This window comes from Pseudomonas sp. ES1 (assembly GCF_050586605.1).
Taxonomy (GTDB): Bacteria; Pseudomonadota; Gammaproteobacteria; order Pseudomonadales; family Pseudomonadaceae; genus Aquipseudomonas; species Aquipseudomonas sichuanensis.
Map to the genome: position 1 here is coordinate 1 of NZ_JBOBDM010000036.1, position 55,771 is coordinate 55,771.

General features: G+C 63.4%; 50 protein-coding genes and 2 pseudogenes (1 of these 52 cut by a window edge). 39 read left to right on the forward strand and 13 right to left on the reverse strand.

Going from position 1 to position 55,771, the window contains the following annotated elements; genetic code table 11:
• The 4 genes from ACQ4N9_RS15950 to ACQ4N9_RS15965 form a co-directional block, all read left to right on the forward strand.
• Positions 1–225, forward strand: a 225-nt coding sequence (locus tag ACQ4N9_RS15950; RefSeq protein WP_430933251.1) for a hypothetical protein, incomplete at its 5' end; no start/stop codon positions are given.
• A gap of 117 nt (positions 226–342) precedes the next feature.
• Entirely contained in the window at positions 343–1,026 is a 684-nt protein-coding gene (locus ACQ4N9_RS15955; protein ID WP_110994018.1) for a response regulator, read from the forward strand.
• Positions 1,023–2,345 carry an ATP-binding protein gene (locus tag ACQ4N9_RS15960; protein ID WP_125859477.1) on the forward strand — a complete coding sequence of 441 codons (1,323 nt, stop codon included), beginning with the start codon at positions 1,023–1,025 and terminating at the stop codon, positions 2,343–2,345. The genes ACQ4N9_RS15955 and ACQ4N9_RS15960 overlap by 4 nt, the downstream gene beginning before the upstream one ends.
• Positions 2,346–2,548: 203 nt before the next feature.
• Positions 2,549–3,949, forward strand: coding sequence for an aspartate aminotransferase family protein (locus tag ACQ4N9_RS15965; protein WP_390969668.1), 1,401 nt, complete (start codon positions 2,549–2,551; stop codon positions 3,947–3,949).
• A gap of 49 nt (positions 3,950–3,998) precedes the next feature.
• Here the strand turns inward: ACQ4N9_RS15965 and ACQ4N9_RS15970 are convergent, their stop codons facing one another.
• Positions 3,999–4,931 (reverse strand): siderophore-interacting protein, encoded by a 933-nt coding sequence (locus ACQ4N9_RS15970; RefSeq protein WP_390969670.1) that lies wholly within the window; start codon positions 4,929–4,931, stop codon positions 3,999–4,001.
• 122 nt (positions 4,932–5,053) lie between these two features.
• Here ACQ4N9_RS15970 and ACQ4N9_RS15975 point away from each other — a divergent pair, with 122 nt between their 5' ends.
• Entirely contained in the window at positions 5,054–6,676 is a 1,623-nt protein-coding gene (locus tag ACQ4N9_RS15975) for a twin-arginine translocation signal domain-containing protein (RefSeq protein ID WP_390969672.1), read from the forward strand.
• A gap of 145 nt (positions 6,677–6,821) precedes the next feature.
• Here the strand turns inward: ACQ4N9_RS15975 and ACQ4N9_RS15980 are convergent, their stop codons facing one another.
• The 3 genes from ACQ4N9_RS15980 to ACQ4N9_RS15990 are packed head-to-tail and all read right to left on the reverse strand — an operon-like array spanning position 6,822 to position 11,388.
• Entirely contained in the window at positions 6,822–8,243 is a 1,422-nt protein-coding gene (locus ACQ4N9_RS15980; RefSeq protein WP_390969673.1) for an efflux transporter outer membrane subunit, read from the reverse strand.
• Between the two features lie 3 nt (positions 8,244–8,246).
• Entirely contained in the window at positions 8,247–10,211 is a 1,965-nt protein-coding gene (locus tag ACQ4N9_RS15985) for a MacB family efflux pump subunit (RefSeq protein WP_390969675.1), read from the reverse strand.
• A 1-nt stretch (position 10,212) separates the two neighbouring features.
• The gene (locus ACQ4N9_RS15990) at positions 10,213–11,388 is read right to left on the reverse strand and encodes an efflux RND transporter periplasmic adaptor subunit (protein WP_390969677.1); all 1,176 of its coding nucleotides are present in this window, start codon (positions 11,386–11,388) and stop codon (positions 10,213–10,215) included.
• A 218-nt stretch (positions 11,389–11,606) separates the two neighbouring features.
• Here ACQ4N9_RS15990 and ACQ4N9_RS15995 point away from each other — a divergent pair, with 218 nt between their 5' ends.
• The 5 genes from ACQ4N9_RS15995 (at position 11,607) to ACQ4N9_RS16015 (ending at position 14,919) form a co-directional block, all read left to right on the forward strand.
• Complete coding sequence (locus ACQ4N9_RS15995; protein WP_390969679.1) at positions 11,607–12,083, forward strand: sigma-70 family RNA polymerase sigma factor; 477 nt, start codon at positions 11,607–11,609, stop codon at positions 12,081–12,083.
• Between the two features lie 168 nt (positions 12,084–12,251).
• Positions 12,252–12,737, forward strand: a complete 486-nt coding sequence (locus ACQ4N9_RS16000) for a histidine kinase (RefSeq protein ID WP_390969681.1) — start codon at positions 12,252–12,254, stop codon at positions 12,735–12,737.
• Between the two features lie 61 nt (positions 12,738–12,798).
• Entirely contained in the window at positions 12,799–14,124 is a 1,326-nt protein-coding gene (locus tag ACQ4N9_RS16005; protein ID WP_390969683.1) for an MFS transporter, read from the forward strand.
• Positions 14,125–14,218: 94 nt separating this feature from the next.
• Positions 14,219–14,515 (forward strand): type II toxin-antitoxin system MqsR family toxin, encoded by a 297-nt coding sequence (locus tag ACQ4N9_RS16010; protein ID WP_390969685.1) that lies wholly within the window; start codon positions 14,219–14,221, stop codon positions 14,513–14,515.
• 2 nt (positions 14,516–14,517) lie between these two features.
• Entirely contained in the window at positions 14,518–14,919 is a 402-nt protein-coding gene (locus ACQ4N9_RS16015; RefSeq protein WP_390969687.1) for a type II toxin-antitoxin system MqsA family antitoxin, read from the forward strand.
• Positions 14,920–14,978: 59 nt separating this feature from the next.
• Here ACQ4N9_RS16015 and ACQ4N9_RS16020 read toward each other — a convergent pair whose 3' ends face one another.
• Entirely contained in the window at positions 14,979–16,661 is a 1,683-nt protein-coding gene (locus tag ACQ4N9_RS16020) for an electron transfer flavoprotein-ubiquinone oxidoreductase (protein ID WP_347148433.1), read from the reverse strand.
• A gap of 528 nt (positions 16,662–17,189) precedes the next feature.
• Between ACQ4N9_RS16020 and ACQ4N9_RS16025 the strand changes: the two genes are divergently transcribed.
• The 9 genes from ACQ4N9_RS16025 (at position 17,190) to ACQ4N9_RS16065 (ending at position 24,156) form a co-directional block, all read left to right on the forward strand.
• On the forward strand, positions 17,190–17,939 hold the full coding sequence (locus tag ACQ4N9_RS16025; RefSeq protein ID WP_390969688.1) for an electron transfer flavoprotein subunit beta/FixA family protein: 750 nt from the start codon (positions 17,190–17,192) through the stop codon (positions 17,937–17,939).
• Positions 17,940–18,869 carry an electron transfer flavoprotein subunit alpha/FixB family protein gene (locus ACQ4N9_RS16030; protein WP_390969690.1) on the forward strand — a complete coding sequence of 310 codons (930 nt, stop codon included), beginning with the start codon at positions 17,940–17,942 and terminating at the stop codon, positions 18,867–18,869.
• 83 nt (positions 18,870–18,952) lie between these two features.
• Positions 18,953–19,774 (forward strand): substrate-binding periplasmic protein, encoded by an 822-nt coding sequence (locus ACQ4N9_RS16035; protein WP_125859465.1) that lies wholly within the window; start codon positions 18,953–18,955, stop codon positions 19,772–19,774.
• Positions 19,775–19,783: 9 nt separating this feature from the next.
• Complete coding sequence (locus tag ACQ4N9_RS16040) at positions 19,784–20,137, forward strand: DUF4398 domain-containing protein (protein WP_390969693.1); 354 nt, start codon at positions 19,784–19,786, stop codon at positions 20,135–20,137.
• Positions 20,134–20,943, forward strand: coding sequence for an OmpA family protein (locus tag ACQ4N9_RS16045; protein WP_390969694.1), 810 nt, complete (start codon positions 20,134–20,136; stop codon positions 20,941–20,943). The genes ACQ4N9_RS16040 and ACQ4N9_RS16045 overlap by 4 nt, the downstream gene beginning before the upstream one ends.
• A gap of 207 nt (positions 20,944–21,150) precedes the next feature.
• Entirely contained in the window at positions 21,151–22,593 is a 1,443-nt protein-coding gene (locus tag ACQ4N9_RS16050) for a PLP-dependent aminotransferase family protein (protein ID WP_110993999.1), read from the forward strand.
• A 61-nt stretch (positions 22,594–22,654) separates the two neighbouring features.
• Positions 22,655–23,155 carry a hypothetical protein gene (locus tag ACQ4N9_RS16055; protein WP_390969696.1) on the forward strand — a complete coding sequence of 167 codons (501 nt, stop codon included), beginning with the start codon at positions 22,655–22,657 and terminating at the stop codon, positions 23,153–23,155.
• 107 nt (positions 23,156–23,262) lie between these two features.
• The gene (locus ACQ4N9_RS16060; protein WP_125464891.1) at positions 23,263–23,517 is read left to right on the forward strand and encodes a YkgJ family cysteine cluster protein; all 255 of its coding nucleotides are present in this window, start codon (positions 23,263–23,265) and stop codon (positions 23,515–23,517) included.
• Positions 23,518–23,550: 33 nt separating this feature from the next.
• A complete protein-coding gene (locus tag ACQ4N9_RS16065; protein ID WP_390969698.1) occupies positions 23,551–24,156 on the forward strand; it encodes an START domain-containing protein in 606 nt (201 codons plus the stop codon).
• Between the two features lie 87 nt (positions 24,157–24,243).
• On the opposite strand, the gene gltA is transcribed toward ACQ4N9_RS16065, so the two are convergent.
• Entirely contained in the window at positions 24,244–25,533 is a 1,290-nt protein-coding gene (gltA, locus tag ACQ4N9_RS16070; RefSeq protein ID WP_110993995.1) for a citrate synthase, read from the reverse strand.
• Positions 25,534–25,884: 351 nt separating this feature from the next.
• Between gltA and sdhC the strand changes: the two genes are divergently transcribed.
• The 11 genes from sdhC (at position 25,885) to ACQ4N9_RS16125 (ending at position 39,995) form a co-directional block, all read left to right on the forward strand.
• Positions 25,885–26,271: a succinate dehydrogenase, cytochrome b556 subunit gene (gene sdhC / locus ACQ4N9_RS16075; protein WP_110993994.1), complete on the forward strand. Its 387-nt coding sequence runs from the start codon at positions 25,885–25,887 to the stop codon at positions 26,269–26,271.
• Positions 26,265–26,633, forward strand: a complete 369-nt coding sequence (sdhD, locus tag ACQ4N9_RS16080) for a succinate dehydrogenase, hydrophobic membrane anchor protein (RefSeq protein ID WP_110993993.1) — start codon at positions 26,265–26,267, stop codon at positions 26,631–26,633. Before sdhC ends, sdhD begins: the two co-directional genes overlap by 7 nt.
• A 3-nt stretch (positions 26,634–26,636) precedes the next feature.
• Positions 26,637–28,409: a succinate dehydrogenase flavoprotein subunit gene (gene sdhA, locus ACQ4N9_RS16085; protein ID WP_110993992.1), complete on the forward strand. Its 1,773-nt coding sequence runs from the start codon at positions 26,637–26,639 to the stop codon at positions 28,407–28,409.
• An 11-nt stretch (positions 28,410–28,420) separates the two neighbouring features.
• Positions 28,421–29,125 carry a succinate dehydrogenase iron-sulfur subunit gene (locus ACQ4N9_RS16090; protein ID WP_008091906.1) on the forward strand — a complete coding sequence of 235 codons (705 nt, stop codon included), beginning with the start codon at positions 28,421–28,423 and terminating at the stop codon, positions 29,123–29,125.
• Between the two features lie 246 nt (positions 29,126–29,371).
• Entirely contained in the window at positions 29,372–32,203 is a 2,832-nt protein-coding gene (locus tag ACQ4N9_RS16095) for a 2-oxoglutarate dehydrogenase E1 component (protein ID WP_110993991.1), read from the forward strand.
• 42 nt (positions 32,204–32,245) lie between these two features.
• Entirely contained in the window at positions 32,246–33,472 is a 1,227-nt protein-coding gene (odhB, locus tag ACQ4N9_RS16100) for a 2-oxoglutarate dehydrogenase complex dihydrolipoyllysine-residue succinyltransferase (protein ID WP_390969702.1), read from the forward strand.
• 96 nt (positions 33,473–33,568) lie between these two features.
• Positions 33,569–35,005, forward strand: a complete 1,437-nt coding sequence (gene lpdA, locus ACQ4N9_RS16105; RefSeq protein ID WP_012273351.1) for a dihydrolipoyl dehydrogenase — start codon at positions 33,569–33,571, stop codon at positions 35,003–35,005.
• Positions 35,006–35,177: 172 nt separating this feature from the next.
• Positions 35,178–36,344 carry an ADP-forming succinate--CoA ligase subunit beta gene (sucC, locus tag ACQ4N9_RS16110; protein WP_008091914.1) on the forward strand — a complete coding sequence of 389 codons (1,167 nt, stop codon included), beginning with the start codon at positions 35,178–35,180 and terminating at the stop codon, positions 36,342–36,344.
• Positions 36,344–37,228 (forward strand): succinate--CoA ligase subunit alpha, encoded by an 885-nt coding sequence (gene sucD / locus ACQ4N9_RS16115; protein ID WP_110993989.1) that lies wholly within the window; start codon positions 36,344–36,346, stop codon positions 37,226–37,228. Before sucC ends, sucD begins: the two co-directional genes overlap by 1 nt.
• 438 nt (positions 37,229–37,666) lie before the next feature.
• Positions 37,667–38,980, forward strand: coding sequence for a branched-chain amino acid transport system II carrier protein (gene brnQ / locus ACQ4N9_RS16120; protein ID WP_390969706.1), 1,314 nt, complete (start codon positions 37,667–37,669; stop codon positions 38,978–38,980).
• Between the two features lie 265 nt (positions 38,981–39,245).
• A complete protein-coding gene (locus ACQ4N9_RS16125; RefSeq protein WP_390969707.1) occupies positions 39,246–39,995 on the forward strand; it encodes a DUF599 domain-containing protein in 750 nt (249 codons plus the stop codon).
• A 67-nt stretch (positions 39,996–40,062) separates the two neighbouring features.
• Here ACQ4N9_RS16125 and ACQ4N9_RS16130 read toward each other — a convergent pair whose 3' ends face one another.
• Entirely contained in the window at positions 40,063–40,335 is a 273-nt protein-coding gene (locus ACQ4N9_RS16130; RefSeq protein ID WP_125464887.1) for a hypothetical protein, read from the reverse strand.
• 136 nt (positions 40,336–40,471) lie between these two features.
• Here ACQ4N9_RS16130 and ACQ4N9_RS16135 point away from each other — a divergent pair, with 136 nt between their 5' ends.
• From ACQ4N9_RS16135 to ACQ4N9_RS16150, 4 genes are all read left to right on the forward strand, one after another.
• Positions 40,472–40,948 carry a PaaI family thioesterase gene (locus ACQ4N9_RS16135; protein ID WP_390969709.1) on the forward strand — a complete coding sequence of 159 codons (477 nt, stop codon included), beginning with the start codon at positions 40,472–40,474 and terminating at the stop codon, positions 40,946–40,948.
• Positions 40,945–41,403 (forward strand): PaaI family thioesterase, encoded by a 459-nt coding sequence (locus ACQ4N9_RS16140; protein WP_390969711.1) that lies wholly within the window; start codon positions 40,945–40,947, stop codon positions 41,401–41,403. Before ACQ4N9_RS16135 ends, ACQ4N9_RS16140 begins: the two co-directional genes overlap by 4 nt.
• 107 nt (positions 41,404–41,510) lie before the next feature.
• Positions 41,511–43,418, forward strand: a complete 1,908-nt coding sequence (gene htpG / locus ACQ4N9_RS16145) for a molecular chaperone HtpG (protein WP_390969713.1) — start codon at positions 41,511–41,513, stop codon at positions 43,416–43,418.
• Between the two features lie 151 nt (positions 43,419–43,569).
• Positions 43,570–44,295 (forward strand): dienelactone hydrolase family protein, encoded by a 726-nt coding sequence (locus ACQ4N9_RS16150; RefSeq protein ID WP_323828204.1) that lies wholly within the window; start codon positions 43,570–43,572, stop codon positions 44,293–44,295.
• Positions 44,296–44,407: 112 nt separating this feature from the next.
• Here the strand turns inward: ACQ4N9_RS16150 and ACQ4N9_RS16155 are convergent, their stop codons facing one another.
• Complete coding sequence (locus ACQ4N9_RS16155) at positions 44,408–45,271, reverse strand: pirin family protein (protein ID WP_390969715.1); 864 nt, start codon at positions 45,269–45,271, stop codon at positions 44,408–44,410.
• A gap of 73 nt (positions 45,272–45,344) precedes the next feature.
• On the opposite strand from ACQ4N9_RS16155, the pseudogene ACQ4N9_RS16160 reads away from it, so the two are divergent.
• The 3 genes and pseudogenes from ACQ4N9_RS16160 to ACQ4N9_RS16170 all read left to right on the forward strand — a co-directional run.
• A pseudogene (locus tag ACQ4N9_RS16160) lies at positions 45,345–45,635 on the forward strand (amidohydrolase); the annotation flags it as partial.
• 93 nt (positions 45,636–45,728) lie between these two features.
• Positions 45,729–46,499 (forward strand): annotated as a pseudogene (locus ACQ4N9_RS16165) (MCP four helix bundle domain-containing protein); the annotation flags it as partial.
• Positions 46,491–47,354 (forward strand): methyl-accepting chemotaxis protein, encoded by an 864-nt coding sequence (locus ACQ4N9_RS16170; protein WP_390969810.1) that lies wholly within the window; start codon positions 46,491–46,493, stop codon positions 47,352–47,354. The pseudogene ACQ4N9_RS16165 and the gene ACQ4N9_RS16170, both read left to right, overlap by 9 nt.
• Positions 47,355–47,546: 192 nt before the next feature.
• Here ACQ4N9_RS16170 and fabB read toward each other — a convergent pair whose 3' ends face one another.
• The 5 genes from fabB to ACQ4N9_RS16195 all read right to left on the reverse strand — a co-directional run bounded on the left by fabB (position 47,547) and on the right by ACQ4N9_RS16195 (position 54,460).
• Entirely contained in the window at positions 47,547–48,764 is a 1,218-nt protein-coding gene (gene fabB, locus ACQ4N9_RS16175) for a beta-ketoacyl-ACP synthase I (RefSeq protein ID WP_110993978.1), read from the reverse strand.
• Positions 48,765–48,775: 11 nt separating this feature from the next.
• On the reverse strand, positions 48,776–49,291 hold the full coding sequence (gene fabA / locus ACQ4N9_RS16180; RefSeq protein WP_110993977.1) for a 3-hydroxyacyl-[acyl-carrier-protein] dehydratase FabA: 516 nt from the start codon (positions 49,289–49,291) through the stop codon (positions 48,776–48,778).
• A 206-nt stretch (positions 49,292–49,497) separates the two neighbouring features.
• Positions 49,498–51,426 (reverse strand): ATP-binding protein, encoded by a 1,929-nt coding sequence (locus ACQ4N9_RS16185; protein WP_390969717.1) that lies wholly within the window; start codon positions 51,424–51,426, stop codon positions 49,498–49,500.
• Complete coding sequence (locus ACQ4N9_RS16190; protein ID WP_125464877.1) at positions 51,423–52,313, reverse strand: ABC transporter substrate-binding protein; 891 nt, start codon at positions 52,311–52,313, stop codon at positions 51,423–51,425. The genes ACQ4N9_RS16185 and ACQ4N9_RS16190 overlap by 4 nt, the downstream gene beginning before the upstream one ends.
• Positions 52,313–54,460: a TonB-dependent receptor plug domain-containing protein gene (locus ACQ4N9_RS16195; RefSeq protein WP_390969719.1), complete on the reverse strand. Its 2,148-nt coding sequence runs from the start codon at positions 54,458–54,460 to the stop codon at positions 52,313–52,315. The genes ACQ4N9_RS16190 and ACQ4N9_RS16195 overlap by 1 nt, the downstream gene beginning before the upstream one ends.
• Before the next feature lie 156 nt (positions 54,461–54,616).
• Between ACQ4N9_RS16195 and ACQ4N9_RS16200 the strand changes: the two genes are divergently transcribed.
• Together ACQ4N9_RS16200 and ACQ4N9_RS16205 are read left to right on the forward strand one after the other, a co-directional pair.
• Complete coding sequence (locus tag ACQ4N9_RS16200; RefSeq protein WP_390969721.1) at positions 54,617–55,642, forward strand: NAD(P)H-dependent glycerol-3-phosphate dehydrogenase; 1,026 nt, start codon at positions 54,617–54,619, stop codon at positions 55,640–55,642.
• A 15-nt stretch (positions 55,643–55,657) separates the two neighbouring features.
• Positions 55,658–55,771, forward strand: partial view of a DUF4389 domain-containing protein gene (locus ACQ4N9_RS16205; protein ID WP_110993972.1) — the start only. It continues 234 nt past the right edge of the window; the window shows 114 of its 348 coding nt (coding positions 1–114); the start codon lies at positions 55,658–55,660; the stop codon falls past the right edge of the window.

The following is a 55,771-nucleotide window of genomic DNA, read 5'->3' on the forward strand; positions in this document are numbered from 1 at the left end:
TACGGCGACAAGGCACGCCTGACCTGGGACCTGTTCGACCGCCTGACTCGCTTTGACGACAGCAAGCTCAGCGTGGTCTACAGCTACGACGCCCTGGGCCGCCGCCTGCATAAACACTCGAGTGCACGCTATCAGGACGATCCCCGTTCGGGCTGCGGCTGGAACCGGATGCAGCGGGCCAAACGCCAGCGCGAGCTGGGTTGTGGTATCACCCTCTATGGTTGAGAAGGCGACACTCTCGCCTGGGAAAGTTCGCCGCCGCAGGATGAAGGCGATACGATAATCCCCACTTAATCCCCCCCCTGTGCAATACCCGCTTCCCCACCCCAGGAGCCCCCCACCATGCACGTTCTGCTCTGCGAGGACGACGACCTGATCGCCAGCGGCATCTGCGCCGGGCTCACGGCCCAGGGCTTCACCGTCGATCGGGTGGGCAATGCGTCGCAGGCGCGGCAGATGCTGCAGGCCGCGCAGTTCGACGTGATGATCCTCGACCTGGGCCTGCCCGACGAGGACGGCCTGAAGCTGCTGCGCCGTCTGCGCCAGCAGGGCGAGGCGTTGCCGGTGCTGGTGCTGACCGCGCGGGACGCGGTCAGCGACCGGGTCGACGGGCTGCAGGCCGGCGCCGACGACTACCTGCTCAAGCCATTCGACCTGCGTGAACTGGCGGCGCGCCTGCACACCCTGGTGCGGCGGGTGGCGGGGCGGGCGGTGAACGTGATCGAGCATGGCCCGCTGTGCTATGACCCGAGCAGTTGCATGGCCACCCTGGCCGGGCAGCCGGTCGACCTGTCGCGGCGCGAGCAGGCACTGTTGCAGGCGCTGTTGCAGAACCCCGGGCGGGTGCTGTCCAGCGAACAGCTCAAGGACTGCGTCTATGGCTTCAGCGACGAGGTCGAGAGCAATGCGTTGAACGTGCATATCCACCACCTGCGGCGCAAATTGGGCAATGGCATCGTTGAGACGGTGCGCGGGCTGGGCTATCGGCTGGGGCCGGCGCAGGCGCCGGAGGGGGCTTCGTCATGAGCCTGCGGGTGCGGCTGTCGCTGATCCTTGGCAGCGTATTCATCGTCATCTGGGCGTTGGCGGCGGCGTGGATGCTGCGCGACCTGCGCCAGCAGATGATGTTCTCCCTCGACCAACGCCTGGTGGCCTCGGCACGCATGGTCGCCGGGCTCATCGACCAGTTGCCGCAGCCGCTGGCGGCCAAGGGCGAGGAGGCGCATTTTGCCGCCGACCAGCTGAGCGTGCCGGACGGTATGGCCTGCCAGGTCAGCTCGCTGCGCGGTGAGGTGCTGGCCAGCAACCACAAGCACGACGGGGCGATGGACGACCAGCGCAGCGGCTTCCGTGACCAGACCATCGAAGGCGCCTCCTGGCGCACATTCACCTACAACCACGGCGATGTACGGATCACCACGGCTGACCGCCACCAGGAGCGCGAGGCGCTGAACCAGTCGATACTGCTGGCCGCCTCGGCGCCGGTGCTGATGGCCTTGCTGGGTAGCCTGGGGCTGCTGTGGATCGGCCTGGGCAAAGGCCTGGAACCGCTCAACCGTATGCGCGACGCGTTGCGCAGGCGGCGCGCCGACAGTGTCGAGCCGTTGCAGGTGGCGGGCCTGCCCAGCGAACTGCAGCCGTTGCTCGACACCCAGAATCAGCTGTTCCTGCGCATTGCCCAGACCCTCGAGCGCGAGCGGCGCCTGACCGACGATGCCGCCCACGAACTGCGCAGCCCGCTGACCGCGATCAAGACCCACCTGCAGGTGGCCCGCATGACCGACGGCGCGGTACGCGAGCAGGCGCTGGAGCACGCCGAGCAGGGCACCGACCGCATGCACCGCACGCTGGAACAACTGCTGATGCTGGCCCGGGTCGAAGGCAGCCTGTCGTTCGACGACGGCGTGCAGTGCAGCGCCGAGCAAGTGGCCTTGCAGGCGGTTCAGGACGCGGGCGGTGGTGATAACCGGCGCATCTTGCTGCGCTTGCCGGAAGAAGCGGCCAAGGTCTACCTCGGCATGCCGGCGCCCTTGGCGGTGGCGGCGTTGCGTAACCTGCTGGACAACGCCCTGCGTCACGGTGGCGATGCGGCGGTGGAGCTGGAAGTGCAGGCGCGGGATGGGCAGGTGGGTTTCATGGTGCGCGACCATGGCCCGGGCATCGCCCAGGAAGACCTCGAACACCTCACCGAACGCTTCTGGCGCAACAGCCAGAGCGGCGGTTGCGGCCTGGGCCTGGCGATCGTCCAGGCCATTGCCCAGCGTTGCGCGGGCAGCCTGCGTTTCGACAGCCAGGCCGATGGGTTGCGGGTGTGGTTGAACGTGCCGGCGCGCTCGGTCAAGTGATCGGCGTTGGCTTCATCGCCGGCAAGCCGGCTCCCACAATGAACTTGCACGTCCGCCTGTGGCAGCGGTACTGCCTCAACAAATCCCGCAGCAAGCGCTAAATCCGTACCTCGCCCAAGCGTTTTCCAAGCGATAACAACCCGACACACATCCGGTTACAGGGGCGTGGCGGGCACATTCGCTTGCTTGCGAGGGTTTTTTCGATGTCGACCGCTTCCAGCCTTGCTCAGGTTCTGCCGGCCAACGCGCCGCAGGCCTTGTATGAATTCACGGACTCACCGCTGCTGCTGCGCCAGCAGCAGCAGGAGTCCAACGCGCGCAGCTACCCGCGGCGCATCCCGCTGGCGCTCAAGCGTGCCCGTGGCCTCTACGTCGAGGACGTCGAGGGCCGCCAGTTCATCGACTGCCTGGCCGGCGCCGGCACCCTGGCGCTGGGGCACAACCACCCGGTGGTGACCGAGGCGATCCAGCGGGTGCTGGCCGATGAGCTGCCGCTGCATACCCTGGACCTGACCACCCCGGTCAAGGACCGTTTCGTCCAGGACCTGTTCGGGGTGCTGCCCGAGGCGCTGCGCAGCGAGGCGAAGATCCAGTTCTGCGGCCCGACCGGTACCGACGCGGTGGAAGCCGCACTGAAGCTGGTGCGCACCGCCACCGGGCGCAGCACGGTGCTGGCGTTCCAGGGGGCCTATCACGGCATGACCCAGGGCGCGCAGAGCCTGATGGGCAGCCTGGGGCCGAAAAAGCCGCTGGGCGCACTGCTCAACAATGGCGTGCAGTTCCTGCCATACCCTTACGACTACCGTTGCCCGTTCGGTCTGGGCGGTGAGGCGGGCGTGCGCGCCAACCTGCATTACCTGGAAAACCTGCTGAACGATCCCGAGGCCGGCGTGGCGCTGCCTGCGGCAGTGATCGTCGAGGTGGTGCAGGGCGAAGGCGGCGTGATCCCGGCGGACATCGAGTGGCTGCGCGGCCTGCGCCGGATCACCGAGCAGGCCGGGGTGGCGCTGATCGTCGATGAGATCCAGAGCGGCTTTGCCCGTACCGGGCGGATGTTCGCCTTTGAGCATGCCGGCATCGTCCCGGATGTGGTCACGCTGTCGAAAGCCATCGGTGGCAGCCTGCCGCTGGCGGTGATGGTCTACCGCGACTGGCTCGACCAGTGGTTGCCAGGCGCCCATGCCGGCACCTTCCGCGGCAACCAGATGGCCATGGCCGCAGGCTCGGCGGTGATCAACTACCTGGTCGAGCACCGTCTGTGCGAGCACGCCGAAGCCATGGGCCAGCGCCTGCGTGGCCATCTGCAACGCCTGCAGCAGGACTATCCGCAGCTGGGCGACATTCGTGGCCGTGGCTTGATGCTGGGGGTCGAGCTGGTGGATCCGGCCGGCAAACTCGACGCCCAAGGCCACCCGCCGGCCTGTCGCACCCTGGCGCCGAAGGTGCAGCGTGAATGCCTGCGCCGTGGCTTGATCCTCGAGCTGGGCGGGCGGCATGGCGCGGTGGTGCGCTTCCTGCCGCCGTTGATCATCAGCGCCGAGCAGATCGACGAAGTGGTCGGGCGTTTTGCCGAGGCGGTGCGGGCAGCGGTTGCTGCACGTTGAAGTGAGCCGTGACAAGCACTGGGGCCGCGTAATGCGGCCCCAGTGCTTTTCAGTCCAGTACCCGCCCGGCGCGCCAGTAGCCCATCAGCGTCAGGCTTTCGCGCGGCAGGCCGCGCGTCTTGATCAGGTGTCGGCGGATGTCCATCACCGCCCCTGACTCGCCAGCGACCCATGCGTGGAAACCGTTGCACTCGCCGCTGCCCTGCTCCCAGAGAATCTGCGTGTCGATGTCAACCTCTTCCAGCCGGCCTGGTGCCGCTGCGCGCACAGCGGGCAGGCTGGCCAGTTCCTGAACGGCATGGCGCATGGCCTGGCCGTGCTCGCTGCGCAGCAGGTCACGGGGCAGCCAGTGCAGGCGGGTAGCCGGGCTGTGGCGCAGGGGCAGGCAGTCGTCTTCCAGGGGCACTTCGATGAAGGCTTCTACTGCAAGCTCAGGGGCCTTGTCGGCCAGCTGCTCGAGGATACCGGCGATGGCCGGCAGGGCGGTTTCGTCGCCCACCAGCAGGATGTGCCGGGCGTTGTGCGGGGGCTTCCATTCATAACCGCCCGGGTCGCCGGCATAGGCCAGGTTGGGGGCGACCATCTGCAGCCGGTCACCCATGCGGGCGCTGGTCGCCCAGGCCGATGCCGGGCCGTTCACCCCATGCAGGACGAAGTCCACATCCACTTCACAGGCTTCGCGGCGCAGGGCGCGAATGGTGTAGGTGCGCATCGGCGGCGTGTCCTGCGGCGCCAGGTGGCGGCGTGCCTGTTGCCACTGGCCGTCCTTGGGCAGGTTGGGCGCAGCGCCCGCAGGGGTGGGGAAGAACAGCTTGATGCGCTGGTCGGGGGCCAGGGTGGTCATCTGGGCCACGTCAGGGCCGCTGAAGACGAAGCGGCACAGCGAGGGGCTCAGAGCCACGATGGCCTTGAGCTCGATGTCGAAGATCCGGTAGGCGGTGGCCTTGCTGGGGCGGATCAGGCGGGCAAGCAGGGAGGTCATGGGGGTACCTCTGGCAACGGGAGATACTCAACAGACGAGCGCCTTGGCCGCTAAATTTACCCGGCCGACATCCGTCCTAGCTTGGATAGAGGCCGCGTCACGCGGAGACGGATTGAGGCGCAATGACAATTTCTCGACGAGGATTCATCGCAGGCCTGGCGGTAGCGGGCGCTGCCGGCACGGCGGCCTATTACGCGCACAAGGAGCTGACCCACGACCCGCAGGACGATGTGGTCACGCCGGGCGAGGCCAGCGTCGAGCTGGCCGACGCCGCCGGGCAGGTGCTGGCGGACTTGCTGCGCGGGGTCTGGGACATTCGTTTTGCCGGCGCCGATGGCGGCCTTGACGGCCTGCCCAGGGAAGGGGTGGAGATGTTCCTCGATGTCGCCACCAAGGGCCGCGGGCTGCGGGGCTTCGTCGATACCGGCGAACGCCTGCGTGGCGACGGCGAGGCGGCCTACCGTGTGCTTGGCGACCTGGTGGGCGCCAGCAGCGGCCAGGTGCGCTGGCGCTTGGTCGGCCTGCACGGCGGCCCGGGCTATGAGTGCGTGGCCAGCCTCGATGAGGTGTGGGGCGCCTTTGCCAATGCCGGCCCAGGCACCCTCAGCGGCCGCATTCAACGCCTGGACCGCCCGCTGACGCTGCCGTTGCAGGACAGCCGCTTCGTCGCCGTCAAGCGCCCATTCCCCGAAGCGCGCGAGCGCCTGCCCTACACCGCACAGATGCAGGACTGGGTGATCGGCGCCGAGCATCGGCTGTTCCACCAGCTCTGGCACGCGACCCGCGATCAGTGGCACAAGCTGCCCGTGGAGAAGCACAACGCGCTGCGTGGCCTGGGCTGGCAGCCCGGCCCGCGCGACCGCGAGCGCGATGCCCGTGGCCCGCGCAAGCATCGCAATGGTTCGGGCATCGACTTCTTGTTCATGCATCGGCACATGCTGATGCATGCCCGCACCCTGCAGGACCTGCCGTCGTGGCAGCGCTTCCCGCTGCCGCAACCGAGCGTGGAGTTCGACCGCGCAGGCTTTGCCCGTTACCACGACAACCACGACGGCCACCGTGTGCCGCCCAGTTGGCAGGCACCCGAGGACGAGGCCTATGGCCAGTGGGTGGCGGCGATCAAGGCGGGTGAGACGTTCTGCAGCAACTTCCAGGTGTGGGAGTCGCAGTACCAGGACCCGCAGTACCTGTCGAAGCTGTCGCTGGGCGCCTTCGGCTCCGAGCTTGAGATGAACCTGCACGACTGGTTGCACATGTGCTGGGCGTCGGTGCCGCGTGACCCGATCAACGGCGCGCCGGTACCCTTTGCCCGTGATCCTGCGGACTTCGCCGCGCGCTGGTTCGAGCGTGAAAACGACTTTCTCGGCGACCCGTTCTCGTCCCACGTCAACCCGGTGTTCTGGGCCTTCCATGGCTGGATCGACGACCGCATCGACGACTGGTTCCGCGCCCACGAGCGCTATCACCCTGGCCAGGTTCGGCGCCAGCAGGTCAATGGTGTGGCCTGGTTCGCCCCTGGCCGCTGGGTGGAGGTCGATGACCCGTGGCTGGGGCCCGATACCCATGGCTGCAGCACCGAGCCGGGTACGCGCCCGGGCAAATCGGTCGAGATGGACGTGGAAGTGATGAAACTGGCCTTGCGCATCACCTTCGGTGAGGACGACAAGATCGACGGGCTGCTGCGCAAGGTGCCGCAACGGCCCTGGTATGCGCGGCACCTGTCGATGAAGAACATCGCCACTTGATGGACTAGCCCGCCCCTTGTAGGAGCGGCCTTGTGCCGCGAAAGGGCTGCAGAGCAGCCCCAGGTTTCGGTGTAAAGATAGAGATCGCTGGGGCCGCTACGCGGCCCTTTCGCGGCACAAGGCCGCTCCTACAAGGGGCGGCGGGTCATGGCCGAGTCACGGCCAATGCCTGTGGCGCCTGCCACCCCCCACCCAACGCCTTGTACAACGCCACGCTGCCCTGCAGCCGTGCCAGGTACAGTTGCGCCTGCTCATCCTGGGCCAGGTACAGGGTGCGTTGGGTTTCCAGCACGCTCAGCAAGGTCTCGGCACCGGCGGCATAGCGCTGCTGGGCGAGGTCGAAGGCGATGCGCGCCTGCTGCACTTCCTGGTCTTGCCACTGGCGCTGGCGCTCCACGCCACTGATGGCGTTGAGGGCTTTCTCGACATCGGAAAAACCGGCCAGGATGCTGCTGCGGTATGCCTCCAGCAGCTCCTGCTGCTCGGCGCTGGCCAGCTCGCGCTGGGCGCGCAGGCGGCCATTGTTGAAGATGGGCGCGGTAAGGCCGGCGGTGAGGGTGTAGTAGGGGCTGTCGAAAATGTTGGCAAAGGTCCTCGAGCCACTGCCAAGGTCAGCGCCCAGCACCAGGCGCGGCAGCATGGCGGCCCTGGCTACCTGCACGTCGGCGCTGGCGGCGGCCAGGCGGGCTTCGGCGGCGGCGATGTCGGGGCGTCGGCTCAGCAGTTCGCTGGGCACGCCGCTGCCGATCAGCGGCCAGCGCAGCGCGCCGATCACCTCGTTGCCAGCGGGCAGTGCCTGCACCGGATCACCCAGCAGGGTGGCCAGGGTGATGCGGTTGTCCTGGCGGCGCTGTTCGAGCAGCGGCAGCTGGCGCTCCTGGGCGGCCACCAGGCTGCGCTGCTGGGCCAGTTCCAGGCGGGTGGCGGAGCCGGCGCGTTCGCGGGCCTCGACCAGGCCGAGCACGTCGCGGGCGTTGTCGAGGTTGAGGCGGGCGATGCGCAATTGCTCCTCCAGGGCCAGGCCCTGCAGGTAACTGTCGGCGACGGCACTGACCAAGGTCAGTTCGACGGTCTGGCGCTCGAAGCGGCTGGCGTCCAGGCTACGCAGGGCGCTGTCACGGGCGGCGCGCAGGCCACCCCAGAAGTCGATCTCGTAGCTGGCGCTCAGGCGGGTACCGAACGAGGTGCTGGTGCGTTCGCTGCTGCTGGCGTCGAGCTGGTCGTTGCCGTCACCGCGCAGCAGGCGCTGGCGGCTGGCATCCAGGCCCAGTTGCAGTTCCGGCAGCAAGGGGGCGCCAGCGATCACCGCGCTGGCCTGGGCCTGGCGCACCCGGGCGGTGGCGGCGGCGAGGTCGTAGCTGTTTTGCCGGGCGCGTTCGATCAATTGGTCAAGCACGGGGCTGGCGAAGGCGCGCCACCAGTGGCCGTCCGGCCAGGGTTGCGCGGTTTCGGCGGCGCTTTGCCAGGTGGGTGGGGCGTCGATGCCCGACGCAGGTGGCGGCGGGGTGCTGCAGGCGGCCAGGAACAGGCTCAGGGTCAACAGGCTGATGCGGCTGGGGATCGTCATGGATTATTCGCTGGTAAGGGCTTTGACCGGGTCTAGGCGGGCGGCCTTGCGGGCTGGCATGAAGCCGAACACCACGCCGGTGACCACGGCGCAGGCGAAGGCGCCGATGATCGCAGGCAGGGCGAAGGCCACGGCGATATCGGCCAGCAGCAGGCTGCCGCCGATGGCCAGGGCGAGGACGATGCCGGTGACGCCACCGACCATCGACAGCATCACCGCTTCGGTGAGGAACTGGCGCAGGATGTCGCGCTGGCGGGCACCGGTGGCCATGCGGATGCCGATCTCGCGGGTGCGTTCGCGCACGGTCATGAGCATGATGTTCATTACGCCGATGCCACCGACCAGCAGGGATATCGCGGCGATCGCCCCGAGCATCAGCGACAGGCTGTTCTGGGTGCGCGCCTCGGCCTGGATCAGCGCGGCGTCGTTGGTCAGCTCGAAATCATGCTTGCCCTGGTGGCGCTGGCGCAGCAGATGTTCGATCGCCTGTTCGGTCTGGTGCACCCGGCTGGAGTCCTGGGCGGTGACGGCGATGTATTCGGGGTCGCGGCTGCCGAACAGGCGGATGGCGGCGGCCGAGTAGGGCACCACGATGCGCTCGTCGCTGTCCTCGCTGCCGGAGCTGGCGCCCTTGGCGAGCAGTACACCGATCACCTGGAACGGCACGTTGCCGATCAGCAGGTATTGGCCGAGGGGGTTGCTCCCTTCGCCGAACATCTTGTCCCGAACCTTCTGGCCGATCACCGCCACGGCTGCCCCGCTGGCTTCGTCGGCTTCGGTGTAGAAGCTGCCCTCGACCACCGGCCAATTGAAGATCTCGGGGAACCAGGTGTTGTTGCCGCCTACATAGAACTGCTGGCTGTTGTTGCCCTGGCGCACCATCAGCTTGTCGCCGATCACCGGCATGACGTGCTTCACCTGGGGCAGCTCGGCGATGGCGGCGACATCGTCGAGGGTGACGATGCCTGCGGGTTCGCGCTCGGTCGCACTTTTGCCGTTGAGGTAGAGGATGTTCGAGCCGAAGGCGGCCATCTGCGCCATCACCTGGCGTTTGCTGCCTTCGCCGACCGCCAGCATGACCACCACCGAGGCCACGCCGATGACGATACCGAGCAGGGTGAGCGCGGTACGGAAACGGTTGACCCACATCACCCGCCAGGCGGCTTGCAGCGACTCGAGCATTTCGCCTTTCCAGGCACCTTTATGGCTGGCACCGCTGTCCAGGCGTTGCCGCAGGTCATCGGCCTGCAGGTGGCGGGCGGGTACGCTGGCCGCTTGCTCGGCGGCCGAATCGCTGACCACCTGGCCGTCGCGCACCTCGATCACCCGTTGGGCGCGGGCGGCGACTTCGCGGTCGTGGGTGATCAGGATGATCACGTGGCCCTGGCTGGCCAGTTCGTCGAGCAGGGTCATCACTTCGGCGCCGCTGTGGCTGTCGAGGGCGCCGGTGGGTTCATCGGCGAGGATGATATGGCCGCCGTTCATCAACGCCCGGGCAATCGACACACGTTGTTGCTGCCCACCAGAGAGCTGGTGCGGGCGATTGCCGGTGCGGCTGGCCAGGCCCAGGCGCTCGAGCAGGGCATGGGCGCGCGCATGGCGTTCGGCCGGCGGCGTGCCGGCATAGATGGCCGGCATCTCGACGTTTTCCTGGGCCGAGCCCGAAGGGATCAGGTGATAGCCCTGGAACACGAAGCCGAACGCCTCGCGGCGTAGCCAGGCCAGTTCGTCGCCGTCCAGCTCGGCCACGTCGCGGCCGGCGAAGCGGTAGCTGCCGGAAGTCGGGCGGTCGAGGCAGCCGAGGATGTTCATCAGGGTCGACTTGCCGGAGCCCGAAGCGCCGACGATGGCGACGAACTCGCCGGGGTGGATGCTCAGGCTGATGCCGCGCAGCACCTCGACTTTCGGTGAGTCGATGCCGCCGTAGGCCTTGTAGATGTCGCTTAATTCGATCAGGGGTGTGCTCATCTCAACCCCCGCTGGTCGGCGAGCCGATCACCAGGCGTTCGCCTTCGTGCAGGCCGTCGAGGATCTGCACGCGCAAGCGGTCGCTCAGGCCGGTGCGCACTTGGCGCGCCTCGACCTTGCCGTCGGCCTTGAGTACCTGGGCCAGGCGCAGGCCGTCGTCCGCGGTGTCTTGCAACGCGGCCAGCGGGGCGCTGAGTACTTGGCTGGCCTGGCCGGCAACGAAGAACACCTGGGTGGTCATCTCGGCCATCAGAGCGCCGTCGGGGTTGTCGACGTCGAGCAGTACGGTGTACTGCACCACCTTGCTGCCGGTGGTGCCGGCCGTGGCGCTGGCCGGGCTGCCGCCGCCCTGGGCGCTTTGATCCAGCGGTTTGGGCGGGATCGGCAGGATCTGGCGCACGGTGCTGGCCCAGCGGCGTTTGCCGCCGGCAAGGGTGGTGAAGTAGGCGGTCATGCCGGGTTTGACCTTGCTGATGTCGGCTTCGGATACCTGGGCCCAGACGGTCATCGGTGACAGTTTGGCGATGCGCAGGATCAGCGGGGTTTGCTGCTGGGCATTGAGGGTCTGGCCTTCGCGGGCGTCCACGGCCACCACGGTGCCGCTCATGGGGGCATAGATGCGCGTGTAGCCAAGCTCCGCCTCGTCGCTGCGCAGGCTGGCCTGGGCCTGGAGGATCTGGGCCTGGTACATGTCGATGCGGGCCTGAGTCACTTTCAGCTGGGCCTGGGCGGTTTGCAGGTCTTCCTGGCGGCTGGCGCCAGCGGCGGCCAGGTCGCGCTGACGCTGGTGTTGCTGCTGGGCCAGGAGGTACTGGGCGCGTTGCTCGGCGAGTTGCGCCTTGAGGTTTTCGATGGAGTAGCGGCCAGCGTCGAGCTTGGCCTTTTGCGTGGAGGGGTCGATCTCCACCAGCAACTGGCCTTCGCGGACTACATCGCCGGCCTCCACATGCAGCTTGCGGATCTGCCCGGACGCCTGGGCACCGACGTCGACATAGCGGCGCGGTTGCAGGGTGCCAAGGGCGGTGACGCTGCTTTCGATATCGGCGCGGGTCACCGGCACGGTGCTGACCTGCGCACCGCCCAGGGGCAGGGTGGTCCAGGCCAGCAGGCTGCCCAGGCCAAGCAGGCCCAGGGCTGCAATAAGCAGACGGCGACGGGGGGCGGTTGTGCGTGTCATGCGGGCTTCCAGCCGAAGGGAGTGGCCGGGCGCGGCCATGCACGGCGCGCTCGGGGGTCCCAGTTAAACGAACCTGCAGCATGCCGATTTAACCGGGCGAAAGGCCAGCATCGATGTTGCTGAGAATAATTATAATTTGTAAGATCGTTAACTTACTTCACTCCTACCCGCTGCCCATGCCATGTCAGCGTTTGCGCAGGGAAAGGCCAGGTACCGTCGTGGAACACTACTATCGCGAATTGGTGAGCTTTCTCTCTGCACGCCTGGGCAATCGCCAGGCGGCAGAAGATGTGGCCCATGACGCTTACCTGCGGGTGCTGGAACGTACTGAGGGCGAGCAGATCGAGCACCCGCGGGCGTTCCTGTACCGCACCGCGCTGAACCTGGTGGTCGATCGCCACCGGCGCCACCTGGTGCGCCAGGCCGAGCCGCTTGAGGTGCTCGATGGCGACGAGCGTTGGCACAGCCCGGCACTGACCCAAAGCATGCAGCAGGATCAGCGCCTGGCCTTGATGCAGCAAGCCCTGGATGAGTTGAGCGCGGTGTGCCGTGACTGCTTCCTGTTGCGCAAGCTCGATGGCCTGTCGCACCCGCAGATTGCCGAGCGCCTGGGCATTTCCCGCAGCCTGGTGGAGAAGCACATCGTCAATGCCATGAAGCACTGTCGCTTGCGCATGCGGCAGTGGGAGTCGTGAATACGCCGTGAAGGGCAGGTGAAAATTTCCTGTGCTGGCAACTTGATTTCCAGTTGTTTCAAGACAACTATCAATAAAGACCCGATCAGGCGGCCTGCCTGACGTTTGCCTGTTCTGGCGCAGTACGGTCATGGAGCCCATTCATTACCTTGCGGCCAGGTGCGGACGATGCCCAACAAATCCCTGCGCATCCTCATCGCTGACGAACACCCCGACCAGCGTCTGCAGCTGGAGCGGCTGCTCAATGGCCTGGGGTATTACCGCATCGCCCCGGTGGAGAGCTTCGACGATCTGCAGCGACTGGTACACAGTGCCCTGCTGCCGTTCAACCTGTTGGTTGGCAACATCGAACTGGCCAGCCATGCGGGCGTCGACTTGGCGCGCTTCTGCCGGGTCAGTACGCAGATCCAGCACGCCTTGTTGTATCACTCGCAGCAACTGAAGGTGCCTGCCGTGCCGCAGAGCGAGCGTCAGGCGGTGAGCGTCAGCCTGCCAAGGGTGCCTGATTGCGAGGCGTTGGGGTCGTTCATGGCGATCATCGACCTGCCAGTGGTGGTCGGACAGGTGCCATTGCCGGCCAGCCTTTGCGGCGCAGCCGGCTATGGCAAGCGGCGGATGAATTTCGGCCAGACCGTTTTCAGCCGCAGTTCCTGACTCGGCCTGGGTTATCGGCATTTGCTATTCTCTTGGCCTTTTGCCGATCTGCGGACCTGCCATGACTGCCATCGATAACCCCCGCGCGCCCGGCTTCAGCCGCGGCGACCACCGGACCCTGGGCCTGGCGGCGCTGGGCGGCGCCCTGGAAATCTACGATTTCATCATCTTCGTGTTTTTTGCGCTGACCCTCAGCCAGCTGTTTTTCCCGCCCGAGATGCCAGAGTGGCTGCGGTTGCTGCAGAGCTTCGGGATTTTCGTCACCGGCTACCTGGCGCGGCCTTTGGGCGGCATTCTCATGGCCCATTTCGCCGACCACCTGGGGCGCAAGCGGGTGTTCAGCCTGAGCATCCTGATGATGGCATTGCCGTGCCTGTTGATCGGCGTGATGCCGACCTACGCCGACATCGGCTACGCCGCGCCGCTGATCCTGTTGGCCCTGCGCATACTGCAAGGGGCTGCGGTGGGGGGCGAGGTGCCCAGTGCCTGGACCTTCGTCGCCGAGCATGCGCCGGCCGGGCGGCGAGGCTATGCGCTGGGCTTTCTGCAGGCGGGGCTGACCTTTGGCTATCTGCTTGGCGCGCTGACTGCGACGCTGCTGGCGCAGCTTTATACACCGCAGGAAATACTCGACTACGCCTGGCGCTACCCGTTCCTGCTGGGCGGCGTGTTCGGCGTCATCGGTGTGTGGCTGCGCCGCTGGCTGAACGAGACGCCGGTGTTTCTTGCCCTGCGCGAACAGCGGGAGCAGCCGGTAGCCTTCCCGCTGCGCAGTGTGCTTGGCGAGCATCGCCGGGCGCTGATTCCAGCCGCGCTGCTGACCTGCGTGCTGACCTCGGCAGTGGTGGTACTGGTGGTCATCACGCCGACGGTGATGCAGCAGCGTTTCGGCATGACGGCCGGGCACACCTTCGCCTTGAGCAGCGTGGGTATCGTCTTTCTCAACATTGGTTGCGTGCTGGCCGGGTTGCTGGTCGATCGCATCGGCGCCTGGCGTGCATTGATGATCTACAGCCTGGTGCTGCCGCTGGGCATCGGCGCGTTGTACGCCAGCCTGGTGGGGCAGTGGGGCATGACTTGGCTGGCCTACGCGCTGGCCGGGCTGTCCTGTGGGGTGGTGGGGGTGGTGCCGTCGGTGATGGTCGGGCTGTTCCCGGCGCAGATCCGGGTGTCGGGGATTTCGTTCACCTACAATATCGCCTACGCCCTGTGGGCCAGTACCACACCGTTGGCGTTGATTGCGCTGATGCCGTGGAGCCCGTGGGTGTGTGTCGGCTTTTGTCTGATCATGGGCACGGTCGGGGTGTTGACGTCGCTGTATTTCGGGCGTCGTGAGCCGTTGGCATTCGGTGCGGAGTCCATGCCGATCATGTGTGGTGACAAATGAAGTGGTAGTGGCTGTGGGGCGTTGAGGCAGACTTCCGGGCGGGGGTTATTGGAATAACCTATTAGCCAGATTTAACCTGAAAGGTTAATTTCTCATGGAAAAGAGAATGCCTCATTGCCCACTTGATCGGGTAAAAGCGCTGCTTGCTGCGAAGCGGGTCAGTCCGACTAGCGCTGCATTAAGAGGTGCCAGGACTCTGGGCCTGGATTACCCAGGGATGCTCGATGTGATCAGCAGTCTGGAACGCACTGATTTTTACAAAAGCATGACCTGCTATACGGAACACCGCGTCTGGCAGGACGTATACCGTCCGCTCACGGCAGTCGGCTACGTTTACCTGAAACTGTCAGTGGTCGATGACGTGCTCATCGTGTCCTTCAAGGAGCTGTAATCATGAGATGCCCGATCTGCGGTGGTGCGGAGCTTGCGCCAGATATTCAGGACATGCCCTACCGCTACAAAGGAGAGTCGACTCTGATTCAGGGCGTCAGCGGCGATTACTGCTCTGCCTGTGGTGAGGCGGTCCTGAGCCACGACGAAGCCATGCGTGTCAGTGAGCAGATGACGGCCTTTGAACGCCGGGTCAATGCGGCTGCGGTCGATCCAGCTTTTATCAGCGCCGTGCGCAAGAAATTCGACCTGGATCAGCGCGAGGCAGGTGAGATTTTCGGTGGTGGGGTCAACGCTTTTTCCCGCTACGAAAATGGTAAAACCACGCCGCCAGTGGCGTTGATCAAGCTGTTCAAGCTGCTCGACCGCCACCCCGAGCTGTTCGAGGAAGTCAGGACCGCCTGATACGAAAAAGCCCCCTGGCCTTGCGGCCAGGGGGCTTTTCATTGCTGCGAGGGCAGGCCTTACATGTTCGGGTAGGTCGGCCCGCCGGCGCCTTCAGGGGTGACCCAGGTGATGTTCTGGGCCGGGTCCTTGATGTCGCAGGTCTTGCAGTGCACGCAGTTCTGCGCGTTGATCTGGAAGCGCTTGCTGCCGTCTTCCTGGGTAACCACTTCATACACGCCGGCCGGGCAGTAACGCTGCGCCGGTTCGTCGTACAGCGGCAGGTTGCTGGCGATCGGGATGTTCGGGTCGGCCAGCTTCAGGTGGCAGGGTTGTTCCTCTTCATGGTTGGTGCTGGAGAGGAATACCGAGCTGAGCTTGTCGAAGCTGAGCTTGCCGTCCGGTTTCGGGTAGTCGATCTTCTGCGAGTCGGCGGCGAGCTTGAGGCAGGCGTAGTCCGGCTTGGTGTCATGCAGGGTGAACGGCAGCTTGCCGCCAAACCAGTTCTGGTCGATGTAGTTGAACGCGCCACCGAGCAACGGGCCGAACTTGTGCAGCGCCGGGCCGAAGTTGCGGCTGGCGAACAGCTCTTCATGCAGCCAGCTGGCCTTGAACGCGCTGACATAGCCGTTGAGCTGGTCGCCGCCTTCGCTGCCGGCGATCAATGCGTCGGCTACCGCTTCGGCGGCGAGCATGCCGGACTTCATCGCGGTATGGCTGCCCTTGATCTTGGAGAAGTTCAGGGTGCCCAGGTCGCAGCCGATCAGCGCGCCACCGTTGAACACCATCTTCGGCAGCGAGTTCAGGCCGCCTTTGCAGATGGCGCGGGCGCCGTAGCTGATGCGCTTGCCGCCTTCGAGGTACTGGCTGATCACCGGGTGGTGCTTCAGGCGTTGGAACTCGTCGAAGGGCGAGAGGTACGGGTTGGCATACGACAGGTCGACGATCAGGCCCACCACTACCTGGTTGTTTTCCAGGTGATAGAGGAACGAGCCGCCGGTGTTCTCGGCGCTCATCACGTCCAGTGGCCAGCCAGCGGTGTGTACCACCAGGCCTTGCTCGTGCTTGGCCGGGTCGACTTCCCAGATTTCCTTCAGGCCGATGCCGTAGTGCTGCACGTCGGATTCGTTGTCCAGGTCGAAGCGCTTGATCAGTTGCTTGCCGATATGGCCACGGCAGCCTTCGGCGAACAGGGTGTACTTGGCACGCAGTTCCATGCCTGGGGTGTAGAGGCCTTCTTTGGGGTTGCCTTCGCGATCGACACCGAGGTCACCGGTGATGATGCCGCGAACGACGCCGTTCTCGTCGAACAGGGCTTCCTGGGCGGCGAAGCCTGGATAGATCTCGACGCCCAGGTTCTCGGCCTGCTGGGCCAGCCAGCGGCACAGGTTGCCCAGGGAGATGATGTAGTTGCCCTGGTTGTGCATGGTCTTGGGCACGAACAGGTCGGGGACCTTGGTCGAGCTGTCGGCACTTTTCAGCACATAGATGTCGTCGCGCTTCACTTCGGTGTTCAGCGGCGCGCCGAGCTCTTTCCAGTCGGGGAACAGTTCGTTCAGGGCGCGCGGCTCGAATACCGCGCCGGAGAGGATGTGGGCGCCGACTTCGGAGCCTTTCTCGACCACGCAGACGCTGATCTCGCTACCGGCTTCGGCGGCCTTCTGCTTCAGGCGGCAGGCGGCGGACAGGCCCGCCGGGCCGGCGCCGACGATGACCACGTCGAATTCCATGTATTCGCGTTCCACTGGTTCTCTCCTACTCATCAAGGCTCGTGCTGTTGCTTGGTCTTATTGGGTGCTGGGGCGGTCATGCGTAGCGGCTGATGCTGTAGCTGCTGGAATGACGGACTACACCGTTTTGTCTTGGCCGCGCATTATATCTACACCACTTGGCGGGTCCAATACAAACGTTTGTTTGAATTTGCCGGAGCCCAGTAAAATCACTGGTACGCGGCTGAAGGCTGGCCAATTTGGCGTATTGACCGGATGGGGTGTTACGGTCAAGATACGAGCGCTTTTACGCTCGCCGTAGGCTGACCGTCGGGCGCAGGTGCACCCCTAAAGACCAGGCGTGGAGCAGGGTTTACGGGCCGAATCAGGTTTTGTAGTGGAGTCTACACGCCACGACAGAAAATGACCCGCGGGTTTTACCCCGAAGGGTCGTAACAGGACTGATCGGTCATCTGAATTCTGCCGGCTCCAGAACGTTTTTAGAGGTGCCCTTGTACCCACGCGCATTCGCCGGGCAGCCCCCAGGCGACATTCTTTTCACCGGAGAGTAACGAGGAATCCATGAAGGTTCTTGTAGCTGTCAAACGAGTGGTCGACTACAACGTCAAGGTTCGCGTCAAGGCGGACAACTCCGGCGTCGACCTTGCAAACGTCAAGATGTCCATGAACCCCTTCTGCGAAATCGCCGTGGAAGAAGCCGTCCGCCTGAAGGAAAAGGGCGTGGCGAGCGAGATCGTCGTCGTTTCCGTCGGTCCGACCACGGCCCAGGAGCAACTGCGTACCGCCCTGGCCCTGGGTGCCGACCGCGCCATCCTGGTCGAAGTCGCCGATGAGCTGAACTCCCTGGCCGTGGCCAAGGCGCTCAAGGCCGTTGTCGATAAAGAGCAGCCACAGCTGGTCATCCTCGGCAAGCAGGCGATCGACAGCGACAACAACCAGACCGGCCAGATGCTGGCTGCGCTGACCGGCTACGCCCAAGGCACTTTCGCCTCCAAGGTGGAGCTGGCCGGCGACGAGGTCAACGTCACCCGTGAAATCGATGGCGGCCTGCAGACCGTTGCGCTGAACCTGCCTGCGATCGTCACCACCGACCTGCGCCTGAACGAGCCGCGCTACGCGTCGCTGCCGAACATCATGAAGGCCAAGAAGAAGCCGCTGGAGACCGTTACTCCAGACGCGCTGGGCGTGTCCATCGCCTCCACCACCAAAACCTTGAAAGTCGAAGCGCCTGCTGCCCGCAGCGCTGGTATCAAGGTCAAGTCGGTGGCCGAACTGGTCGAGAAGCTGAAGAACGAAGCGAAGGTAATCTAAATGACTATCCTGGTTGTCGCTGAACACGAAAATGGTGCCGTAGCCCCGGCCACCCTGAACACCGTTGCCGCCGCTGCCAAGATCGGTGGTGATATCCACGTGCTGGTCGCAGGCCAGAACGTCGGTGGCGTTGCCGAAGCTGCCGCCAAGATCGCCGGTGTTGCCAAGGTGCTGGTTGCCGACAATGCCGCCTACGCCCACGCCCTGCCGGAAAACGTCGCGCCGCTGATCGTCGATCTGGCGAGCGGTTACAGCCACGTGCTGGCTCCGGCCACCACCAATGGCAAGAACATCCTGCCGCGGGTTGCCGCACTGCTGGACGTCGACCAGATCTCCGAGATCATCTCGGTCGAATCCGCCGACACCTTCAAGCGCCCGATCTACGCCGGTAACGCCATTGCCACCGTGCAATCGAGCGCTGCGGTCAAGGTCATCACCGTGCGTACCACCGGCTTCGACGCCGTGGCCGCTGAAGGTGGTTCGGCTGCTGTCGAAGCTGTCGCTGCCGCGCACGACGCCGGCAAATCGGCCTTCGTCGGCGAAGAGCTGGCCAAGTCCGATCGCCCAGAGCTGACCGCTGCCAAGATCGTCGTTTCCGGCGGCCGTGGCATGGGCAACGGTGACAACTTCAAGCACCTGTACAGCCTGGCCGACAAGCTCGGCGCCGCTGTCGGCGCTTCGCGCGCTGCGGTTGACGCAGGCTTCGTGCCCAACGATATGCAGGTCGGCCAGACCGGCAAGATCGTCGCGCCACAGCTGTACATCGCCGTCGGTATCTCCGGCGCGATCCAGCACCTGGCCGGCATGAAGGACTCGAAAGTGATCGTCGCGATCAACAAGGACGAAGAGGCGCCGATCTTCCAGGTTGCCGACTACGGCCTGGTCGCCGACCTGTTCGAAGCGGTTCCGGAGCTGGAAAAGCTGGTCTGATCCGCCTGCTTCACCTATAAAGAAGCCCGGCCCCCTTGGGGGTCGGGCTTTTTTTTGATTTTCAAGGCTGTAGGAGAGTTGGCATGGCGTTTCGCGCAAGCAAAGGGATCTTGGCCGGTGTGCTGGCGCTGCTGTCGGCACCGCTGCTGGCAGCCGGCAAGTGTGAACGCCTGGTGGTCACCGGTAGCCCGGATGCGCCGCCTTACTCCTGGCAGGACCCAAGCGACCCCAAACACCTGATCGGCGCCAATGTCGACCTGTTGCGCCAAGTGGCGGGGGAGTTGGGGGTAAAGGTCGAAGTGTTGTACGCCGGCAAGCGCGAACAGGCGCTTGAAGAAGTGCGCAGCGGGCGCATGGACCTGCTGCTCGACACGCCCATGCAGGTTACCCAGCTCACTGCGCTGGATTACATTCATCCCCCTTTGCAGCTTAACGAATACCTGGTGTGGACCCGGCACGACGCAGTGCTGGAGTTCAACGGTCCGGCAGACCTTGCCCGTTACCAGGGCGGCGTGTCGGAGAAGGCGCGGCTGACCCCGGCTTTCGAAGCCTTTACCAAGGCCCAGCTTAAGCTGGTTCCCGCGCAGAATCTGACTCAGGCGTTCCAGAGGCTGGTGCTCGGCCAGGTCGACTATGTGCTTGCAGGGCGCTACGCCGGCATGGCCATGGCCCAGAGCCTGGGGGTCGGCAACGACCTGATCGCCCGCGGCCTGCCAGTAGACCGGCCAGGCCTGTACCTGGCGGTGTCGCACAACTCGGCGTGCAACGACAGCTGGTTGCGCGGACAACTGGCGAAAAAGCTGACAGAATTGCCGATCTCCGGGGCGAGTGAGGCGGTATTGCAGCGCAATGTCGAGCGCTGGAAAGCGCAGATGCAGGCGCCGCTGGACGCCCCTAAACAGTAGGAAGAGTGTGTGAGAAGCCAACCCCTGATTCTTGCCTTGGCCGTGTTTGGCCTGGCCGGGTGTGCCAGTGATCCGGTGCCCCATGAACAACTGCGCCTCACCGAACAGGCGCTGCAGCAGGCCAAGGCGGTCGGCGCCACCGAGCAGGTGCCGGAGTTCAAGCTGGCCGAAGACAAGCTGGCCCGTGCCCAGGCCAACATGGCCAGCGAAAGCTACCGTGATGCGCGCATGCGTGCCGAGCAGGCCGAGCTTGATGCACGCCTGGCCGAGGCCCTGGTGCTGACGCAAAAGAGCGAAGAGCAGCTGCAGCTGTTGCAGACGCGGGTCAAGCGCCTGCGCAAGCAACTGGAGGTGCAGCCATGAGCCGTCTCAAGCCAATGGCCGCGCTGGCCTTGCTGGCGCTGGTCGGGTTGCAGGGGTGTGCCAGCCAGCGCAGCGAATCGGCACTGGATGACGCCACCGTTGCGTTCCAGAAGGTCAAGGATGACTCCGCCGTCCTGCGCAGTGCGCCGCGTGACGTGATCCGCGCCGGTGAGTCGCTGGGCCGGGCAGAGCGCCTGGCCGGCTATGTCGGTACTGGCAGCGATGTGCGTCATTACGCCTATCTGAGCCAGCGTTACAGTGAAATCGCTGCCGAGCACGCCAAGCTGGCGGTGAACCAGGAGCGCTTGACCAAGCTCGACCTCGAACGCCAGCGCCTGCAGCTGGCCTTGCGTGAGGCCAAGCTGGCCAGCGTTCAGCAGCAGGGCAAGTTTGTCGAGGCGCAGATTGCCGCATTGGCCTCTGAGCAGACCGACCGCGGCCTGGTGATGACCCTGGGCGATGTGCTGTTCGACACCGGCCAGGCGGAGCTCAAGAGCTCGGCCAGCCGCACCGTGCTCAAGCTGGTGCAGTTCCTCCAGCTCAACCCGCGCCGTGTGGTGCGGATCGAGGGCTACACCGACAGCACTGGCACGCCCGAGGACAACCTCAAGCTGTCGCGCGATCGTGCTCAGTCGGTGGCCGACATGCTGGTTGACCTGGGTATCGACGAGAAGCGCATCGAAGTCGAGGGCTATGGCGACCAGTATCCGGTCGAGGCTAACGCCTCGGAGCGGGGCAGGGCGCAGAATCGCCGGGTCGAGATCGTTTTCTCCGATGACAAGGGCAAGCTCGCTCCAGCGCGCTGAGCCAGCTCCCGCAGGGTCGCGATGCGGCCCTGTGTTCCCTGCGTTCGTCGGCGCACGGTCGTTGTTGTTCATCTTGTAGCTGTCACGCAACTGTATTGTTGACTATCCTGCGATCTGTCCCAGTACACTTTGCAACTGTTACGGTATTCTGGCTCAGCTGTGAGTCGCACAAGAACAACGATCCCGTCCGCGCTTCGAGAACACGCCATGACCAACCTGCTGTTGTACCAGCGCATCGCCCAGCAACTGGCCGATGACATCCGCCGTGGTGTCTATCAGCCTGGTGAGCGGGTGCCCTCGGTGCGCAAGATGAGTGCCCAGCTCAACGTCAGTCATGCCACCGTGCTGCAGGCGTATGCCAATCTCGAGGACCAGGGCCTCATTCGTGCGCGGCCACAGTCGGGCTACTACGTACACCAGACGCCGGCCCTTACAGCGCAGACGCCGGATATCGCCCGGGTCGAACGCCCCGGCCTGGTTACCCGCGCCAGTATCATTCAGCAGGTCTTGACCGAAGCGCGGCGCGACGGCGTATTCCCCTTCGGTGCGGCGGTGCCTCATGTCGATTACCTGCCGGTGCGTGCCCTGCACCAGCAAATCGCCAAGGTGACCCGCTTCCACAGCCCGCGTGCCTTCAGTTACATGTTCAGCCCTGGCTTCGAGCCGCTGCGCAGGCAGATTGCCATTCGCATGCGCGATGCCGGTGTGCTGGTCGACCCGCGCGAAGTGGTGGTGACCCATGGTTGTGTCGATGCGCTGCAGATGTCGTTGCGGGTGCTGACGCGCCCGGGTGACCTGATCGCCGCCGAGTCGCCAACCTACTACGGTTTGCTGCAGTTGGCCGACCTGCTGGGGTTGAAGGTGATCGAGATTCCCAGCGATCCCTCCACCGGCATCAGCCTCGAAGCGTTGCAGCTGGCTGCCAATCAATGGGCGATCAAGGCGTTGGTGCTGACCGCGCGCTTGAGCAACCCCTTGGGTGGCACCATCCCCGAAGAGCGGCAAAAACAACTGCTGCGCCTGGCCTCGGACTTCGATATTCAGATCGTCGAGGATGACATCTATGGCGAGCTGATGTTCGAGCAGGGGCGTACCAAGGCGCTCAAGGCCTTCGACCGCCTCGATCGGGTGATCTACTGTTCGAGCTTTTCCAAGACGCTGTCGCCGGGGGTTCGGGTCGGCTGGATGGTCGCCGGCCGTTATCAGGACGAGATCCAGCGCCTGCAGACCTTCACCACGCACTCGGCCTGCAGCGTGACGCAGATGGGGGTGGCGGCCTACCTGGAAAACGGCGGTTACGACCGCCACCTGCGCTATATCCGTCAGGAGTATCGCAAGAACCTCAGTGCCTACCAGTTGGCGGTACAGCAGCATTTCCCGGAGGGTACCCAGATGACCCGGCCGACAGGTGGTTTTATCCTGTGGGTCAGCCTGCCTGGGCGGGTCAACACCCAAGAGTTGCACGTGCGTGCGCTGGAGCAGGGCATCAGCATCGCGCCGGGGCTGATCTTCAGCAATACCGAGCAATTCAACCACTGCATCCGGCTCAACTGCGGTATTCCATGGAACAAAGAGGCCGAACGGGCGGTAATGACCCTGGGCTTGCTGGCCCAGCAACTGTGCCGGGAGTCGGCTGGCTCGCTCATGTAGGCTTGTCAGAAGGGCGGGGAACAGGGAGCATACGCGTTTTCCCAGCCTGCTCCCGGTATTCATGAAAGCGCTTCGCCCTCTGGCACTGATTCTGTCCTTATCGCTACCCTGGTATTCGGGGGGCTTGGTGCACGCCGCGCAACCGCCGGCCAAGGAACAGGCGCAGCAGGGCAAGGCTGCCAAGCCTGTGAGCAAGGTGGCGGCGAAACCTGTGGCCAAGGCGCCAGCCAAGCCGGCGGTCAAGTCGGCGGTCAAGCCCAAGCAGAAACCTGTCACGCGCAGCAAGGGCGTGAGCAAGGTGGCCAGTCAGCCTGTGCCCGCCGCGAAGCTCGACCTCAGTCTGCCGACCGACATGGTCAAGCACCTCAAGCCGGACGTTGGCGATGCGCCGTCGCCTCGCAAGCCATTGCTGCCTTCCATGTTCAGCGAAAAGCCGGTCACCGATGACAGCCCGTTCCAGCTCAATGGCCGGCTGATCAACAATGAAATGCAGCTGCAGCTGCGCAATGACAGCCGTCGCGATGTAGAGGGCGCGGCCATCGAATTCGAATTCCGCAACTGACTGCCGGGTCACTGGCGATTTCATCTGTGCGGCAATTTCAAACGTATGTTTGAGCGGTTAGTATCCAGGGACGTTCGTCCCGCTTTGCTCCTGGGAGTCCTGTTGTCATGAAATGCCGTGAGGGCTGTGGTGCCTGCTGCATCGCTCCGTCCATCAGCTCAGCCATTCCGGGAATGCCGCAAGGCAAGCCGGCTGGCGAGCGCTGCCTGCACCTGTCCATCGACAACCTCTGTGCCCTGTTCGGCAAACCCGAACGGCCGAAGGTGTGTGGTGGCTTCAAGGCAGAGGTGGATGTCTGCGGCAATGATCGTGACGAAGCCATTCGCATCATTGGTTGGCTGGAGCAAATGACGGCGGCGTGACTGTGCGGATCTTCTACAACAAGGAACAAGATAATGAGATCGTTCAAGCGTGTTGCTGTGTTGTGTGGCCTGAGTGTGCTGTTGGCGCCGGTAGCCTGGGCTGAAAGCTGGCAGGTGGCCAAGGACGAGGACGGCATCAAGGTGTCGCTCAGCGAAGTGCCGGGCTCAAAGTACAAGGCTTACCGTGGTGTAACGCTGATCAAGGCGCCGCTGGCCAAGGTCAGGGCGTTGCAGGAGGACGTAGCCGGGGCCTGTGCCTGGGTGCATGAATGCAAGTCGCAGAAACTGCTGAAGCATGAAGGTGACCAGAGCTGGACCTACACCCAGTTCAATACGCCGTGGCCGGTGACTCCGCGTGACTCGGTATTGCACATCACTACGGTCCAGGGCAGCGATGGCAGCTTGACCCGCACGCTCGAAGAGCAGCCCAAGTACCTGCCGGAAGAAAGCGGCTACGTGCGTGTTGCTCAGGTGCAGGGTTTCTGGAAGCTGGTACCCAAGGGTGACAGTACCGAAGTGACCTACCAGGTCCATACCGAGCCAGGTGGCAGCGTGCCGTCGTGGCTGGCCAACAAGTTCGTGGTTGATGCGCCGTTCAATACCCTCAAAGGGCTGCGCGAAAAGGCCGAGAGGCCCTGAGCTGTCAGCGCTCACCTAGGTGCCGCTGGATCGCAACGAAAAAGGCCGCCCCGAGGGGCGGCCTTTTTTGCGTTCGGCTCAGAAAGCTTACTTGCGGTCCTTCAGCTCGACGATGTCGCGCTTCTCGTAGCCGGTGTACAGCTGGCGCGGGCGGCCGATCTTGTACGGGCTGGAGAGCATTTCCTTCCAGTGCGAGATCCAGCCCACGGTACGTGCCAGGGCGAAGATCACGGTGAACATGCTGGTCGGGATGCCGATGGCCTTGAGGATGATGCCCGAGTAGAAGTCCACGTTCGGGTACAGCGAGCGCTCGACGAAGTACGGATCGGTCAGTGCGATCTCTTCCAGGCGCATGGCCAGTTCGAGTTGCGGATCGTTCTTGATGCCGAGTTCGCTGAGGACTTCGTCGCAGGTCTTCTTCATCACGGTGGCGCGCGGGTCGCGGTTCTTGTACACGCGGTGACCGAAGCCCATGAGCTTGAACGGATCGTTCTTGTCCTTGGCCTTGGCGATGTACTTGTCGATGTTCGAGACATCGCCAATTTCATCGAGCATGGTCAGTACGGCTTCGTTCGCACCGCCGTGGGCCGGGCCCCACAGTGCGGCGATACCGGCGGCGATACAGGCGAACGGGTTGGCACCCGAGGAACCTGCCAGGCGCACGGTGGAAGTAGAGGCGTTCTGTTCATGGTCGGCGTGGAGGATGAAGATCCGGTCCATGGCCTTGGCCAGCGTCGGGCTGATCGGTTTGATCTCGCACGGCGTGTTGAACATCATGTGCAGGAAGTTTTCCGCGTACGACAGGTCGTTGCGCGGGTACATCATGGGCTGGCCCATGGAGTACTTGTAAACCATCGCGGCCAGGGTCGGCATCTTGGCGACCAGGCGCACCGCGGAGATTTCGCGGTGTTGCGGGTTATTGATGTCCAGCGAGTCGTGATAGAACGCCGACAGGGCGCCGACCACGCCGCACATCACCGCCATCGGGTGGGCGTCGCGACGGAAACCGTTGAAGAACGACTTCAGCTGTTCGTGAACCATGGTGTGGTTCTTGACGGTGCTGACGAACTGGGCCTTCTGCTCGGCATTCGGCAGTTCGCCGTTGAGCAGCAGGTAGCAGGTTTCGAGGTAGTCCGACTGTTCGGCCAGTTGCTCGATCGGGTAGCCGCGGTGCAGCAGCACGCCCTTGTCACCATCAATGTAGGTGATCTTCGACTCGCACGAAGCGGTCGCCATGAAGCCGGGGTCGAAGGTGAAGTGGCCGGATGCCCCCAACCCGCGGACGTCGATAACATCAGGACCAACGGTGCCGGTTAAAATGGGCAGCTCGACGGGGGCATTGCCCTCGATGACCAACTGCGCTTTTTTGTCAGCCATGTGGCCTCCTATTAATGCTTGAAATCATCAGACAGACCCCCCACGCAGGGCCCGCACCACTATAGAGGGATAAATTCGAATGTCAATTTGCCTAAAGGCTGGTTGAAACGCCCTCTGAGGCCTGATTTTTCACGAAATTCTCGCCCGTTTACGCCTTTTGTTCACTAAAGGCAATGCGCTATTCGGGCGAGTCCCTTGCGTTGTCATAAGCAGCCTAACTGTCTATACTCGGCAGCCGACTCCCAGAGGCTTTCAAGCCTGCCCTGCTGGGTGTCGTGCTCTCCTGGGTGGTGGGTACCTGACCAGTACACTTACCAACAACTTTGCCCTGTTCGCTAGGGGCTCTTCAGTGTGAAAAAAGCCGTGAAAAGCCAACGACCTGTAAACCTAGACCTAAGGACCATCAAACTCCCGATCACCGCATACACGTCCATTCTTCACCGTATTTCCGGCGTCATCCTGTTCCTCGGCATTGCCATCATGCTGTACGCATTGGGCAATTCGCTGGGTTCCGAGGAAGGCTTTGCCGAGGTGAAGGCGTGTCTGACCAGTCCGCTGGCCAAACTGGTGACCTGGGGCCTGCTGTCCGGCCTGCTGTACCACCTCGTCGCAGGTGTGCGCCACCTGATCATGGACATGGGTGTCGGTGAGACGCTGGAAGGCGGCAAGCTGGGCTCGAAAATCGTGATCGTCATCTCCGTGGTGCTGATCGTTCTGGCAGGAGTTTGGGTATGGTAACTAACGTCACGAACCTCTCGCGTTCGGGCCTCTACGACTGGATGGCGCAGCGCGTCTCGGCGGTCGTTCTCGCGGCTTATTTCATCTTCCTGATCGGCTACCTCGCCGTTCACCCAGGGATCGACTATGCCCAGTGGCACGGTCTGTTCACCAACAACGCGATGCGCATCTTCAGTCTGCTGGCACTCGTCGCTCTGGGCGCTCACGCCTGGGTCGGCATGTGGACCATTGCCACCGACTACCTGACGCCGATGGCGTTCGGCAAGTCGGCGACTGCGATCCGTTTCCTGTTCCAGGCTGTATGCGGCGTTGCGATGTTCGCGTACTTCGTCTGGGGTGTGCAGATTCTCTGGGGTATCTGATTCATGGCTAACATTCCAACCATTTCGTTCGACGCCATCATCATCGGTGGCGGCGGCGCAGGCATGCGCGCAGCGCTGCAACTGGCTCAAGGCGGCCACAAGACTGCCGTAGTCACCAAGGTGTTCCCGACCCGTTCGCACACCGTTTCCGCCCAGGGCGGCATCACCTGCGCCATCGCTTCGGCCGACCCGAACGACGACTGGCGCTGGCACATGTACGACACCGTCAAGGGTTCCGACTACATCGGTGACCAGGACGCGATCGAATACATGTGTCAGGAAGGCCCGGCCGCGGTCTTCGAGCTGGACCACATGGGTCTGCCGTTCTCGCGTACCGAAACCGGCCGTATCTATCAGCGTCCGTTCGGTGGCCAGTCCAAGGACTTCGGTAAAGGTGGCCAGGCCGCCCGTACCTGCGCAGCTTCCGACCGTACCGGTCACGCACTGCTGCACACCCTGTACCAGGGCAACCTGAAAGCAGGCACCACCTTCCTTAATGAGTACTACGCCGTAGACCTGGTGAAGAACCAGGACGGCGCTTTCGTCGGTGTGATCGCGATCTGCATCGAAACCGGCGAAACCATGTACATCAAGTCCAAGGCCACCGTACTGGCCACGGGCGGTGCAGGCCGTATCTACGCCTCCACCACCAACGCCCTGATCAATACCGGTGACGGTATCGGCATGGCCCTGCGTGCCGGTGTGCCGGTGCAGGACATCGAGATGTGGCAGTTCCACCCGACCGGTATCGCCGGCGCCGGTGTACTGGTTACCGAAGGCTGCCGCGGTGAAGGTGGCTACCTGATCAACGCCCACGGCGAGCGCTTCATGGAGCGTTACGCGCCGAACGCGAAGGACCTGGCTGGCCGCGACGTGGTTGCCCGTTCCATGGTCAAAGAGATCATCGCCGGCAACGGCGTGGGCCCGAACAAGGACCACGTACTGCTGAAGCTGGACCACCTGGGCGAGGAAGTGCTGCACAGCCGCCTGCCAGGCATCTGCGAACTGTCCAAGACCTTCGCCCACGTCGACCCTGTGGTCGCGCCGGTGCCGGTCATCCCGACCTGCCACTACATGATGGGCGGCGTTGCCACCAACATTCATGGCCAGGCCATCACCATGGACGCCGAAGGCAAGGACCACATCATTCCGGGCCTGTTCGCCGTAGGCGAAGTGGCGTGCGTATCGGTTCACGGTGCCAACCGCCTGGGCGGCAACTCGCTGCTCGACCTGGTGGTGTTCGGCCGTGCTGCCGGCCTGCACCTGGAAAAAGCCCTGAGCGATGGCGTCGAGTACCGCGATGCCAGCGACACTGACGTCGACGTTGCCCTGAACCGCCTGAGCAAGCTCAACGAGCGCACCACCGGTGAAGACGTTGCCAGCCTGAAGCGCGAGCTGCAGAGCTGCATGCAGAACTACTTCGGTGTATTCCGTACCGGCGAATACATGCAGAAGGGTATCGAGCAGTTGGCCGGTCTGCGTGACCGTATCGCCAACGTCAAGATCAACGACAAGTCCCAGGCCTTCAACACCGCGCGTATCGAAGCGCTGGAGCTGCAGAACCTGCTGGAAGTTGCCGAAGCTACCGCCATTGCGGCCGAAGCCCGTAAAGAGTCCCGCGGCGCGCACGCCCGTGAAGACTTCGAAGACCGTGACGACGAGAACTGGCTGTGCCACACCCTGTACTACCCGGGTGAGAAGCGCGTTGCCAAGCGTGGCGTCAACTTTGCGCCGAAGACCGTTCCGGCCTTCGAGCCAAAAATCCGGACTTACTAAGGGTGGCTGCTATGTTGAAAGTCGAAGTTTACCGCTACAACCCCGACACCGACTCGGCGCCCAAGATGGAGTCGTTCGACGTCGATACCGGCGGCAAGGACCTGATGGTTCTGGACGTGCTGGCACTGATCAAGGAAAAGGACGAGGGCTTCTCGTACCGTCGCTCCTGCCGTGAAGGCGTGTGCGGTTCCGATGGCATGAACATGAACGGCAAGAACGGCCTGGCCTGCATCACCCCGCTGTCGGGCGTGGTCAAGGGCAACAAGCTGGTGCTGCGTCCGCTGCCAGGCCTGCCGGTCATTCGTGACCTGGTGGTCGATATGAGCATCTTCTACAAGCAGTACGAGAAGGTGAAGCCATTCCTGCAGAACGACACCCCGGCTCCGGCCATCGAGCGTCTGCAGTCGCCGGAAGAGCGTGACAAGCTGGACGGTCTGTACGAGTGCATTCTGTGCGCCTGCTGCTCGACCTCCTGCCCATCGTTCTGGTGGAACCCGGACAAGTTCCTGGGCCCCGCCGCACTGCTGCAGGCCTACCGTTTCCTGGCCGACAGCCGCGATACCAAGACTCAGGAGCGCCTGGCGTCCCTGGATGACCCGTTCAGCGTATTCCGCTGCCGCGGGATCATGAACTGCGTGAACGTTTGCCCCAAGGGTCTGAACCCGACCAAGGCAATCGGCCACGTACGTAACATGCTGCTGCAAAGCGGCACCTGATTCAAAGCGTTGTACCTGCAGTAAGCCGAGGTGCGGGTGGTGAGCCCGCACTGAGGTAAAACTCGGGCTAGGGCCCACAAAGCCCGCGCCCATTACCTATGAAGATATGAGACCAGCAGGGGCTTTCCGGGCTGGTACCCGGAAAATCAGCAAGATCCAAGTGGCGTGGTTCAGTCGCTGTGTTCGGACTTTTCCAGGTTTGCTGTGGCTCTCGCCGATCAGTCCCCTAACCGAGGGTGACCAAGCATGCAAGAAAGCGTGATGCAGCGCATGTGGGATAGCGCCCACCTTTCAGGTGGTAACGCTGCATATGTGGAAGAGCTTTATGAGCTCTACCTGCACGACCCTAACGCTGTGCCAGAAGAGTGGCGCACTTACTTCCAGAAGTTGCCCGCCGACGGCAGCACCGCTACCGATGTATCGCACTCGACAATCCGCGACCATTTCGTACTGCTGGCAAAGAACCAGCGCCGCGCCCAACCGGTTTCCGCCGGGAGCGTGAGCAGTGAACACGAGAAGAAGCAGGTTGAAGTGCTGCGACTGATCCAGGCCTATCGTATGCGCGGCCATCAGGCTGCCAAGCTCGACCCGTTGGGGTTGTGGCAGCGTCCTGCGCCTGTAGACCTGTCGATCAATCACTACGGCTTGACCAATGCCGATCTTGATACGACCTTCCGTGCCGGCGACCTGTTCTTCGGCAAAGAGGAAGCGAGCCTACGCGAAATCTTCGAAGCACTGCAGAAGACATATTGTCGCACCATTGGCGCCGAGTTCACCCACATCGTCGATTCCGAGCAGCGCAGCTGGTTCCAGCAGCGTCTGGAAAGCGTGCGTGGCCGTCCTGAATTCTCCGCCGACGTGCAGGCGCACCTGCTCGAGCGCGTCACGGCCGGTGAGGGCCTGGAGAAGTACCTGGGCACCAAGTACCCAGGCACCAAGCGCTTCGGTCTGGAAGGCGGCGAAAGCCTGATCCCGATGCTCGACGAGATGATCCAGCGTTCCGGCTCGTACGGCACCAAGGAAGTCGTGATCGGCATGGCCCACCGTGGCCGTCTGAACGTGCTCGTCAACACCTTCGGCAAGAACCCGCGCGAGCTGTTCGACGAGTTCGAAGGCAAGAAGATGAACGAGCTGGGCTCCGGTGACGTTAAGTATCACCAGGGCTTCTCCTCCAACGTGATGACCCCGGGTGGCGAAGTTCACCTGGCCATGGCGTTCAACCCTTCCCACCTGGAAATCGTCTCGCCAGTGGTGGAAGGTTCGGTGCGTGCCCGTCAGGACCGTCGCAACGACACGGTCGGTGACAAGGTGCTGCCGATCTCGATCCACGGTGACGCCGCATTCGCCGGCCAAGGCGTGGTGCTGGAAACCTTCCAGATGTCGCAGACCCGCGGTTTCAAGACCGGCGGTACCGTGCACATCGTGATCAACAACCAGGTTGGTTTCACCATCAGCAACCCGCTGGACTCGCGTTCCACCGAGTACTGCACCGACGTCGCCAAGATGATCCAGGCGCCGATCCTGCACGTGAACGGTGATGACCCGGAAGCCGTGCTGTTCGTGACCCAGCTGGCCATCGATTACCGCATGCAGTTCAAGCGTGACGTGGTCATCGACCTGGTCTGCTACCGTCGTCGCGGCCACAACGAGGCTGACGAACCGAACGGCACCCAGCCGCTGATGTACCAGCAGATCACCAAGCAGCGCACCACCCGCGAGCTGTATGCCGATCAGCTGATCAGCGCCGGCCGTATCGACGCCGAGCGTGCTCAGGCCAAGATCGACGAATACCGCAACGCCCTGGACAACGGTCTGCACGTGGTGAAAAGCCTGGTCAAGGAGCCGAACCGCGAGCTGTTCGTCGACTGGCGTCCGTACCTGGGCCACGCCTGGACCGCGCGTCACGACACCCGTTTCGACCTCAAGACCCTGCAGGACCTGTCGGCCAAGCTGCTTGAGCTGCCGGAAGGTTTCGTGGTTCAGCGCCAGGTCTCGAAGATCTACGAAGATCGCCAGAAGATGCAGGCCGGTGGCTTGCCGATCAACTGGGGTTATGCAGAGACCATGGCCTACGCCACCCTGCAGTTCGAAGGTCACCCGATCCGCATGACCGGCCAGGACATCGGCCGTGGCACCTTCTCGCACCGTCACGCGGTGCTGCACAACCAGAAGGACGCCAGCACCTACGTACCGCTGCAGAACCTGTTCCCGGGCCAGCCGAAGTTCGAGCTGTACGACTCCTTCCTGTCGGAAGAAGCGGTACTGGCCTTCGAATACGGCTACTCGACCACCACGCCGAACGCGCTGGTGATCTGGGAAGCCCAGTTCGGCGACTTCGCCAACGGTGCGCAAGTGGTGATCGACCAGTTCATCACCAGCGGCGAGCACAAGTGGGGCCGCCTGTGCGGTCTGACCATGCTGCTGCCGCACGGTTATGAAGGGCAGGGCCCGGAGCACTCCTCCGCGCGTCTGGAGCGTTACCTGCAGCTGTGCGCCGAGCACAACATCCAGGTCTGCGTACCGACCACCCCGGCACAGATCTACCATCTGCTGCGTCGCCAGGTCATCCGTCCGCTGCGCAAGCCGCTGATCGTCCTGACGCCGAAGTCGCTGCTGCGCCACAAGCTGGCCATCTCGACCTTGGAAGACCTGGCAGAAGGCTCGTTCCAGACCGTGATCCCGGAAATCGATACCCTCGATCCGGCCAAGGTCGAACGCCTGATCCTGTGCAGCGGCAAGGTCTACTACGACCTGCTGGAAAAACGCCGTGCCGAAGGCCGCGAAGACATCGCCATCGTGCGTATCGAGCAGCTGTATCCGTTCCCTGAGGACGACCTGATCGAAATCCTCGCGCCTTACACCAACCTCAAGCATGCAGTGTGGTGTCAGGAAGAGCCGATGAACCAGGGCGCCTGGTACAGCAGCCAGCACCACATGCGCCGTATCCTGGGCCGCCACAACAAGGCACTGGTCCTGGAATACGCCGGCCGCGACGCTTCTGCCGCGCCAGCCTGTGGTTACGCTTCGAAGCACGCCGAACAGCAGGAAAAACTGCTGCAAGACGCCTTCACTGTCTAACGCCTTCGCGCACCTGAAACCGAATTTAAGGAAACACAGATAATGGCTATCGAGATCAAAGCCCCAACCTTCCCGGAATCGGTTGCCGATGGCACCGTTGCCACCTGGCACAAGCAGCCGGGCGACGCCGTCAAGCGTGACGAGCTGATCGTCGACATCGAGACCGACAAGGTCGTCCTGGAAGTGCTGGCCACCGCCGACGGCGTGCTGGGCGCCATCGTCAAGGGCGAGGGCGACACCGTCCTGTCCGACGAAGTGCTGGGTTCGATCGTTGAAGGCGGCGCTGCTGCCGCTGCGCCTGCCGCCGCCGCTGCCCCGGCCGCTGCCCCGGCTGCCGCTGCTGCCGCCGACGCTGGCGAAGACGACCCGGTCGCCGCTCCTGCCGCGCGCAAGCTGGCTGAAGAGAACGGCATCGACCTGGCTGCCGTTGCCGGCACCGGCAAAGGCGGTCGCATCACCAAGGAAGACGTGGTTGCAGCCGTTGCCAACAAGAAGTCGGCTCCTGCCGCAGCTCCGGCTGCCAAGCCTGCTGCCGCTGCCGCCGCTGTTGTGGTTGCCGCTGGCGACCGCACCGAGAAGCGTGTGCCGATGACCCGCCTGCGCGCCAAGATCGCCGAGCGTCTGGTCGAAGCCCAGTCGAACATGGCCATGCTGACCACCTTCAACGAAGTCGACATGACCGAAGTCATGGCCCTGCGTTCGAAGTACAAGGACCTGTTCGAGAAGACCCACAACGGCGTACGCCTGGGCTTCATGTCGTTCTTCGTCAAGGCGGCTACCGAAGCGCTGAAGCGCTTCCCGGCAGTCAACGCCTCGATCGACGGCAACGACATCGTCTACCACGGTTTTGCTGACGTCGGCGTTGCCGTCTCCAGCGACCGCGGCCTGGTGGTTCCGGTTCTGCGTAACGCCGAGTCGATGAGCCTGGCAGAAATCGAGAACGGCATCGCCACCTTCGGCAAGAAAGCCCGTGACGGCAAACTGTCGATCGAAGAGATGACCGGCGGTACCTTCACCATCACCAACGGTGGTACCTTCGGCTCGATGATGTCGACCCCGATCGTCAACCCGCCACAGGCTGCCATTCTCGGCATGCACAACATCATCCAGCGTCCGATGGCCATCAACGGCCAGGTGGTAATCCGCCCGATGATGTACCTGGCGCTGTCCTACGATCACCGCCTGATCGACGGCAAGGAAGCGGTAACCTTCCTGGTAACCATCAAGAACCTGCTGGAAGATCCGTCTCGCCTGCTGCTGGACATCTAATCGCGCAGCTGCAAGCCGCAAGCCGCACGCTTCAAGTAGAAGCCTGCCGGTCTTGCAGCTTGCAGCTTGCCGCTTGAAGCTAAAAAGGAATCTTTTATGACCCAGAAATTCGACGTAGTGGTGATTGGTGCAGGTCCTGGCGGCTATGTAGCTGCCATCAAGGCTGCCCAACTCGGTCTGAAGACTGCCTGTATCGAGAAGTACACCGACGCCGAGGGCAAGCTGGCCCTGGGCGGCACCTGCCTGAACGTAGGTTGCATTCCTTCCAAGGCGCTGCTGGACAGCTCCTGGAAATACAAGGAAGCCAAAGAGAGCTTCAACGTCCACGGTATCTCCACTGGCGAAGTGAAGATGGACGTCGCCGCGATGGTTGGCCGCAAGGCCGGTATCGTCAAGAACCTGACCGGCGGTGTTGCCACCCTGTTCAAGGCCAACGGCGTTACTTCGATCCAGGGCCACGGCAAGCTGCTGGCTGGCAAGAAAGTCGAAGTCACCAAGGCTGACGGCACCACCGAAGTCATCGAAGCCGAGAACGTGATCCTGGCTTCCGGCTCGCGTCCGATCGACATTCCGCCGGCTCCGGTCGACCAGAACGTCATCGTCGACTCCACCGGCGCCCTGGAATTCCAGACCGTTCCGAAGCGCCTGGGCGTTATCGGTGCTGGCGTGATCGGCCTGGAGCTGGGTTCGGTCTGGGCTCGCCTGGGTGCTGAAGTCACCGTGCTGGAAGCCCTGGACACCTTCCTGATGGCTGCCGACACCGCCGTGTCGAAAGAAGCCCAGAAGACCCTGACCAAGCAAGGCCTGGACATCAAGCTGGGCGCTCGCGTGACCGGCTCGAAAGTCAACGGCAACGAAGTCGAAGTGACCTACACCAACGCCGAAGGCGAGCAGAAGATCACCTTCGACAAGCTGATCGTTGCGGTCGGCCGTCGTCCGGTAACCACCGACCTGCTGGCTGCCGACAGCGGCGTGACCATCGACGAGCGTGGCTACATCTTCGTCGACGATCACTGCGCCACCAGCGTACCGGGCGTATTCGCCATCGGTGACGTGGTTCGCGGCATGATGCTGGCCCACAAAGCCTCGGAAGAGGGCATCATGGTCGTCGAGCGCATCAAGGGCCATAAAGCCCAGATGAACTACGACCTGATCCCGTCGGTTATCTACACCCACCCGGAGATCGCGTGGGTCGGCAAGACCGAACAGGCGTTGAAAGCCGAAGGCGTTGAGGTTAACGTGGGCACCTTCCCGTTCGCGGCCAGCGGCCGTGCGATGGCAGCCAACGACACCGGTGGTTTCGTCAAGGTCATCGCCGATGCCAAGACCGACCGCGTACTGGGTGTACACGTGATCGGCCCGTCCGCTGCCGAGCTGGTTCAGCAGGGCGCGATCGCAATGGAATTCGGCACCAGTGCCGAGGATCTGGGCATGATGGTCTTCAGCCATCCAACCCTGTCCGAAGCGCTGCATGAAGCAGCGCTGGCAGTGAATGGCGGTGCCATTCACGTCGCCAACCGTAAGAAGCGTTAATTATAAGAAACCACGGCGGGCTGCCCGTCGTGGGTCTTGCGTGCAAGACTCACCGCGGAACGTCCGCCGGACCGGATCACACGGGAAAACCCGGGGTCAACGGTCACAGGTGGTGCGGCGCCAGTAATGGCGCAGCGCCGAAGCGCAGTACCTAACGAAGACGGTAAAAAGCATGAATCTTCACGAGTATCAGGGTAAGCAGCTGTTCGCTGAATACGGCCTGCCAGTTTCCAAGGGTTTCGCAGTCGACACCCCTGAAGCTGCAGCAGAAGCCTGCGACAAGATCGGCGGTTCCGAGTGGGTTGTTAAGGCCCAGGTTCACGCGGGTGGTCGCGGTAAAGCGGGCGGCGTCAAGCTGGTTCGCAGCAAGGAAGACGCCAAGGCGTTCGCTGCCCAGTGGCTGGGCAAGCGTCTGGTGACCTACCAGACCGACGCCAACGGTCAGCCAGTGACCAAGATCCTGGTCGAATCCTGCACTGACATCGCCAAAGAGCTGTACCTGGGCGCTGTAGTCGATCGCTCGAGCCGCCGCATCGTGTTCATGGCTTCCACCGAAGGTGGCGTGGACATCGAGAAGGTCGCTCACGAAACTCCTGAGAAGATCATCAAGGCGACTATCGATCCGCTGGTCGGCGCTCAGCCGTTCCAGGGTCGTGAACTGGCATTCCAGCTGGGTCTGGAAGGCAAGCAAGTTGCACAGTTCGCCAAGATTTTCGTAGGCCTGGCCAAGCTGTTCAAAGAACACGACCTGGCCCTGCTGGAAGTCAACCCGCTGGTCATCAAGGCCGACGGCGACCTGCACTGCCTGGATGCGAAGATCAATATCGACGCAAACGCCATGTACCGTCAGCCTAAGCTGAAAACCTTCCACGACCCGTCCCAGGACGATCCTCGTGAAGCCCACGCAGCCAGCTTCGAGCTGAACTACGTGGCGCTGGAAGGCAACATCGGCTGCATGGTCAACGGTGCCGGCCTGGCCATGGGTACCATGGACATCGTCAACCTGCACGGCGGCAAACCAGCCAACTTCCTCGACGTTGGCGGCGGTGCCACCAAAGAGCGCGTTACCGAAGCGTTCAAGATCATTCTGTCCGACAGCAATGTCGCGGCCGTTCTGGTCAACATCTTCGGCGGCATCGTTCGCTGCGACATGATTGCCGAAGGCATCATCGGTGCAGTGAAAGAAGTCGGCGTTAAAGTTCCGGTCGTCGTTCGCCTCGAAGGCAACAACGCTGAACTGGGCGCTAAAGTACTGGCAGAAAGCGGTTTGAACATCATTGCGGCAACCAGCCTGACCGACGCTGCTCAACAAGTTGTAAAAGCTGCGGAGGGCAAGTAATGAGCGTCCTGATCAATAAAGACACCAAAGTCATCTGCCAGGGCTTCACCGGCTCGCAGGGTACTTTCCACTCCGAACAAGCCATCGCCTACGGCACCAAGATGGTCGGCGGCGTTACCCCAGGCAAGGGTGGCACCACCCACCTGGGCCTGCCGGTGTTCAACACCGTCAAGGAAGCCGTACAAGCTACCGGCGCTGACGCTTCGGTGATCTACGTTCCGGCTCCGTTCTGCAAAGACTCGATCCTGGAAGCTGCCTTCGGCGGCATCAAGCTGATCGTCTGCATCACCGAGGGTATCCCTACCCTCGACATGCTGGATGCCAAGGTCAAGTGCGACGAGCTGGGCGTTACCCTGATCGGCCCTAACTGCCCAGGTGTCATCACCCCGGGCGAGTGCAAGATCGGCATCATGCCAGGCCACATCCACCTGCCAGGCAAGGTCGGTATCGTGTCGCGTTCCGGCACCCTGACCTACGAAGCTGTGAAGCAGACCACCGACGCCGGTTTCGGCCAGTCGACCTGCGTCGGCATCGGCGGTGACCCGATCCCAGGCTCCAACTTCATCGACATCCTGAAGCTGTTCCAGGAAGACCCGAAGACCGAAGCGATCGTCATGATCGGTGAGATCGGCGGTTCGGCTGAAGAAGAAGCCGCGGCCTACATCAAGGCGCACGTGACCAAGCCAGTGGTTTCCTACATCGCTGGTGTGACCGCTCCTGCGGGCAAGCGTATGGGCCACGCTGGCGCCATCATTTCCGGCGGCAAGGGCACTGCGGACGAGAAATTCGCCGCGCTGCAGGACGCTGGTGTGAAGACCGTGCGTTCCCTGGCTGACATCGGCAAGGCCCTGGCCGAGCTGACTGGCTGGGAAGCCAAGAAGTAAGTAACACGTAGTACCCCCCACGCGCACAAAGGCCACCTTCGGGTGGCCTTTGTCGTTTCTGGGTGGGGTGTTTCCACGGAATCCTGAAGACCCTCTGGTCCTTCTGTAGTCATGTTCAAGGCGATGCTGATTGCGTTGATCACGACGCTCGATCGCTTTCATAGGTTTTTTCGCACAGACAGCGCAGTAGATGCCTGACAAAATTTTCGCCGTCACAGAGTCATCCAGACGACAAACACATACGCACATCGGACAAGCAGCACCGTTGCAGTGCGTTTAGTGGGTAAAACGGTTACCCTACGCGTTCACTCTGTGCCCGTGCCCCAAAAGGGAACGACACGCTAAACGGGTCTGGCTCATCAAGCCGGGCAACATTTCCCTCATTCATGGGGAAATTCCCTCACGAACCCCGATTTCAGCAGTGTGGTACTACCTTAAATGAAAGTGTTAAAAGGCCAGGATATCCTGGCGCTTGGCTTTATGACGTTTGCGCTTTTTGTTGGCGCCGGCAATATCATCTTCCCGCCCATCGTTGGCTTGCAGTCCGGTCCACACGTGTGGATGGCGGCACTGGGCTTCCTCGTCACCGCGGTAGGCCTGCCGGTCATCACCGTGGTCGCGCTGGCCAAGGTCGGCGGCGGCATGGACGCCCTGAGCAGCCCGATCGGCAAGTTCTTCGGTGGCCTGCTGGCGGCCGTGTGCTACCTCTCGGTCGGCCCGCTGTTCGCCACCCCGCGCACCGCGACCGTCTCGTTCGAGGTGGGCGTGGCCCCGCTGACCGGTGAAAGCCCGCTGGCGTTGTTCATCTACAGCCTGGTGTATTTCCTCGTGGTGCTGGCTGTGTCGATGTATCCGGGCAAGCTGCTCGATACCGTCGGCCGCTTCCTCGCCCCGCTGAAGATCATCGCCCTGGCCGCCCTCGGCATTGCCGCGTTCATGCTGCCGGCGGGCACCATCGGTGAAGCGCAGCCGCAATACGTTGCCGCGCCGTTTTCCCAGGGCTTCATCAACGGCTACCTGACCATGGACACCCTCGGTGCGCTGGTCTTCGGCATCGTCATCGTCAACGCCATCCGTTCGCGCGGCGTGGAGTCGCCGAAGCTGATCACCCGCTACGCCATCATCGCCGGCCTGATCGCCGGTGTGGGCCTGGCGCTGGTGTACATCAGCCTGTTCCGCCTGGGCGCGGGCAGCCATGAAATCGCCGCTGGCGCCACCAACGGCGCGGCCGTTCTGCATGCCTACGTGCAGCACACCTTCGGCTCCCTGGGCAGCGGCTTCCTCGCCGTGCTGATCGCCCTGGCCTGCCTGGTGACCGCGGTTGGCCTGACCTGCGCCTGCGCCGAGTACTTCAGCCAGATCCTGCCGCTGTCGTACCGCGCCCTGGTGGTGATCCTGGCCGGCTTCTCGCTGCTGATCTCCAACCTCGGCCTGACCAAGCTGATCATGTTCTCGATCCCGGTACTCACCGCGATCTATCCGCCGTGCATCGTGGTGGTGGGCCTGAGCTTCGTCAAAGAGCTGTGGAACTCGCCGGTGCGCATCCTGGCGCCGGTAATGCTGGTGTCGCTGCTGTTCGGCATGGTCGACGCGATCAAGGGCAGCAGCCTCGCGCACATGCTGCCGGACGCCATGGCCCACCTGCCGCTGAGCGAGCAGGGCCTGGCCTGGCTGGTGCCTTCGGTGATCACCCTCGGCGTTGCCGTGGCCTGTGACCGCATGCTCGGCAAGCCGCGCGAAGTGCTGGCCTGATGCGATGAAGCCTGAGGGCTGGCGCCGGCCACAAGCCAACAGGGTGCCAGCCGCAGGTGAAAATCGAAAACCCCGCTGCCTGTGAAGGCGCGGGGTTTTTTATTGCCTGCCCCTACGCTATCGCGGGGCAAGCCCGCTCCCACGTTTGCGTCACAGTCCCGGAGCGTGGGAGCGGGCTTGCCCCGCGATTTTTTGCATGCCGCGTGCCTTTTGCCGAATCCAGGCGTCGAAAGCCGGTCTACCTCTTTTCTGTGCGGGTATCTGCATGAGCTTCATCCAAAACAACCTCGGCAATCTGCTGGCCGTGTGCTGGTTCGCCATCTGTTGGGGCGGTTACACCCGCTATGCGCTATGGAAAGGCCGCGACACGGCATGCCTGGCCAGCGTGCTGCACTTGTACCGCGAAGACTGGATGCGCCGCATGCTGCTGCGCGACAACCGCATCGCCGACGCCAGCGTGATTGGCAACCTGGAGCGCAATGCATCGTTCTTTGCTTCCAGTACCCTGATCATTCTCGCCGGCATCCTCACCGTGCTCGGTGCCTCCGACCGGGCGCTGTCGTTGTTGGCCGACCTGCCGCTGGTGCAGCAGGCCTCGCAGGGGATGTCGGAGATCAAGCTGTTGTGCCTGGCGACGGTGTTCGTCTACGCCTTCTTCACCTTCAGCTGGTGCATGCGCCAGTACAACTTCGCTGCGGTGCTGGTGGGGTCGGCGCCGATGATCGGCGAGCGCCAGGTGAGTGAACTGGAGCGCAATGCCTTCGCGTCGCGAGCGGCGCGGGTGTTATCCCTGGCGGCCAACCAGTTCAACCTCGGACTGCGTTCGTACTACTTCGGCATGGCCATGTTGAGCTGGTTCATCAGCCCGTGGCTGTTCATGGTCATGAGTGTCGGGGTGGTGTTCATTCTGTATCGCCGCGAGTTCCACTCCCATGTGCTTGAAGTGATGGTGTTCACGCCCACTCAAAGTGCAGCGGTAGAGGCAAGCAAGGAAACTTCGGTAATCAACAACTGAAGCGTTTCATCTAGAATCAACAGGCACAAAAAAACCCGACATTGTCGGGTTTTTTTGTTTTGGCCAATTACTGCTTGGCAGGCTCGCTCGGCGCTGGGGCAGCCGGAGTAGCCGGGGCAGCTTCTTCGGCGGCTTTCTGTTGCGCTTCGGCCTGATCTTTGGCGGCTTCGGCGTTTTCCTTGGCGGCTTCGTTCATCTTATCCTGAGCTTCGCCCATCTTTTCCTGGGCTTGCTCGGCGTGTTGCTGTGCGTCCTGGGCTTTGTCTTCGCTCGCTTTATCGCAAGCAGCCAGGCCCATGGCAGCGGCCAGCATCAGAGCAAAAGCAAAAGGTTTACGCATGGGGTGTCTCTCCTGGGTGGAATAACTTTACTTGTTCCTAAGAGTTCACCGCGGGCGGATAAGTTCCACGAATGTTAAAGATATATAACTGCCTGGCCTATATAGACTTTTCACTGATTTTATGCAGCGAGGGTGTATGAACGAAACGCCATTGATGGCCATGGCCGAGCGATTTCTCTCAGCCTTGAAACACTGCCAGTTATTGCAGATGCGCGTGCAGCATGCCGATGCCCAAGGCATGACCCTGGTGCTGCCCTGGTCGCCGGCGATTGTCGGCAATCCGCAGAACGGCGCGGTGCATGGCGGTGCATTGACCACACTGATGGACACCACCTGCGGCATGGCGACTTTATGCGCGCTGGAGCGTTTCGAGGTGTGCCCGACGTTGGACCTGCGCATCGACTACATGCACCCGGCCGAGGCCGGCAAGGACATCTATGGCCATGCCCAGTGCTACCGAGTCACCCGCGACGTGATCTTTACCCGTGGCAGTGCCTACCAGGACGACCCGTCGCAGCCGATCTGCCAGGTGGTCGGCACCTTCATGCGCCTGGGCCAGGACATCAAGGGCGGCATCCGCTTCGGCAACAGCCTCAAGGAGCCACGCCAATGATCCCTGCAGGCACTCGCCAGCAGTTGAACGAAGCCCACACCCGTGGCGATTACCGCCCGTTGCTGGCGCTGATTCCCTACGCCGGGCTGATCGGCATCGAATGCGAGCGCCAGGGCGACGACCTGTTGTTCCGCCTGCCGGCCTGCGAGAACAACATCGGCAACCCGCTGCTCCCGGCCATCCACGGTGGCGTCATCGCCGGCTTCATGGAGCTGTCCGCGGCGCTGTACCTGCTGATCTACAGCGAAAGCGCGAGCATCCCGAAAATCATTGATTTTTCCATCGACTACCTGCGTGCCGGCCACTACCGCGATACCTTCGCCCAGTGCCAGCTATGGCGCCAGGGCCGGCGTGTGACCAACGTTGCCATCACCGCCTGGCAGGCCGATCGCGACACGCCCATCGCCACCGCCCGTGCGCACTTCAAGATCGAACCCGAGAAACCGCTCGAATAGCCCCTTGAAATGGTCGGACAAGCCCCCATCTGCTGAACATCCGCCAAGAAATGCAGGCCCACGGGGTCGCCAGGCGTCACCTACCAACAGATTGGAGTTTGAAGACGATGAGTGTGGAGACTCAAAAAGAAACCCTGGGCTTCCAGACCGAGGTCAAGCAACTGCTGCACCTCATGATTCATTCCCTGTATTCGAACAAGGAAATCTTCCTCCGCGAGCTGATTTCCAACGCCTCCGACGCTGCCGACAAGCTGCGCTTCGAAGCCCTGGCCAAGCCTGAACTGCTCGAGGGCGACGCCGACCTGAAGATTCGCGTGAGCTTCGACAAGGCCGCCAACACCGTGACCCTCGAGGACAACGGTATCGGCATGAGCCGCGAAGACGTCATCGCGCACCTGGGTACCATTGCCAAGTCCGGCACCGCCGACTTCATGAAGAACCTCACCGGTGACCAGAAGAAAGATTCGCACCTGATCGGCCAGTTCGGCGTGGGCTTCTACTCGGCATTCATCGTCGCCGACAAAGTCGACGTGTTCAGCCGCCGCGCCGGCCTGCCGGCCGCCGAAGGCGTGCACTGGTCGTCCAAGGGCGAGGGCGAGTTCGAAGTTGCCACTGTCGACAAGCCGCAGCGCGGCACCCGCATCGTTCTGCACCTGAAAAGTGGTGAAGACGAGTTCGCCGATGGCTGGCGCCTGCGCAACATCGTCAAGAAGTACTCCGACCATATCGCCCTGCCGATCGAGCTGCCCAAGGAGCAGGCCGAAGCCGCCGAGGGTGAAGAGCAACCGGCGCAGGAGTGGGAAACCGTCAACCGCGCCAGCGCCCTGTGGACCCGTTCGCGCACCGATGTGAAGGACGAGGAATACCAGGAGTTCTACAAGCACATCGGCCATGACTTCGAGAACCCGCTGGCCTGGAGCCACAACAAGGTCGAAGGCAAGCTCGAGTACAGCTCGCTGCTGTACGTGCCGGCCCGCGCGCCGTTCGACCTGTACCAGCGCGAAGCGCCACGCGGCCTGAAGCTCTATGTGCAGCGCGTGTTCATCATGGACCAGGCCGAATCGTTCCTGCCGCTGTACCTGCGTTTCATCAAAGGCGTGGTCGATTCCAACGACCTGTCGCTGAACGTCTCCCGCGAGATCCTGCAGAAGGATCCGATCATCGATTCGATGAAAACCGCGCTGACCAAGCGCGTGCTGGACATGCTGGAGAAGCTGGCCAAGAACGAACCCGAGCAGTACAAGGGCTTCTGGAAGAACTTCGGCCAGGTGCTGAAGGAAGGCCCGGCCGAAGACTTCGCCAACAAAGAGAAGATCGCCGGCCTGCTGCGCTTTGCCTCGACCCACGATGACAGTGGCGAGCAGAGCGTCGCCCTGGCTGACTACCTGGCTCGCGCCAAGGAAGGCCAGGACAAGATCTACTTCCTCACCGGCGAATCCTACGCCCAGGTGAAGAACAGCCCGCACCTGGAAGTCTTCCGCAAGAAAGGCATCGAAGTGCTGCTGCTCACCGACCGCATCGACGAGTGGCTGATGAGCTACCTCAGCGATTTCGATGGCAAGGCCTTCGTCGATGTCGCCCGTGGCGACCTGGACCTGGGCAAGCTGGACTCCGAAGAGGACAAGAAAGCCCAGGAAGAAGTGGCCAAGGACAAGGAAGGCCTGGTCGAGCGCCTCAAGGGCGCGCTGGGTGACAGCGTTGCCGAAGTGCGCGTTTCGCACCGCCTGACCGACTCGCCGGCGATCCTCGCCATCGGCGAGCAGGACCTGGGCCTGCAGATGCGCCAGATCCTCGAAGCCAGCGGGCAGAAGGTACCGGATTCCAAGCCGATCTTCGAGTTCAACCCAAGCCACCCGCTGATCGAGAAGCTCGATGGCGAGCAGAGCGAAGACCGCTTCGCCGAGCTGTCGCACATCCTGTTCGACCAGGCGGCACTGGCGGCCGGTGACAGCCTGAAGGACCCGGCGGCTTATGTCCGTCGCCTCAACAAGCTACTGGTCGAGCTGTCTGCTTGAGTTGATGCACAGAAAAGCCCGCTTCGGCGGGCTTTTTTATTCATGCCTAAATGCCCAACCGTGGGAGCGGCGGTGCGCCGATGCGACTTGCCCCGCGAAAAGAGTGAAAGAGTCTAGAATTCGCACAACCGTGAATGCCAAGGAGTGTTGAATGAGCAAGGTCATCGTCGAGTCGCTGGTTTATCACCTGTCCGGCAAAACCTATGAAAGCCGCCTGGTCTATGCTCCCGGCGCACTGCCGCAGCCGGGCCTGGTGATGGCGCCGAACTGGATGGGGATTGGCGAAGGTGCCGAGCGCATCGCCAAGGAAGTGGCGGAGCAGGGCTATGTGGTGTTGATTGCCGACCTTTACGGGCAATCGGTGCGGCCGTCCAATGCCGATGAGGCTGGGGCGGCGATGATGCCGCTGAAGAACGATCGCGCCGAGCTGCGCAAACGCATGCAGGAAGCCCTGGCGCAGTTGCTGGGCCAGTCCAAGGCCCTGCTGGAACCGGGCAAAGTGGCTACCTTCGGCTTCTGCTTCGGCGGTTGCTGCGCCTTGGAACTGGCGCGTACCGGTGCCGATCTGAAGGCGGCCGTGTCGTTCCACGGCACGCTGGATACGCCGAACCCGGCAGACGCCAAGCGCATCAAAGGCGCTGTGCTGGTGCTGCACGGTGCATCCGACCCACTGGTGCCGAAAGAACAGTTGCCGGCCTTCGAAGACGAGATGAATGCCGCCAAGGTCGACTGGCAGTTGCTCAGCTACGGCGGTGCGGTGCACTCGTTCACCGACCCGAATGCCAATGTGCCGGGCAAGATGCAGTACGACCGACGCACGTCGGAGCGGGCATTCCGCTCGATGCATAACCTGCTCAGCGAAGTGTTCCGCGGTTGAATGTAAAAGGGGCTGCTGCGCAGCCCTTCGCGGGTAAACCCGCTCCCACAGGGATCTCGTGACCTTCAGTGGGAGCGGGTTTACCCGCGAAGGGCCGCAAAGCGGCCCCGCATCAACGCGGCAATTCGATCCGTCCGTTTTCCCCAGGCACCACCGGCCAATCTCCCGCCGCCCAACGCGCTCGCGCTTGCTCGATCAACTCCGGGTCACTGGCCACGAAATTCCAGTTCATCCGCCGCGGCCCATCCAGCGGTTCGCCGCCAATCAGCACCAACTGGCATTCTTCCTCGGCATACAGCGTCACCTCTTCCCCTTCCTGCAGCACGATCATGCTGCAGACCTCGACCTGCTCGTCGTTCATGAACAGCTCACCGTCCAGCAGATACAGTGCCCGCTGCGCATGTTCGTCGGGCACCACCAGCGTCGTGGCCGATTGCATGTGCACGTGGGCATACAGGGTAGGGGAGAGCACCGGCACTGGCGACTCCAGGCAAAAACCATTTCCGGCGATCATGCGGATCTGCACCCCAAGGCTGTCACTGACTGGCAGGCTCGCCGCCGGATGATGGCTGTAGCTCGGCATGCCCTGCTCGTGCTCGCGGGGCGACGCCAGCCACACCTGCAGCCCGTGTAGCCGTGAACCCTTGGCCAGCAGGTCGGCAGGTGTGCGCTCCACATGGGCCACGCCGCCTCGCGCCGTCATCCAGCTCACATCCCCTGGCCGCACACGCTGGTCCGAGCCCAGGCTGTCCTTGTGCTGAATTTCGCCTTCGAACAGGTAGGTAAGGGTCGACAGGCCGATATGCGGATGCTGGCGGATATCCATGCCGCTGCCCGGGGCGTAGTCGGTCTCGAGCATATGGTCGAAGAACACGAATGGCCCGACGCTGCGGCACTGGGCCGAGGGCAGCGGGCGCAGGATCGGCTGGCCCTCGACCGATTCAGCGCGGGGGCGGATGACCAAGGGGCTGCTCATGGGGATACTCCGGAGTGGGCAGGGGAACTGCCCCAAGCATAGCGGTTCGCGTGCTGGCACTGAACCGTCAAGGCGGCTGCTCGAGGATTACCCCAATCTTTACGTCGACCTGCCCTGGAGCGTGCTCGAACCTTTCTTGCTGGATGCCGAAGGCGTGCCTCGCCAAGCCTGGCTGCAGTTGGTAGAGCGCTTTCCTGGGCGGTTCATGCTTGGCTCTGACCTAGTGGGGCGCTTCCACAGCCTTGGCGAGCAGCTTCATGGCTTCAAGCCGTTTCTCGATGCCCTGCCGGTGGCGGTCGCGAACAAGCTGGCACGCGACAATTTCCTTGCCGTGCTACCCAAGGCGGCAAAGCAGGACAAGTAGCGTTTTGATATCGCGTTTTTGTCTTACGCAAATTTCGAGCCGCCCGATACCTTCTTTAAGCGACGGAACAATACCTTTGGGAGGGATCCTGAAATGAGCCTCAGACGCTTGAATATCGCCCCGCGCGCCGGGATCGGCTTCGGCATCATGGCCTTGCTGGTGGTGGCGCTGGGCAGTTTCGCCCTGCAACAGATGACGAACATGCGTCAGCAGGCCGAGCAGGTGGACGACAACTGGCTGCCCAGCATCATCTCGGTGGGCAGCATGAGCCAGGACATGCTGCGCATTCGCGCGCTCACCCTGCGCCTGCTGGTCAACACCGACAGCACGGCGCAGCAGCAGAACCGTGCCCGCATCGAGGAGATCAAGGCCGGCCTGAGCAAGGCCCAGCAGCGCTATGACGCGCTGATCGTGCTGCCGGAGGAGCGCACCCTGTTCGACCGCTACCTGGGCCTCGAAGGCCAGTACATGACCTTGCAGGGCCAGGTGGTGCAGTTGGCCAGCGATGGCCGTATCGAAGCGGCAGCGGCGCTGGTCAATGGCGAGATCAATCAGATCGCCGATCAGATGACGGCCAGCCTCAACGAATTGATCGCGCTGAACACTCACCATGCCGGGCTGGCCACCACCACGGCCGAGTCGGTCTACAGTGCCGCGCGGGTCTGGGTCATGGGGCTGCTGCTGGTGGCCCTGACCTTAACAGTGGTGCTGGCCATGGCTCTCACCCGCAGCATCGTGCGCCCCCTCGGGCAGTCGCTGAAAGTGGCCGAAACGGTCGCCACCGGCGACCTGACGCCGCAGATCGCCGTGCATGGCGATGACGAGCCGGCGCGCCTGCTGGCGGCGCTCAAAAGCATGCAGCAAAGCCTGCGCGAGACCATCGGGCGGATTTCCGACTCGGCCAGTCAGTTGGCATCGGCCTCCGAAGAGCTCAGCGCGGTGACCGAGGATGCCACCCGCGGCCTGCAGCAGCAGAGCCTGGAGATCGAACAGGCGGCCACGGCGGTCAACCAGATGACCGCGGCCGTGGAGGAGGTGGCGAGCAATGCCGTGGCCACCTCGGAAGCTTCTGCCGAATCCGACCGCATCGCCCGCCAGGGCCGCGCACAGGTGCAGGCCACGGTCACCGCTATTGAAGCGCTGGCCAGTGGCGTGGCCGGCAATGCCGAAGAGGTCGGCCAATTGGCCCAGCAGGTGCACGATATCAGCAAGGTGCTGGAGGTGATCGGTTCGATCGCCGAGCAGACCAACCTGCTGGCGCTCAACGCCGCCATCGAGGCGGCACGGGCCGGCGAGGCCGGTCGCGGGTTTGCCGTGGTGGCCGACGAAGTGCGGGCGTTGGCCCATCGCACCCAGGCTTCGACCCGCGAGATCGAGCAGATGATCGTGGCTATCCAGGGCGGTGCCGAGCGTGCCGTACAGGGCATGCAGCAAAGTGATGCGCGGGCCCGCTCGACCCTCGATGGCGCCCATGCCGCCGGTGCGGCGCTGGAAGCGATTGCCGGGGCCATCGGCCAGATCAACGAGCGCAACCTGGTGATCGCCAGTGCGTCGGAGCAGCAGGCCCAGGTGGCGCGGGAGGTGGACCGTAACCTGACCACCATTCGCGACCTGGCGCATCAGTCTTCAGCCGGCGCCGAGCAAACCTCGGCGGCGAGCCAGTCGCTATCGCGGCTGGCGGTGGACTTGAACACCCTGGTACAGCGGTTTTCGGTCTGACGGCTGTGTTTGCCTCATCGCCGGCAAGCCGGCTCCCACATTGATCGCGCCATCCTCAAGGCCTGTGTCATGCCTGTGGGAGCTGGCTTGCCAGCGATGAGGGCGGTGCCGTTATGATGCTAAATACCGCACTGCACAAACAAAAACGCCCGGACCTAAGGCCCGGGCGTTCTCGTTCAGCAGATCAAGCGATCACTTGCCTTCCCAGCGCTTGAGCACCAGGGTGGCATTGGTGCCGCCGAAGCCGAAGCTGTTGCTCATCACGGTGGTGAGCTTGGCGTCTTCGGTCTTGCGCACGATCGGCAGGTCGGCAACTTCCGGATCCAGCTCGTCGATGTTGGCGGAGCCGGCGATGAAGTCGTTCTCCATCATCAGCAGGCAGTAGATCGCCTCGTGCACGCCTGCGGCGCCCAGCGAGTGGCCGGACAGGCTCTTGGTCGAGCTGATCTTCGGAGCCTTGTCCTTGAACACTTCACGCACGCCCTTCATCTCGGCAACGTCGCCGACCGGGGTGGAGGTGCCGTGGGTGTTCAGGTAGTCGATCGGGGTGTCGACGGTGGACAGCGCCTGCTGCATGCAGCGGATCGCGCCTTCGCCGCTCGGGGCGACCATGTCGTAGCCGTCGGAGGTCGCGCCGTAGCCGACGATTTCGGCGTAGATCTTGGCGCCACGGGCCAGGGCGTGTTCCAGCTCCTCGACCACCACCATGCCGCCACCGCCAGCGATGACGAAGCCATCACGGTCGGCGTCGTAGGCGCGCGAGGCCAGCTCTGGGGTTTCGTTGCGCTTGGTCGACAGGGCGCCCATGGCATCGAACAGGAACGACTGGCTCCAGTGCTCTTCTTCACCGCCACCGGCGAAGACGATGTCCTGCTTGCCCCACTGGATCTGCTCCAGGGCGGTGCCGATGCAGTGTGCCGAAGTGGCGCAGGCCGACGAGATCGAGTAGTTGATGCCCTTGATCTTGAACGGGGTGGCCAGGCACGCCGACACGGTGCTGCCCATGGTGCGGGTGACACGGTATGGGCCAACGCGCTTGACGCCTTTCTCGCGCAGGGTGTCCAGGGCTTCCATCTGGTTCAGCGTGGAAGCGCCGCCGGAACCGGCAACCAGGCCGGTGCGCGGGTTCGACACTTGCTCTTCGGTCAGGCCCGCGTCCTTGATCGCATCCTGCATCGCCAGGTAGGCGTAGGCAGCGGCGTGCCCAACGAAGCGATACACCTTGCGGTCGATCAGCTCTTCGAGGTTCAGGTCGATGGAGCCGGAAACCTGGCTACGCAGCCCCATTTCCTTGTATTCCGGGTTGTAACGAATGCCCGGACGGCTGTTGCGCAGGTTTTCGGTGACGGTAGCTTTGTCATTGCCCAGGCACGAAACGATGCCCAGACCAGTGATAACGACGCGGCGCATGCGAATAACCCTTAGAAATTGTCAGTGGAGGTGAACACGCCGACTCGCAGGCCTTCGGCGGTGTAGATCTCGCGACCGTCGACGCTGACCGAGCCATCGGCGATGGCCATGTTCAGCTTGCCCTTCAGGACGCGCTTGATGTGAATGTTGTAGGTGACTTTCTTGGCGGTGGGTAGTACCTGGCCGAAGAATTTCACTTCGCCCGAACCCAGCGCACGGCCGCGGCCCGGCAGGCCCTGCCAGCCGAGGAAGAAGCCGACCAGCTGCCACATGGCGTCGAGGCCCAGGCAGCCTGGCATCACCGGGTCGCCTTCGAAGTGGCAGGCGAAGAACCACAGGTCCGGATTGATATCCAGCTCGGCGACCAATTCACCTTTGCCGAACTTGCCGCCTTCCTCGCTGATATGGGCGATGCGATCGACCATCAGCATGTTCGGGGCGGGCAGTTGCGCATTACCGGGGCCGAACAGCTCACCGCGACTGCAGCGCAGCAGGTCTTCCCGGGTAAAGGCGTTTTGTTTGGTCATGCGAGCTCCTCAATAACCCCCTGTGGCAGGGGATGAATCTTCCCGGCCGGCCCGAAGCGTTGTGCGTTCGAGGCGGCAGCCTACAGGTAGACTATTGCGTTGTGGTGAAAGTCACAGCGCACCTGGCAAAAGAAGTACAGGTGTGCACTGAAATGTTATTTTCCGGGCCTGCGAAGGTCCTGTCCAGTCTTTAAGACTGCCGCACTTTAGCATTTATCGCCAGTCGCAGCTGTCCGAGCGGGTAACCAGCGGTGCAGGATGCGTTGCAGCTCGGTGCGTTTGAATGGCTTGCTCAGGTAATCGTTCATGCCGGCGGCCAGGCAACGCTCGCGGTCCCCCTCCAGCACACTGGCGGTGAGGGCGATGATCGGCAGCCCGTCGCCCTGCGCCAGCAGGCGGATGCGCCGGGTGGCCTCGAAACCGTCCACCTGTGGCAGGCGGCAGTCCATCAGCACGGCGGCGAAGCGTTGCTGCTGCACCAGGTCGACCGCCTGGGCGCCATCCATCGCCAGGCTGACCTCGAAGCCGAGGCTGCGCAGCATGGCTTCGATGACGCTCTGGTTGACCGGATTGTCCTCCACCAACAGGATCCGCTCGCCATTGCCACCCAGCGCACCGGCAGCCGCCGCGCCCGCAGGCAGGGCCGCGGGGGCGTTGGCCAGGGCCAGCGGCATCTCCAGGGTGAAGGTCGAGCCCGCCCCTTCGCGGCTTTCGCCACGCAGATGGCCGCCCATGCGTTCGGCCAGGGTGCGGGCGATCGACAGGCCCAGCCCGGTACCGCCGTAGCGCCGGGAAATCGAGCTGTCGGCCTGCTGGAAGGCGACGAACATCATTTCCAGGCGGTTGCTGTCGATACCAATCCCCGTGTCGCGCACGGTGCAGGTCAGCCAGATCATCTGCTGATCGAGCACCTGCCAGCTCGCCTCTACCGCCACCTCGCCGCGTTCGGTGAACTTCAGCGCATTGCCGATCAAATTGAGCAGGACCTGGCGGATCCGGGTCGGGTCGCCGACCACCTGCAACAGCTCCATGCCCGGCGGCAACTGCAGGTGCAGCGCCAGGCCGCGCTGCTGGGCGCTGTGCTGGAACGACTGGACACTGCTGGCGACCAGCTCGCCAAGGTTGAAGTCGATGTGCTCCAGCTGCAGCGTGGTGCGTTCGATCCGCGAGAAATCGAGGATGTCGTTGATCACCTTGAGCAGGTGCCCGGTGGACTCGCTGGCCACTGCGGCGTATTCGGCCTGCTCGCTGGTCAACCGGGTGGTCTCCAGCAGTTGCAGCATGCCCAGCACACCGTTCATGGGGGTGCGCAGCTCATGGCTCATCATGGCCAGGAAGTCCGACTTGGCACGGTTGGCCTGCTCGGCCTCTTCACGGGCCTGGATCAGCTGGCTCATGGCCTGCTGCTGTTCATGGGCGGCCTGGTCCAGGGCGCTGGCCAGGTTGTTGATGTGCCGCGCCAGGTGGCCCAGTTCGCTGTCATCGACCACCGGCAACGGGGCATCGAAATCACCTTGCTGGATGGCCTTGACCGCATGGCCCATGTCGCTGATCGGCTTGGACAGGCTCATGGCCAGGCGCCGGGCCAGCAGGAAGGTGAACAGCAGCGCGAACAGGGCGAGGATGCCGGCCTTTATCACGATCTCCTGCTGGCGCTGGCTGAAGGCGTCGTCGGACATGCCCACGATCACCCGCCCCAGGTAGTCGTCGCCGATGCTCGGCAACTGCGGCTTGCCCAGCAGGAAGTCGTTGTCCAGGCGGATCTGCTGCAGGCGGATCGGCGCCTGGAACACTTCCACCCGTTGCGCCCGGCTGAGGCTTTCGTCCGGTTGCTCGACGTACACCAGGATGTGGTTGCGGCTGTCCTGCACCTCGAGGAAGCGTACGTGAGGGATGCTCAGGGTCGCGCGCATCAGGCTTTCGAGCACTTCATTGTTGCCGGAGATCACGCCGTACTCGGAGGCCGGCGCCAACTGGTTGGCGATCAATTGGCCGGTGTGGTTGAGCTCCTGGCGCAAGTCCTGGATACGCACGAAGGTGAAGAAACTGATCAGCAGCAAGGTCAGCAGCAGGGCAGGGCCGAGGCTGATCATCTGCGTGCGGGTGTGGATGTCCCAGCTCAGGCGTTTGCTCATGGGGTGGGTTCTCCTGCGGCCAACGCCAGCGCGGCGGCGTCCTGATCGATGGCTTCCAGGCCCAGGGCGCGCGCCACCTGCTGGTTGCCACTGACGGCGAAATGCTTGGGGTAAAGGCTGCGTGGCCAGCGTGCCGGGGGTTGCTCGAGCAGTTGGTCGAGCACTGCCAGCCAGTCGTCCTGGTCGCTGTAGGTGCTGGCCAGGGCACCGGCACGGACGAAGCCGACGTTCGGCCCGATCAGCGCCATCTGCCGGCCGTAACTGCTGAGCAGCACGTTCTTGGCCGATTTGGAGTTGTACAGCTCGGGGTCGTCGAGCCCCAGCAGCACATCGCTGTTGGCCAGCAGGTTCTGCAGCGGGCGGCTGTCGCGCAAATCGGGCCAGCCCTCTGCGACGATCTCCAGCCCCATGGGCTGGGCGGCCTGGCGCAGTTCATCGAGCAGGAAGCGGCTGTGCTCACCGTACAGCACGCCAATGCGCCGCGCCTGCGGCAACAGGTAGCGAGCCAGGCGCAATTGCCGGGCCAGTGGCGGGTCACTCCACAGCAGGCTGAGGTACGCCGGCCGCGACTTTCCCAAGCGTTGCTCGGCCTGCACCCGGCTGACCCTCAGGGCCAGCGCTGGCGGGCCAGCGGTTTCGCCCAGGCGCCATTCCAGCGCCGGGCCGTCCAGCAGCACCAGGCGCGTATCGCTTTTCAGCTGCTCCGGGCGCGGCAGTTCGCTCACGGTCTGGAAATGCACATGGTCGTGCGGGCGGCGCTGCGCCAGGGCGGCGACGAAGCTGCGGATGCCCGGCTGGTCGTCGGCACCCACCAACAGGATTTCGCTGGCCGACAGCGAACCCAGTGGCAGGATGCACAGCAGCAGCAAGCGCAGCAGCACGACCATCAGAACGCCAGCTCCGCGCTCACGCTCAGGCGGTGGCGGCTGTCGTAGCGGTTCTGGACGGCAGTAGTCGGTTCGTCATCCAGGCGCTGCTGCCACAGGGCCGCCAGCTCCAGGTCGCTGCCCTGCACCTTGAAGCGTTTGGCCAGGCGCAGGTCGACGCGCTCGTAGCGGTACTGGTTGAGCGCATCGTCACCGTAATAGAAGAGGGCGCTCGACCAGCCCAGGCCCCACTCGCGCAGCCAGCCGGCCGAGCCGCTGTTGCGGGCGCTCAGGCGCCGGTCAGCGGGGTTGCTGGCCCAGGCGTCGACGTAGGCGTAGGTGATGCGCAGGCGGTCGCGCTGGGTGGCGCGCCAGTCGAACTGCGCCTCGCTGCCGGTGAAGCGCGCCTTGTTGGCGTTGCTGGCGATGTACTGGTTGTTCTTCAGGGGCTCGCTGATCATCCCGGTGATCTCGTCGTAGAACAACTTCACGTCCATGCTCAGGTCGATGTCGCTGAAGTAGCCGTTGTAGCCCAGCTCGCGCGAGCGCATGCGCTCCTGGTCGAGGTTGCCCGGGCCGCGGGTCTTGACGAAGTACTCGCCGTCCTGCAGGCCGTAGCGGTTGGGGGACAGGCCCTTGACCGTGTAGCTCCAGTTGACGTTGTTCTCGAACATGTCGGGCGAGCGCACCGCTTCGGAGTACACCGCGCGCAAGCCGTGGCGTGGCGTGATCAGGTAGTTCACCGCCACGCGCGGGGTCAACGAGTTGCCGGACAGCTGGGCATTTTCGTACATCGCCCCGCCCTGGATGACCCAGTGTTCGTCGGCGCGCCACTCCAGCTGGCCGAACAGGCGCCAGGTCTGGTCGTCGAGGCTGCCGTTGAAGTAGGTCTGCGAGTCTGCGCGGTCGTAGCGGTAGTTCATGCCCGTGACCAGGCGCAGGCTCTCGTTCAGGCTCAGGGTGTCCTGGATCTCCAGGTCGTAGCGCGTTTCACGGGTGCTCTGGTCGACATCGCCGCACACCGTGTTGCGCCCGCCGGCATTCCATTGATCCTGCACTTGCTGTGTGAGCGAGCTGAGCAGCGGGTCGCTGGTGGTCGGCAGGTTGCCGGTAAAGAGATTGCGTGCAACACCTTCGGCAAAGTTCGGATTGAGTTGCCACAGCCGGGTCAGCTCCGGGCTGAAGGCAATGGATGCATCGCAGGCGCGCCACACCTGCTGACGGTCGAAGTGCTGCGCCGAACCCTGCACATACAGGCTGTGGTCGGGGTTGAAGTCGATGTTCCAGCGCAACGAGCCGGCATAGTCCTTGGCGTTGACGTCGGCATCGTTGCCCGCGGCGTATCTGCCGAATACTGGCTGGTAGGTATAGGGCCGCTGGTTGCTGCCCTCCTTGGCCGCCAGTTGCCATTCCAGGGTCTGGTCCGGCGCCAGGCTGTGGCTGGCATTGATATTGATGCGGTTGAGCCGGCGGCTGTCGCGGTAGTCGCGGCCGAATTGGTCCTTGTCGAAACCGTCGTCCTGCTGGCCCGACAGCGACAGGCGCAGGTCGCCGCCGTCCCAGCCGATGCCTTGGCTGGCGTAATAGTCGTTGATGCCGTCCTGACCACGGGTCAGCTTCATTCGCGTGCCGTGGCTGTCGGCGGGGTTGCGGGTGAGGATGTTGACCACCGCCATCAGCGCGTTGGCGCCATAGCTGACGGTGTTGGGGCCGCGGAACACTTCGATCCGCTCGATATCCTCGATGGCCACCGGGATGTCGCTCCAGTCCACCGTGGCCAGGCCTGCGCGGTACACCGAACGGCCGTCGATCAGCACCTGCATGCGCCGGGCATCGTTGACGTTGCTGCCGTGGTAGTTGACCGTTGGCTGGTTGCCGGCGCCATAGCCGATCATCATGCCCGGCACCAGGCGCAGCAGCTCGGGGATGTCCCGGGCGCCGCTGGCGTGGATCAGCTCGCTGTCGAGCACGGTCATGCTGCCCGGCACCGCGGCCGGGGATTGTTTCAGGCGTGTGGCGGTCAGAACCTGGGGCAGGTCCTGGCTGTCGGTGAACAGATCATCGGCCATGGCCGGGCCGCCGAGCAGGGCGGTCAGTATCAGCAGGCGCGGGTAAGGGGGCGTGCCAGGGAACACGGTACGGCCTTGTTTCAGAAATGAATCAGGCATGTTAACCGACCTTTCTCGAGCTGCAAGCTGCAAGTCTCTAGCTGCAAGCAAAAGCAGGCGACCATCGCGGTTTTCTTGTCGCTTGTAGCTTGACGCTTGCGGCTTGCCTTTATAATGCGCCAGTCGCCACTTATTTTATGGGTTAACGGATTGGATATGACTGAACAGCAACCTGTTGCAGTTCTTGGCGGTGGCAGCTTCGGCACCGCGGTGGCAAACCTGCTGGCGGAAAACGGCCACCCGGTGCGCCAATGGATGCGCGACCCGGCCCAGGCCGAGGCGATGCGCGTCAACCGCGAGAATCCGCGTTACCTCAAGGGCATTCGCCTGCATGACGGCGTCGAGCCGGTCAACGACCTGCTCGCCACCTTGCAGGCCAGCGACCTGATCTTCGTCGCGCTGCCGTCGAGCGCCCTGCGCAGCGTGCTGGCGCCCCACGCACAGCTGCTGCGCGGCAAAGGCCTGGTCAGCCTGACCAAGGGCATCGAGGCGCAGAGCTTCAAGCTGATGAGCCAGATCCTCGAAGAGATCGCCCCCCAGGCGCGCATCGGCGTGCTGTCGGGGCCGAACCTTGCCCGCGAGATCGCCGAGCATGCGCTGACCGCCACCGTGGTCGCCAGCGAAGATGAAGCGCTGTGCCAGCAGGTGCAGGCCGTGCTGCACGGCCGCACCTTCCGCGTCTATGCCAGCAACGATCGCTTCGGCGTCGAGCTGGGCGGCGCCCTGAAGAACGTCTACGCGATCATCGCCGGCATGGCGGTGGCACTGGGCATGGGCGAGAACACCAAGAGCATGCTGATCACTCGTGCCCTGGCCGAGATGACCCGTTTCGCCGTGAGCCAGGGTGCCAACCCCATGACCTTCCTTGGCCTGGCCGGGGTCGGCGACCTGATCGTCACCTGCTCCTCGCCCAAGAGCCGCAACTACCAGGTCGGCCACGCCCTGGGCCAGGGCCTGACCCTGGAGCAGGCAGTCAGCCGCCTGGGCGAGGTGGCCGAAGGGGTCAACACCATCAAGGTGCTCAAGGCCAAGGCCCAGGAAGTGCAGGTGTACATGCCCCTGGTGGCCGGCCTGCATGCGATCCTGTTCGAAGGCCGCACCCTCAACCAGGTGATCGAGCACCTGATGCGCGCCGAGCCCAAGACCGACATCGATTTCATTTCCACCAGCGGTTTCAACTGAACGAAGGAGCGACACATGAACGATACCCCGCAAAGCGCCGCGCGCGAGTCGATCATCCTGCGGGTGCTGTGGATGCTGGTGTTCCTGGTGGTCTGGCAGCTCGCCGAGCTGTTGCTGGGCGGCCTGGTC

What these genes read in the sequence shown, in the direction of transcription:
- ACQ4N9_RS16035 (WP_125859465.1), top strand. Translation starts at nt 18,953, where the DNA reads ATGGCGTTTCGCGCAAGCAAAGGGATCTTGGCCGGTGTGCTGGCGCTG.
- ACQ4N9_RS16050 (WP_110993999.1), top strand. Translation starts at nt 21,151, where the DNA reads ATGACCAACCTGCTGTTGTACCAGCGCATCGCCCAGCAACTGGCCGAT.
- lpdA (WP_012273351.1), top strand. Translation starts at nt 33,569, where the DNA reads ATGACCCAGAAATTCGACGTAGTGGTGATTGGTGCAGGTCCTGGCGGC.
- ACQ4N9_RS16000 (WP_390969681.1), top strand. Translation starts at nt 12,252, where the DNA reads ATGCCCAACAAATCCCTGCGCATCCTCATCGCTGACGAACACCCCGAC.
- ACQ4N9_RS16060 (WP_125464891.1), top strand. Translation starts at nt 23,263, where the DNA reads ATGAAATGCCGTGAGGGCTGTGGTGCCTGCTGCATCGCTCCGTCCATC.
- sdhD (WP_110993993.1), top strand. Translation starts at nt 26,265, where the DNA reads ATGGTAACTAACGTCACGAACCTCTCGCGTTCGGGCCTCTACGACTGG.
- ACQ4N9_RS15990 (WP_390969677.1), bottom strand. Translation starts at nt 11,388, where the DNA reads ATGACACGCACAACCGCCCCCCGTCGCCGTCTGCTTATTGCAGCCCTG.
- sdhA (WP_110993992.1), top strand. Translation starts at nt 26,637, where the DNA reads ATGGCTAACATTCCAACCATTTCGTTCGACGCCATCATCATCGGTGGC.
- ACQ4N9_RS16025 (WP_390969688.1), top strand. Translation starts at nt 17,190, where the DNA reads ATGAAGGTTCTTGTAGCTGTCAAACGAGTGGTCGACTACAACGTCAAG.
- ACQ4N9_RS16170 (WP_390969810.1), top strand. Translation starts at nt 46,491, where the DNA reads ATGCAGCAAAGCCTGCGCGAGACCATCGGGCGGATTTCCGACTCGGCC.
- ACQ4N9_RS16185 (WP_390969717.1), bottom strand. Translation starts at nt 51,426, where the DNA reads ATGAGCAAACGCCTGAGCTGGGACATCCACACCCGCACGCAGATGATC.
- ACQ4N9_RS16195 (WP_390969719.1), bottom strand. Translation starts at nt 54,460, where the DNA reads ATGCCTGATTCATTTCTGAAACAAGGCCGTACCGTGTTCCCTGGCACG.
- brnQ (WP_390969706.1), top strand. Translation starts at nt 37,667, where the DNA reads ATGAAAGTGTTAAAAGGCCAGGATATCCTGGCGCTTGGCTTTATGACG.
- ACQ4N9_RS16045 (WP_390969694.1), top strand. Translation starts at nt 20,134, where the DNA reads ATGAGCCGTCTCAAGCCAATGGCCGCGCTGGCCTTGCTGGCGCTGGTC.
- fabA (WP_110993977.1), bottom strand. Translation starts at nt 49,291, where the DNA reads ATGACCAAACAAAACGCCTTTACCCGGGAAGACCTGCTGCGCTGCAGT.
- ACQ4N9_RS16200 (WP_390969721.1), top strand. Translation starts at nt 54,617, where the DNA reads ATGACTGAACAGCAACCTGTTGCAGTTCTTGGCGGTGGCAGCTTCGGC.
- ACQ4N9_RS16090 (WP_008091906.1), top strand. Translation starts at nt 28,421, where the DNA reads ATGTTGAAAGTCGAAGTTTACCGCTACAACCCCGACACCGACTCGGCG.
- ACQ4N9_RS16155 (WP_390969715.1), bottom strand. Translation starts at nt 45,271, where the DNA reads ATGAGCAGCCCCTTGGTCATCCGCCCCCGCGCTGAATCGGTCGAGGGC.
- ACQ4N9_RS16135 (WP_390969709.1), top strand. Translation starts at nt 40,472, where the DNA reads ATGAACGAAACGCCATTGATGGCCATGGCCGAGCGATTTCTCTCAGCC.
- sucD (WP_110993989.1), top strand. Translation starts at nt 36,344, where the DNA reads ATGAGCGTCCTGATCAATAAAGACACCAAAGTCATCTGCCAGGGCTTC.
- ACQ4N9_RS15955 (WP_110994018.1), top strand. Translation starts at nt 343, where the DNA reads ATGCACGTTCTGCTCTGCGAGGACGACGACCTGATCGCCAGCGGCATC.
- gltA (WP_110993995.1), bottom strand. Translation starts at nt 25,533, where the DNA reads ATGGCTGACAAAAAAGCGCAGTTGGTCATCGAGGGCAATGCCCCCGTC.
- ACQ4N9_RS16020 (WP_347148433.1), bottom strand. Translation starts at nt 16,661, where the DNA reads ATGAGTAGGAGAGAACCAGTGGAACGCGAATACATGGAATTCGACGTG.
- ACQ4N9_RS16030 (WP_390969690.1), top strand. Translation starts at nt 17,940, where the DNA reads ATGACTATCCTGGTTGTCGCTGAACACGAAAATGGTGCCGTAGCCCCG.
- ACQ4N9_RS16055 (WP_390969696.1), top strand. Translation starts at nt 22,655, where the DNA reads ATGAAAGCGCTTCGCCCTCTGGCACTGATTCTGTCCTTATCGCTACCC.
- htpG (WP_390969713.1), top strand. Translation starts at nt 41,511, where the DNA reads ATGAGTGTGGAGACTCAAAAAGAAACCCTGGGCTTCCAGACCGAGGTC.
- odhB (WP_390969702.1), top strand. Translation starts at nt 32,246, where the DNA reads ATGGCTATCGAGATCAAAGCCCCAACCTTCCCGGAATCGGTTGCCGAT.
- ACQ4N9_RS15985 (WP_390969675.1), bottom strand. Translation starts at nt 10,211, where the DNA reads ATGAGCACACCCCTGATCGAATTAAGCGACATCTACAAGGCCTACGGC.
- ACQ4N9_RS15970 (WP_390969670.1), bottom strand. Translation starts at nt 4,931, where the DNA reads ATGACCTCCCTGCTTGCCCGCCTGATCCGCCCCAGCAAGGCCACCGCC.
- ACQ4N9_RS15960 (WP_125859477.1), top strand. Translation starts at nt 1,023, where the DNA reads ATGAGCCTGCGGGTGCGGCTGTCGCTGATCCTTGGCAGCGTATTCATC.
- ACQ4N9_RS15965 (WP_390969668.1), top strand. Translation starts at nt 2,549, where the DNA reads ATGTCGACCGCTTCCAGCCTTGCTCAGGTTCTGCCGGCCAACGCGCCG.
- ACQ4N9_RS16095 (WP_110993991.1), top strand. Translation starts at nt 29,372, where the DNA reads ATGCAAGAAAGCGTGATGCAGCGCATGTGGGATAGCGCCCACCTTTCA.
- ACQ4N9_RS16005 (WP_390969683.1), top strand. Translation starts at nt 12,799, where the DNA reads ATGACTGCCATCGATAACCCCCGCGCGCCCGGCTTCAGCCGCGGCGAC.
- fabB (WP_110993978.1), bottom strand. Translation starts at nt 48,764, where the DNA reads ATGCGCCGCGTCGTTATCACTGGTCTGGGCATCGTTTCGTGCCTGGGC.
- ACQ4N9_RS16140 (WP_390969711.1), top strand. Translation starts at nt 40,945, where the DNA reads ATGATCCCTGCAGGCACTCGCCAGCAGTTGAACGAAGCCCACACCCGT.
- ACQ4N9_RS16015 (WP_390969687.1), top strand. Translation starts at nt 14,518, where the DNA reads ATGAGATGCCCGATCTGCGGTGGTGCGGAGCTTGCGCCAGATATTCAG.
- ACQ4N9_RS16065 (WP_390969698.1), top strand. Translation starts at nt 23,551, where the DNA reads ATGAGATCGTTCAAGCGTGTTGCTGTGTTGTGTGGCCTGAGTGTGCTG.
- sucC (WP_008091914.1), top strand. Translation starts at nt 35,178, where the DNA reads ATGAATCTTCACGAGTATCAGGGTAAGCAGCTGTTCGCTGAATACGGC.
- ACQ4N9_RS15975 (WP_390969672.1), top strand. Translation starts at nt 5,054, where the DNA reads ATGACAATTTCTCGACGAGGATTCATCGCAGGCCTGGCGGTAGCGGGC.
- ACQ4N9_RS16125 (WP_390969707.1), top strand. Translation starts at nt 39,246, where the DNA reads ATGAGCTTCATCCAAAACAACCTCGGCAATCTGCTGGCCGTGTGCTGG.
- ACQ4N9_RS16150 (WP_323828204.1), top strand. Translation starts at nt 43,570, where the DNA reads ATGAGCAAGGTCATCGTCGAGTCGCTGGTTTATCACCTGTCCGGCAAA.
- ACQ4N9_RS15980 (WP_390969673.1), bottom strand. Translation starts at nt 8,243, where the DNA reads ATGACGATCCCCAGCCGCATCAGCCTGTTGACCCTGAGCCTGTTCCTG.
- ACQ4N9_RS16190 (WP_125464877.1), bottom strand. Translation starts at nt 52,313, where the DNA reads ATGGTCGTGCTGCTGCGCTTGCTGCTGCTGTGCATCCTGCCACTGGGT.
- ACQ4N9_RS16130 (WP_125464887.1), bottom strand. Translation starts at nt 40,335, where the DNA reads ATGCGTAAACCTTTTGCTTTTGCTCTGATGCTGGCCGCTGCCATGGGC.
- ACQ4N9_RS16010 (WP_390969685.1), top strand. Translation starts at nt 14,219, where the DNA reads ATGGAAAAGAGAATGCCTCATTGCCCACTTGATCGGGTAAAAGCGCTG.